Origin of the sequence: Siminovitchia fordii DSM 16014 = CIP 108821 (genome assembly GCF_000374565.1) — a bacterium.
GTDB lineage: Bacteria > Bacillota > Bacilli > Bacillales > Bacillaceae_C > Siminovitchia > Siminovitchia fordii.
Genome location: NZ_KB894685.1, coordinates 410,221 through 467,891, shown reverse-complemented (window position 1 = coordinate 467,891; position 57,671 = coordinate 410,221). Strand labels below are relative to the sequence as shown.

The window sequence follows — 57,671 nt, the reverse complement described above, 5'->3', positions numbered from 1 at the left end:
AGACCATGTTGTTCACCCTGAAAGGGATATGGGCAGGCGGATTGCACATTATATTGTTTCGACAAATGTCCTTGATTATCTTGAACTCTCGGAGGAGTACAGTATCGTCGAGGTGATGGTTAATGATATCTTAGCTGGGTATACGCTTGTGGAGTTGGATATTCGGGCAAAATACGGTTTGAATATTGTAGCTATTAAAAGGGGAAAGGAAATTATCGTCTCACCACTGGCCAATGATCCGCTTCAGTTGAACGATATTCTAATCATTATCGGGGCTGATACAGATATCAACCGGTTTGAGAAGAAGGTCTTGGTTGAGTAAGAAAAGCGAAAGTGGAATAGCGATATACAGGTCGATTTTTAGTTCCGGAAAGGCTAATGATTGTGAGAGCAACTACGATGGTGACTTAGAAGTTTTTTCCGACGAGAGAATGGATTTACCCTCGAGGATTTTGGTATAACCACAATGCAAAAGTGAAGGTTAGGAATGACGCCAAGCCAAAGTCCCCGTGTCTTTCGCGGCAAATTGATTTATCACGATCGCAGAGCTAGCAACTGACAAGCAAATTCAAATATAAAAAGTGCCGCCCGCAATTTGCAGGCAGCACTTTATTTGGTTTTGTTTATACTTCCATGATGATTGGTAAAATCATCGGGCGTCTTTTTGTTCTTTCATATAAGAATGGTAATAATGTGTCCGTTATTTCATTCTTAATTTCTGACCATTGGGTTGTTTTGCGGTCCATCACTTTGTTTAAATGTTTGGTGAGCATTCGTTGGGCTTCATTGATCAAATCTCCGGATTCCCTCATGTAGACAAATCCACGGGAAATGATATCCGGCCCTGCAGCAATTTTATACTGATCCATGTCAATGGACACAACAACGATGACAAGGCCTTCTTCTGATAAAATCCGGCGGTCGCGAAGGACGATATTACCGATATCCCCGATTCCGCTTCCATCAATATATACAGATCCGGACGGTATTTTACCCGCAACATCTGCCTGATCAGAACTGAGTGCGAGGATATCTCCATTATCCATGATAAAGCAATTCTCTTCAGGAATCCCACAGTCGACGGCCAATTGTGCATGCATCTTCTGCATTCTGAATTCTCCGTGGATTGGAAGGAAAAATTTTGGCTTCATGAGACGAAGCATCAATTTCTGTTCTTCCTGGCCACCGTGACCTGAAGTATGGATATTGCTTAACGATCCTGAAATGACGTCAGCTCCAGCACGGTATAAAAGGTTGATTGTCCTGTTGACGCTGTTTTTATTTCCTGGAATAGGCGAGGATGAAAATACGACAGTATCCCCAGGCTGAATCTGTATTTGGCGATGCGTTCCATTGGCGATGCGTGACAATGCAGCCATTGGTTCGCCTTGGCTTCCGGTACAAAGGATCGTCACCTTATTTGCAGGCAGCCTATTAAGCTGCTGAGTATTAATGAATGTATCCTTTGGAGCGCGGATGTATCCCAGTTCTTGGCCGATCTCGATTGCTGCTTCCATGCTTCTCCCGAAGACAGCAATTTTTCTATCATTGGCTACAGCCGCATCCGCGACTTGCTGTAATCTGTGAATATTTGATGCAAAAGTAGCAAAGATGATTCTACCGTCAACCTTGCGGAAAATATCTTGAATGCTTGCCCCGACCTTGCGCTCTGACATTGTAAAATGAGGAACTTCCGCATTCGTACTGTCGGACATCAGACAAAGAACGCCTTCCTTTCCGATTTCCGCCATCTTAGTCAAATTTGCCGGTTCTCCTACAGGGGTAAAATCAAATTTGAAATCCCCTGTATGAACAATATTACCAGGAGGAGTTTTTACCACAATTCCATACGAATCAGGGATACTATGGGTTGTCCTGAAGAAAGAGACAGATGTCTTTCTGAATTTGATGACATCATCTTCTTTGATTTCACAAAGCTTGGTTTTTCTTAGGAGGCCATGCTCCTCAAGTTTGTTTTTAATCAGGCCCATGGCAAGCTTTCCTGCATAGATAGGAATGTTGACTTCTCTCAAAAGGTAAGGGATACCCCCAATATGGTCCTCGTGGCCGTGCGTGATAAAAAGCCCCTTCACTTTATCTTCATTTTTGACTATATAAGTGTAATCGGGGATGACATAATCTATTCCAAGAAGCTCGTCTTCTGGGAATTTTATTCCCGCATCGATCAAAATAATTTCATCCTGGAATTGTACTCCATATGTGTTTTTGCCGATTTCACCCAAACCGCCCAGGGCGAAAACTGCCGTCTGATCATTTTTAACAAACTTCATATCCTATGCGTTCTCCAATTTGAAGGCAGGACTATTCTTTTCATATTCAAGATAAGGCCCTTCCAACATTTGAATAAATTCGATATTGATTTGGCGGTCTTTCAGATATCGACGTACTGCGAGGTCACTTTCTGCTTCAACAAACAATACTTTCGTATTTTCCCGGACAGGCATTTCCGTCAAGCTGTCCTGATAGTACACTTTATAAATCATCACTTTCTCTCCTTAGCTCCGTGTTCAAATTCCAATATTCTCTATTATATTAAAAAGCTGCAATTAATGCATGTTTTTACATGTTTGGTTTTAAATAAAAGAATAACATATAATAAAAGAATAAGCCCTCTGTATTAAAAGAGGGTTTGTTAACGGCGATATTTGAATCATCAGGCAATTGTCTTTTTCTTGAGCAAATCTTTCCATTGTTTCAAAAGCTTCCTTCTTAGCTTCTTAAACATGGTGAATCACTCCTTACATCCATTTTAACCGATTTTTGTCCAAAGTAAAAGCTTCTTGGAACACTGAATTCTCTTTTGTGCAAGTTTGTTTGTTTTATTATATGCTGAAAAAAAGGATTACTATCATGGATATGAATGGAAAAAATATTAATTGGATGTGGTTGGATATGAAAAAAATCGTTTTTTTCGACATTGATGGTACGTTATTGGACGAGGATAAAAACCTTCCTCCATCGGCAAAGGAAGCAGTCCACACTTTGCAAGAAAACGGCATTTATACAGCCATTGCAACAGGAAGAGCTCCTTTTATGATTACATCATTGCTTAAGGAGCTCAATATCAACTCCTACGTCTGCTTTAATGGCCAGTATGTAGTATTTGAGAACGAAGTGATTGCTGCAAACCCCATAAACAGTGAGGTATTGAAAGATGTTGAAAAAGTAGCCAACTGTCATGAGCATGCACTTGTTTACATGAATGAGGCTACCTTAAAAACAAACACCAAAAACAGTGAGCGTGTCAGAAAGAGCCTGAGCACACTGAAATTAGCTTATCCCGATTACGATCCGGATTTTTATACAAAGAAAGATATTTACCAGGCTCTCCTATTTACTAAAGAGAATGAGGCAGGATACTTGTCCTCCATTCAAGAAGTATCGTTTATAAGGTGGCATGAACTTTCCCTCGACATTGTTCCGAAAGGTGGATCAAAAGCGAGAGGTATCCAACAATTGATTGGCAGGCTTGGGTTCAAAATGGAAGATGTGTATGCATTCGGGGATGGCATGAATGATATAGAAATGCTGCGGGAAGTGGGAACCGGAATCGCTATGGGCAATGCACACGATGCAGTAAAAGAACATGCCGATTTTGTTACAACAGATGTGGAATATGATGGAATTGTCAATGGGTTGAAAGAAGTTGGCCTTCTGGCTGACTCTTTTGAAACGCTGAAAGACCAAAACGCTCAAGCGTCTCTCCGTCAGAGCCGATGTTGACTTATCGTAAGAAGAGGCGCAATGCAACCTGAACAGGTTCTGGAGTCAGAAGTAGTTTCATGTGATGAATAAGTTATTTATCGTCTGGGCGTTACATCAGTTTTTAGACGATAAAAAAATCCGGAAGGCCCGGATTAATTTTCGATAGGAGTTGCATCTTCTTTCAGTTGGAATGGGTTTTTTGGGTCGATGTGGTCGTAAAACATAACGCCGTTCAAGTGATCCAGTTCGTGCTGGAAGACGATGGCCGGGAGGCCCCGCAAACGAAGTTTTATTTCCTCGCCTTTCGCGTTATAGCCTTTTACAGTAACTCTTGCATGCCGAACTACATATCCAGGTATATTTCGATCAACTGAAAGGCATCCTTCGCCTGATGACAAATAAGATTTTTCAACTGAATGGCTGACAATTTTCGGATTAATGAACGAATAATTGTATTCCTTTCCTTTATCATCAGTTACACGCATCGAAAACATTCTCTTGGAAACATTAATTTGGGGGGCGGCAAGCCCGACTCCGCCGCGCAGGCCGTATTTTTCACTGATAACCGGATCTTGGCTGTTTTTTAGGAATTCCTCCATTTTCTTTAATGTTTCTATGTCAGCGGGAGCGGGCGGAAGCGGTACTTCTTTTGCAACTTCTCTTAAAGTGGGATGCCCATCCCGAATAATATCTTTCATAAGCAGCATCGTATTTCCTCCTGAAATGTATCTTGTAAAAATCAGTTTACCAAAAATGTTAAAAGAAAGAAATGCGTAAGCGCCTTAGAAATAACTGATTCCCTGTGACGGTACAATGGCTGTCATGTAGATCTTCCGTTTATCAATTTTTGATGGTTGCTTGTTTTTGGGGCGATGGTTCCAAAATATAGCTTATGACTTAGAGACAAAGGAACACGCAATGTATTTAATATTGCTTTGAAGCTTTCGGTCTCGGACCCTCTGTCCGTTAAAATGAAATGGCATTATACCTACTTTAAATAAGGACTTAATAAACATTCATTCCTCTCAGTTAAATATCGCCGGTTGTAAATTCCTTTTTCTCCCTTTATAGTAGAAACTATGGTATTGATGGGAGGAATATCGGTGAAGAAACGTCATTTAGCTGCAATATTGCTTGCATCCGCAACTCTCCTTTCAGCATGCGGAAGTCCGGAAGAGCAAATACATAAGAGCCTTGAAGAGACAGTCGTATTGGAAAAAGACTTTGAAAAGCAGCAAAAGCCTTTGATGAAACTGGAAGAAGAAGAAAAGAAGCTGTTTGATGACATCATGCAATTGGGTATGAAAAAGTTCGATGAGATCACTTCACTATCCGATAAGGCGCTTGCCAATTTAGATAAACGTGAGGAACTTTTAGCCAAAGAGGAAAAAGCGATGTCAGCCTCCAAAAAAGAATTCGACAAAATCGATAATTTAATCGATAAACTGAAGGACGATCAGTTAAGGGGAAAAGCGAAAGAACTGCAAAAGTTAATGATTCAGCGTTACGAAAGCCACGAGCTGCTTGTCGAAGCTTATAAGAAAGTAATCAAAGAAGACCGTAAGATTTATGAATTGATGAAAGACAAAGAATTGAAGCTGGAAAACTTGGAAGCTCAGATAGAGGCTGCCAACAAAGTACAGGAAGAGGTTCTGGCGGCTAGTGAAGAGTTCAACAAATTTACAGAAGAATTTAATGAAGAGAAAGAAAAACTTTATAAAGAGGCAGGCATCATCAATGATTAGCGCTGCACGACTTTAGGGGACGAATGGATCGTCCTTTTTTTGCTGTATAAGCAGACTGGACGGTGTATTCAATCAGATTATGTTGTATAACACCTCTGAATTTTTTTGTTTGTATATAGTACAGTGGTGTGATTTTTTATAATACAGGTAAGGTTTGGATTGGAAAAAGTTTAAAAGTAACATGCTTTTTAATATTATATTCGTTGACTTAAGGGGCGTTGTCATGTAATCTAAAAAACGAGATATATAGAAAATTGTATTACAAAACGGCAAAAATCAATTAATACAGTTTGGATACGAAAAGAATGGCTGGTTTTTAGCATAGCAATTGTGGAAAACATATAGGAATGGACCTTTTCATTAGTTGAACGTGCCGTTTAGGGTATTCTAAAGATAAAGCCAAAATCAGAAAAAGTTAAGGAAGGAATGGTGGTTTTGATGGCTTCAAAGGCGAAGGCAGCTCAAATTGATGCGGTTAAAACGCTGGAAAGCATTCAAGAGAAGTTTGAAGTGGTACAAGTTTTAAATGAGAAGGGTGAGGTGGTCAATGAGAAAATGATGCCTGCCCTTTCCGATGACCAGCTGGTGGAGCTTATGAGCAGGATGGTCTACACACGAATCTTGGATCAACGCTCCATTTCCTTGAACCGTCAGGGACGCCTCGGGTTCTACGCTCCGACTGCAGGACAGGAAGCATCTGCTATTGCTTCTCATTTTGCACTTGAAAAAGAGGACTTTATACTGCCAGGATACAGAGATGTACCGCAAATTATATGGCAAGGGCTTCCTTTATATAAAGCATTTTTGTTTTCAAGAGGCCATTTTGTCGGAAACCAGATCCCCGAGGATGTGAATGTAATTCCGCCTCAAATCATTATTGGTGCTCAATATGTACAGGCAGCAGGTGTAGCTCTCGGATTGAAGAAGCGAGGGAAGAAAGCTGTGGCTGCTACATACACGGGTGATGGTGGTTCATCACAGGGAGATTTCTATGAAGGTATTAACTTTGCCGGTGCATTTGGTGCCCCTGCAATTTTTATCGTCCAGAATAACCAGTTTGCTATCTCCACTCCGCGTGAAAAGCAAACAGCTGCTGCAACAATTGCCCAAAAGGCTGTCGCTGCCGGTATTCCTGGGGTTATTGTCGACGGAATGGATCCTCTTGCGGTATATGCTGTCGTTCGTGAAGCGAGGGACCGCGCCATTAACGGAGGAGGGCCGACACTAATTGAAACTCTCTGCTACAGATACGGACCTCATACGATGGCTGGGGATGATCCAACACGCTACCGTACTTCTGATACAGACAATGAATGGGAGAAAAAAGATCCTATTGTCCGTTTTAGGAAATATTTAGAGGGCAAAGGCCTTTGGAATGAAGAGAAAGAAAACGAAGTGATAGAGAAGGCGAAAGAAGAAATCAAACAGGCGATTAAGAAAGCTGATGATACGCCGAAGCAGAAAGTAACAGACTTGATTTCCAACATGTTTGAAGAACTTCCATATAATCTGCAAGAGCAGTATGAAATATATAAAGTGAAGGAGTCGAAGTAAGCCATGGCGCAAATGACTATGATTCAAGCTATAACTGACGCGCTTCGCACCGAGCTGCGCAATGATGAAAACGTCCTTGTGTTTGGGGAAGACGTAGGGGTGAACGGCGGCGTTTTCCGCGCGACTGAAGGGTTGCAAAAAGAATTTGGAGAAGAGCGTGTATTTGACACTCCTTTAGCCGAATCCGGTATTGGTGGTCTTGCAATCGGTCTTGCGACTCAGGGGTTCCGCCCGGTTCCGGAAATCCAGTTTTTCGGGTTTGTCTATGAAGTGATGGACTCCATCAGCGGACAAATGGCACGCTGGCGTTATCGGACAGGGGGCTCTTATCATGCGCCGATTACGATCCGTTCGCCTTTTGGAGGCGGCGTTCATACCCCTGAACTGCATGCAGACAGCTTAGAGGGTTTAATGGCTCAGCAGCCGGGGTTGAAAGTGGTTATACCCTCAACACCGTATGATGCGAAGGGCTTGCTGATCTCTGCCATCCGTGACAATGATCCGGTCATTTTCCTGGAACACATGAAACTTTACCGCTCTTTCAGGCAGGAGGTTCCTGAAGAGGAATACACACTTCCGCTTGGAAAGGCAGAGGTGAAACGTGAAGGGAAAGACCTGTCGATCATCACATACGGTGCCATGGTACATGACTCCATAAAAGCGGCTGAGGCACTAGAAAAAGAAGGTCACTCTGTTGAGGTAATCGATCTTCGCACAATCAGTCCGCTTGATATAGAAACGATCATCAAATCAGTAGAAAAAACAAATCGGGCAATTGTTGTCCAGGAAGCTCAGAAACAAGCGGGAATTGCAGCGAATGTTGTGGCGGAAATCAATGATCGTGCCATTTTGAGTCTTGACGCCCCGGTTCTCAGGGTAACAGCTCCGGATACAGTATATCCTTTCTCACAGGCGGAACCGGTTTGGCTTCCGAACCACAAGGATATAATGGAAACTGCAAAAAAAGTGCTTGAATTTTAAAAACAAAAGCGCGAGCGCCTGTTCATCGACGTACAGACTGAAGTGTCTCCGGAGAGATAAAGGTTGACTTATCGTAGGAGGAGGCGCGAAGTCTGCTAGTCGATAGGCGCTGGACGAAATAACGTTTAACAGGAGGGTGAAATACATTGTCATTTCAATTTAGGCTGCCTGACATCGGTGAAGGAATTCACGAAGGCGAGATTGTGAAATGGTTCGTTGAACCAGGCAAAAAAGTAGAAGAAGATGATGTTTTATGTGAAGTTCAAAATGATAAGGCAGTGGTTGAAATACCTTCTCCAGTTGCCGGAACAGTCGAAGAGATTCTAGTTCAAGAAGGTGAGACGGCTGTCGTCGGTGACGTGCTTATCAAGTTTGATGCACCTGGATATGAAGACCTTCAATTTAAAGGAAGCCATGGTGAAGATGAAACAGAGGCAGATGTTCAATCAGCAGCTGAATCAGGTCAAGATATCGATAAAGAGGAAGTAAAGGTAGAGGCTGAGCAGGAGAAAAAGACGACCGGAGCCGGAGATCAGCCTGAAGTGAAAGAGGAAGAAGCTTCAGACAAAAGAGTTATTGCCATGCCTTCAGTCAGAAAATATGCACGTGAGAAAAATGTGAACATCCAAGGAGTCAACGGTTCTGGAAAAAATGGACGGATTTTAAAGTCTGACATCGATGAATACTTAAAAGCTCCAGCTAAAAAAGAAGTCTCAGCCGAAGCGCAGGAAACACCGAAACAAGAGGAGAAACAGCAGAAGAAAGCTCCTGTTGTTCCAGAAGGCGACTATCCAGAAACAAGAGAGAAAATGAATGGCATCAGAAAGGCGATCGCAAAGGCGATGGTCAACTCTAAACATACCGCACCACATGTTACTCTCATGGATGAAGTCGATGTAACAGAACTCGTTGCACACCGTAAGAAGTTCAAAGGGATTGCGGCAGAAAAGGATATCAAGCTTACTTATCTTCCATACGTGGTAAAAGCATTGGTAAGTGCACTACGTGAATATCCTGCATTGAACACATCTGTGGATGATGAAAAAGAGGAAATCATTCAAAAGCATTACTACAATATTGGAATTGCTGCTGATACGGAAAGAGGTTTGCTTGTTCCGGTTGTCAAGCGCGCGGACTCCAAATCAGTTTTTACAATTTCAAAAGAAATCAATGAATTGGCAGATAAAGCTAGAACAGGAAAATTAAGCCCGAATGAAATGAGTGGCGGTTCCTGCACAATCACGAATATCGGTTCCGCCGGCGGCCAGTGGTTCACACCGGTCATCAATCACCCGGAAACTGCCATTCTTGGAATCGGACGAATCGCGGAAAAACCGGTAGTGAAAAATGGTGAAATTGTTGCCGCACCTGTGTTAGCATTATCATTGAGCTTTGATCATCGGATTATTGACGGCGCTACTGCACAACAGGCATTAAATCACATCAAGAGGCTGTTAAGTGATCCCGAACTTTTACTAATGGAGGCGTAAAGTATGGTAGTAGGAGATTTTCCAATTGAGACAGACACGATTGTAATTGGTGCCGGACCTGGCGGTTATGTGGCTGCAATTCGGGCAGCACAGCTTGGTCAAAAAGTGACGATTGTTGAGAAGGGGGAATTGGGAGGAGTTTGCCTGAATGTAGGATGTATTCCTTCAAAGGCTCTAATTTCAGCTTCCCACCGTTTCCACGAAGCCCAGAACTCTGAAGACATCGGAATCAAAGCGGAAAATGTTACCCTTGACTTTGGTAAAGTCCAAGAATGGAAATCCGGAGTAGTAAATAAACTTACCGGCGGTGTCGAAGGGCTATTAAAAGGAAATAAGGTCGACATTGTAAAAGGCGAAGCCTATTTCGTCGATGAAAACAGCATTCGTGTGATGGATGAAAACTCCGCACAAACATACACATTCAAGCATGCCATTATCGCAACCGGATCCCGTCCTGTTGAGATTCCAGGCTTTAAATATTCAAAACGCATCCTCGATTCAACAGGGGCGCTCAACCTTGACGAGCTTCCAAAACGCCTGGTAGTAATCGGTGGAGGTTATGTCGGTGTCGAACTAGGGTCTACTTATGCGAATTTCGGTACTGAAGTGACGATCATTGAGGGAACAAAAGATATTCTTGGCGGATTCGAGAAGCAAATGACTGCTCTTGTCAAACGCAACTTGAAAAAGAAAAATGTTAATGTTGTTACCAATGCAGAGGCAAAAGGCGTCGAAGAGACGGAACAAGGAGTAAAAGTAACGTATTCTGCCAAAGGTGAAGAGCAAACCATAGAAGCGGATTATGTTTTGGTGACAGTAGGAAGAAAGCCTAATACAGACGAGCTCGGCCTTGAACAAGTCGGGGTTAAAATAGATGATAAAGGGCTTATCGAAGTCGACAAACAGCTCAGATCAAATGTTCCAAGCATCTTTGCGATCGGTGATATTGTCGATGGACCTAAACTTGCACACAAAGCTTCTTATGAAGGTAAAATTGCTGCAGAAGTCATTGCGGGACAATCCTCTGAAGTCGATTATATAGGCATACCGGCAGTCGTCTTTTCAGAGCCTGAATTAGCATCTGTCGGATATTCCGAACAACAAGCAAAAGAAGAAGGCATTGAAATTGAAGCAGCCAGATTTCCGTTTGCTGCAAACGGCCGTGCATTGGCGCTCAATGAAACAGATGGATTTGTCAAGTTGATTACACGCAAAGAGGACGGTTTAATCATTGGTGGACAGATTGCAGGAGCCAATGCTTCCGATATGATTGCTGAAATCGGGCTTGCCATCGAGGCAGGCATGACAGCGGAAGATGTGGCAATGACCATCCATGCACATCCGACATTGGGAGAAATGACGATGGAAGCAGCAGAAGTTGCTTTAGGAACGCCGATTCATATCATCAAATAATGATTTTTTATAACAACCCATGGAACTTCACGTTGAAGTTTCATGGGTTTTTCATATGAAAGGTTTAAATTTTTCTTGGAAGTGCATATTATTATTATAGGAGCATTTTATATCCGCAAAGTTGGTGACATGTCCATGAAAAAATATGTGGCACTCATATTGCAGTTGATGGTCTGGAGCGGCTTTACACTCGTTGAATGGCTGTCGGGGCGTGACCATATTCTTGCTAAGGTCATTTTGTTTTCGGTGTTTTTTTATCTTGCCTTTTTGCTTGCAAGAATGATAGTCAAATCCAATAAGACTACTATTTTCATTACTATGGTAAGTTTGGGTGCTTATGCCGGGATTCATCTGTTCTTGAATACCTTATACAGATCGGCTTTTTTTTAAATGGCGATGATTAAATATCTATTAAAGTGAAAAAAGTTATAATAGAGTAAGTTCATATTTTTATTGATTTGAGAGGAGAACATGATTAATGAGGAAGTTATTCACCATGACAGCGGCAATCCTACTTCTGGCTGCTTGCAGTGCGGAGAAATCGGCTCTTGAGGACAAGCAGTCTGGGGCTGAGCCAGTCAAGAAGGAAGCCAGGAATCACAACCAGGAGGCAGAGAAGAAGGAAGAGGAACAGGAAAAAGTGGAAAGTGCAAAGCAGGAGGAGGAAATCTCCGTTTCTCCGGAATATAAATTGAATCAAAACACATTTGCTTTGGAGCCGATTGGGGAGGCGAACCCTAAAGTCGCACTATTAACCATTGATGATGCTCCTGATGAACATGCCTTGGAAATGGCCAAAACCTTGAAAAAGCTCAATGCGCCTGCTATTTTTTTCGTCAATGGACATTTGATCAATTCTCCTGAAAAAGAAAAAGTCATCAAAGAGATACATGAACTCGGATTTATGATCGGAAACCATACATATTCGCATAGCGATTTGACTACCCTTTCAGAAGCAAAACAAAAGGAAGAGATACTGTCTGTAAATGAAGCAGTTGAAAAAATCATAGGAGAAAAGCCGAAGTTTTTCCGTGCTCCTTTTGGCAAGAACACAGAATACAGCAGCCAGATTGCTACAGATGAGAACATGCTGCTGATGAATTGGACATATGGCTATGATTGGGAGAAAGAGTATATGACAGGAGACGCCATAGCGGACATTATGGTTAATGCACCACAGCTTCAGGACGGTGCCAATTTGCTTATGCATGACCGTGAATGGACGAATGACGGCTTGGAAAGAATTGTTATTGGCTTGCGTGATAAGGGATATGAACTTCTTGACCCGGCTTTAATTGATTCTGAATCGGAATAGACTCTGCTACTTTGATTGTGACATACAAAATGGGCTTGATAAATGATATGTGTTATATTATTATGACTTTAATGAATACATTTTCAAGTCTGTTCGCAGGGAAGGGATGGAGATTATGGGGATCATCATCTGCCAGGAATGCAATTCTACTATCGATTACTTTGAGGATGAAAAAGTGACAAAGTTGTATTCCTGCTGCTGTGAATGTAATGAAAAGACAGATGAAAACTGATGGTAAAGAAGGAGAATCCCGGATGGGGCGCTCCTTTTATTTTTTATCAACCAGAGTTGCGGCTCTAATCAATTTGACAAAGGAGAGTTATAAGAAATGGCAAATTGGAAAACGCGAGTAACAGATTTACTCAATATCAAGTATCCGATTATTCAGGGTGGATTGGCCTACCTGGCCTATTCCGAGTTGGCATCAGCGGTATCAAATGCCGGAGGACTCGGCCAAATAACAGCCATGTCCCTTTCAAATCCAGAAGAGTTGAAAGAAGAAATAAGGAAAACAAAAGCCATGACCGATAATCCCTTTGGCGTCAATTTTGCCATTGGCCAGCACGGACGTCCTTTTGAACATATGTTGGAAGCCGCACTTGAAGAGGGGGTACAGGTAGTATCAGTTACTGGGGGAAACCCAACGGGATTTTTTAAAGAACTTGAAAGTGTAGATGTAAAGAAACTTGTTCTTGTTGCAGCAAAGCGCCAGGCAATAAAGGCAGAAGAACTGGGGGCAGATGCTGTCATGGTGGTTGGCCAGGAAGGTGGAGGACATATTGGCAGGGAAGATACCGGTACTTTTGTCCTTATCCCGTCCGTTGTCGACGCTGTTAAAATCCCAGTAATAGCTTCCGGCGGGATAGCCGACGGCAGGGGACTTATGGCAGCTATCAGTCTTGGGGCAGAAGGGATAGAAATGGGAACGAGGTTCATTGCCACCAAGGAATGTATTCATGCCTCAAGCCAGTATAAGCAGGCCATTATTGACGGATCCGAAACAGATACAGAAATCATCAAAAGAACACTTAAAGCACCTGGGCGCGTAATTTCGACTCCTCTGTCAAAAAAGATTATCGAACTCGAAGAAGCGGGTGCCGGTTACGATGAATTGAAGAGGTATATCAGCGGGGAAGCAAACAAAAAATATATTTATGAAGGTAAGCCGGAGCAAGGATTCGGGTGGGCAGGTCAGGCGGTAGGTCTGATAAACAAGTTATTGAGTGTAGACGAGCTTATCAAAATGATGATAAAGGAAGCTGAAGAAATTCGAGTGAAATGGAGGGATAATTAATGGACTATCAATATCCGATTTCCCATCATTGGTCTACTGAAGAAATTGTGGACGTCATCCACTTTTTTCAATCAATAGAAAAAGCATATGAGAAAGGCATTGAAAGAAGTGTGCTAATTGAGGCGTATCGACGTTTTAAAGAGATTGTACCGGGAAAAGCAGATGAAAAAAATATTTGCAATGAATTTGAAGAGGTAAGCGGCTATTCAGCATATAATGTTGTTCAAAAAATGAAACAGGCCGCTCCGGAAGAAAAAATTCGGATATAGGCAAAATGGAGTCATCAGACATGGACCAACATGAGTTTATATGTATCGACAAGCGGGTACTTAATGACTAAAGCAGAACTCATTCGTAACCATCTTAGGTATGTGCACAATTTTGTTACCGGCAATCAGTCGGCAACATACGATAAAGTAAGCGAATGATAAGGTAAGCACTTGCACACTAATCTCGGAAGGAGTGTTTGTAATGAAGCAAGTCGTCAACGCTTATCGAAAGAAGTCAGTGGATAAACAGAAGCTTGCTGTCCTTCACCTCGAATTAAACTATGAACTCGCTGTCCTGTTTGATGCGATGCAAGAAAATAACGAAGAAATGAAGACAAAAGCAAAACGAAAATTGGAAAGAATCCGTGCTGAATTGATAAAAATGGAAGCCTTGTAAATGGATGCAGATGAACAGAATAACAGATTCTAATGACGAACTCTTTTCAGGTTTATTGATATGAAAGAGTTCGTCTTTTGGTGCCGGATTCCAAAATATTATAGTCCGCTCTCCTTATACACTTGAAAAGATAATGGATATTCAATAAGCTGAGTAATGAAGAAGGAAAGACTGATCGGAGGATGACAATGGCAAATTGGACATTGATAGATAAACATGCCAAAGCATGGCTACAGGAGGCTGGCAAAAGGATTATCTCATCTTTTGCAACCGCACCTGAAGTTATGACAAAATCGAACCCGGATGACCTAGTAACGAATATCGATCAAGAAACGGAACAGTTTTTTACAAAAAAAATCAGGGAAACATTTTCAGATCACCATATTTTAGGTGAAGAAGGTTTTGGAGATGACCTGGCAGGGTTATCGGGGATCATTTGGATTATAGATCCAATCGACGGCACCACCAATTTTGTTCACCAGCAGAGAAATTTCATGATCTCCATCGGTATTTATGAAAATGGAAGCCCTATGTTGGGATATGTATATGATGTTGTGTATCAGGAGTTGTACCATGCTAAAGCAGGTGAAGGCGCCTATTGGAATGAAAAGAAGCTGCCGCCGTTAGATGAGGTGCCTGTTGAAAAAGCGTTGATAGGGATCAATTCAACGTGGCTAATTTCCAACAGGTTGATTGATCCGAAAACATCACTTATTCCACTTGTGAACGATGCAAGAGGAACCCGATCCTATGGTTCGGCAGCACTTGAGTTTGTATTTGTTGCTACTGGAAGGCTCGATGCCTACATAACAATGCGGCTTTCGCCGTGGGACTTTGCCGGGGGAAAAATTATTGTTGAGGAAGTTGGCGGGAAAGTGACAAATTTGAAAGGGGAACCGCTAAATATTTTGGGGAAAAATCCGATTGTTGTGGCAAAACCCGGACTCCATGAAATAATCATTCAAAAATATTTGTCTAAAGGCATCTAAATTAAGAAACGGTCCAGTCATGACAACTGGACCGTTTCTGTATGATTCTTATAAGATGTGCAATCATATGACCATGGAGTGTTTATAATTTGCCGGATTCCCTATACTTTTTCTTTGTTGCGAAGCCATAGCCCATAACAGAAATCAAAATGATGAAACAGACAATCATCCCTATCAGGCTTCTTACACCGAGGGAAAAACCCATCCCTACGATGGAAAAGGCCGCTAATATGGCTAAAAAAAGAAAGTTCCACTTAATGCCATTCACGCTGCTCGCCCTCCTTATCCATTAACTAATTGTACAAAAAAAATATCGGCTTGGCTACTAATGTGGTATAATTGTTAAGTTATATGCCAGCATTCGCTGATAGACAGGCAGGAGGAACTACTTTGAATACAAGAAACGATATAAGGAATATTGCGATCATCGCTCACGTTGACCATGGCAAGACGACTTTGGTCGACCAGCTTCTAAGACAATCCGGTACATTCCGGACAAACGAGCATGTCGAAGATCGGGTAATGGACTCAAATGATTTGGAACGTGAACGCGGTATTACGATTTTGGCCAAAAACACCGCCATTCAATATAAAGATACAAGGATCAATATCATGGACACACCGGGACATGCCGATTTCGGGGGAGAAGTAGAACGGATTTTAAAAATGGTTGACGGTGTACTTCTGGTAGTGGATGCATATGAAGGATGTATGCCCCAAACTCGCTTTGTATTAAAAAAAGCGTTGGAACAGAACTTGACACCAATTGTTGTGGTCAACAAGATTGACCGTGATTTCGCCCGTCCTGAAGAAGTCGTGGATGAGGTTCTGGAACTGTTCATAGAGCTTGACGCCAATGATGATCAATTGGAGTTCCCGGTCATTTATGCTTCAGGGATTAATGGAACGGCAAGTAAAGTGCCGGATCATCAAGAAGACAATATGGAAGTATTATATGAGACGATTTTGACACACATCCCGGCACCGGTGGAAAATAGGGAAGAACCTCTTCAACTGCAAGTATCCCTTTTAGATTATGATAAATACGTCGGCCGGGTTGGAATTGGCCGCATTTTCCGAGGAACTATCAAAGTGGGCCAGCAGGTCGCCCTTATGAAGCAGGATGGGAGTGTGAAACAGTTTCGGGTAACCAAGCTGTTCGGTTTCTTTGGCCTAAAAAGAATGGAAATAGAAGAGGCTTTTACAGGGGACATTGTCGCAGTTTCCGGAATGGAGGATATAAATGTTGGTGAAACACTGTGTCCAGTCGATCATCAGGAACCCCTGCCACTGCTTAAGATTGATGAACCTACCCTTCAAATGACATTTTTGGTCAACAACAGCCCCTTTGCCGGCAGAGAGGGTAAATTTGTAACAGCAAGAAAAATTGAGGAAAGGCTTAAAACACAGCTAGAAACGGATGTAAGTCTCCGCGTTGAAGACACTGATTCACCGGATGCGTGGATTGTTTCGGGAAGAGGCGAACTCCACCTGTCCATTTTAATCGAGAATATGCGTCGTGAGGGTTTTGAACTTCAAGTGTCAAAGCCGCAAGTCATCGTCAAAGAGATTGATGGTGTACTATGTGAGCCTATTGAACATGTTCAAATTGACACTCCGGAAGAATACACTGGAAGCATCATAGAATCCCTTGGTTCCCGCAAAGGGACGATGCTCGACATGATCAATAACGGAAAGGGTCAGGTTCGTTTGATTTTCCATGTTCCTGCAAGAGGATTGATCGGATATACAACAGAGTTCATGTCCCTGACAAGGGGCTATGGTATTTTGAACCACACTTTTGACAGCTACCAGCCAATGGCTTCCGGTCAGATCGGAGGAAGGCATCAAGGAGTACTTGTTTCGATGGAAAGCGGAAAGACTACGACCTACGGCATCATGCATGTGGAAGACCGTGGAACGATATTTGTTGAACCCGGTACGGAAATTTATGAAGGGATGATTGTCGGCGAGCATTCGCGCGATAATGATTTGGCTGTTAATATTACGAAAACGAAGCATGCAACGAATGTCAGGTCGGCTACAAAAGACCAGACGTCTGTTATCAAGAGGCCGAGGATTATGTCTTTGGAAGAATCCCTTGAATATTTGAATGATGATGAACTATGCGAAGTGACTCCTGAGTCCATTCGCTTACGTAAGACAATTTTGAACAAAAATGAACGAGAAAAAGCGGCCAAAAAGAAAAAATTTGCCTAATTTTTTTCTAGCACTCCCTTAAATATGGTATGCTTATGGGGGATTCCTTTGATCAAAGGAATCCCTTTCTAAGACATGGGAGGTAGCCTGAATGAACTTTATCTTTAGTCTGATCTTCGTCTTGGGCATGACGAAAGCGGACCAAGCTGCAATCGATAGATTTTCTCCATTTTTTAAGTTTTATTATCTGCAGACACAAAATGCTAAAACAGCAAATTGGATTTTATTTTTGACAATATTAGCACTATGCATCCTCGTTTATAAACTTGGATTTGCGAAAAAGCTGCCATTGTTAAAATCGGCTATTATTTATATCTTTCTGTTTATCGGCTGTACGTTACTCACATTTCTTGGTATTTTTCTTCCGATTGCAGAAGGGCTTGTTGTGGCAGCGCTCATATTGATTATTTATAAGATCAGGTTGAACAGGGAGAAAAAATCAGGGACATTCAATAATTAAAAGACCTAAAGCCAAATGGCTTTAGGTTTTTTTGTTGAGAAAACATTAGATTGTGATTAACATTTCTGCCACATTTAGATTTGACAAGTTCCACTGACAGGACGTTTTGAGTGCAGGCGAAGCGGGAGTAAGTTGCAGCTGGCTTAAACCAGCAGTCGAACAGGGCGTGTAAGTTCGAGGAGGCCGGTGCCTAACGAAGTGAGTCCAGCCTTTGATATAAATCAACATCGGCTCTATCGATGCCGTTTTTGCTTCATTTTTGTTAAGGCCATTTCTGGCTTCTTGAGAACGAAACAAACCCCAGTAAATTTCTGCTCTGTCTGTACGTCGATAAACCCTCCTGTTACTCTTCTTTGCAATGTCGCAAAGCGCTTGTGCTGCTCATATTAAAAATCTTTTTCTTTCCCTTTAAAACTGTATAGCTGAAACTGCCCGCTTGCAAGACGTGCTTTTGTTTTCTCTTCAATCCTTTTATGGCACTCATCGCACATATAAGTATGAATCGGCCTGTTCCTTAATTTTTTTGCAAGGGGTGTGTCATTTTCTAATTCGTGCTGTGTATCGCAAATGACGCATTGCACTTTCATTCCGACCACCTCTGGATAATGTTCTGTTTACAAACCATTATACCATGTTATGGTCTATTTCTTACATGATTAATTCACTAATAATAATCAGGTGTCTCACGGTCTGTTATCATTCCGTGGATTGCTTATTCTGTTCCTTTTTGATTTGACGGGAGTCCTGCTTGTCCATTTCCTCATCCTGCTTTTGAGGGACTTCCTGAGGGTTTTTGTCATTTTCCCGAGGAGGCAGTTCAGGAACCAGCCTTCCTGTGATATCAGCCAATTCATTTATGATCCCTTGAATCGGTCTGCCTTCTGACATATCGTCTTTTATTTCCTTGAGCCTGGCATTTATATCAGGATCGGCGACCACGACAGCTCCGGCCCCTGCAGGATCATGTTTGATGCTTTCAGAAACTGAATATTTGATCGAACCCACTTTGGAACGGTCCAAGTCTTTATCTACATCTATGCCGATAATTGCGTATTCGCCGGCTACTACTGCCGTTGCATTTTTCACATGGGGGATGTTGGAAGCAAGCTCGGCCAAGTAATCAGCCCGTTCTTCATCGCTGTTTCCTGTGTTATCCTGACGGCTAATTTCGGATTTTGTATTTTGCAGTGAAGGATTACCTCCATCACTTTTATCGTTTTGTTGTTCATCGATCTGTCCGCAGGCTCCGAGCATGAGAATGACAAAAACGAATGCTGCTTTTTTCAATATGGTTTCCTCCTGTTTATTGCCATTTATCATTATTTTTATATTGTGCAATAAAGCTTCTAAGTTTATGCACAAGTACATATATTTCAGACAAAGAGCTGTCCCTCTACGACATTTTTCTAATGGAACCGGCCGATCTACAGCATCATATGATATTAAAAAGGAGCAGGAGGCATCAATTTGACGAAAATTTACGTTTTAGATACGAATGTCTTGTTGCAAGATCCGAATGCCGTTTTTTCGTTCCAGGACAATGAGATTGTAATTCCGGCGGTTGTGCTGGAAGAACTGGACTCAAAGAAGAGGTATGTGAACGAGATCGGCAGGAATGCAAGGCATGTTTCCAAATTGATAGACGGCTTCAGGCAGACCGGAAAACTTCACGAAAGGATAGCCTTGGATAATGGAGGGACCCTAAGAATCGAACTTAACCACAGATCATTTCACCAGCTTCAGGAGATTTTCTTAGAGAAGACAAATGACAACCGGATTCTGGCGGTGGCAAAAAACATCGCCCAGGAGGAAGAAAAGAAAAAGAATGGAAAGCCGGTCATTATCGTCAGCAAAGATGCTCTGTTGCGAGTAAAGGCGGATGCCCTTGGACTTCAGGCAGAAGACTTTTTAAATGATCGTGTAGTTGAAGTAGACCATTTATATACCGGGGCCCAAGAAGTTTTTGTGAATATCGACTTATTAAGGATTTTTTATGAAACAGGAGAAATTTCAAGCTTGGATATTGTGAACGGCAAACCGCTTTATCCAAATCAATTTATCATCATGAAAGATGAGCTTGGAAGTTCATCGTCAGGGCTTGGTATTGTTGATGAAACAGGAACCATGATCAAAAAATTGATAACCCATTTTGACTCCATATGGGGAATCAAGCCGAGAAATGTCCAGCAGACGATGGCAGCGGAGCTGCTTTTTCGCCAGGATATTCAACTAGTCACGATGATTGGAAAAGCCGGTACTGGGAAGACTCTATTGACTCTGGCAGCCGGATTAATGCAGACTGAAGATATGAAAAAATATAAAAAACTGCTTGTGGCACGGCCGATCGTCCCGGTCGGAAAGGACATCGGCTACCTGCCGGGTGAGAAGCAGGAGAAGTTAAGGCCGTGGATGCAGCCGATATATGATAACCTTGAATATTTATTCAACACGAAAAAACCAGGTGAACTGGATTCAATCCTGGCAGGGATGGGTTCCATTGAAGTCGAAGCGCTGACATATATAAGGGGACGGAGCATCCCGGAGCAATTCATTATCATAGATGAAGCCCAGAATCTTACAAAGCACGAAGTGAAAACTATCTTAACAAGGGTGGGGGAAGGAAGTAAAATTGTGTTGATGGGAGATCCGCAACAAATTGATCATCCTTATCTGGATGAATATAATAACGGATTGACGTATGTTTTGGAAAAATTCAAAGAGCAGAGTGCAGCCGGTCATATTAAGCTTGTCAAAGGGGAGAGATCTGATCTGGCACAGCTCGCAGCAGATATTTTATAGAAACATGCAGTTTTTGCATTACATCATAAAAAAACAGGCGTCCATAACGCCTGCTTTAACTCTATTGCACTCGGAACCCCTTTACATTCTTTATGGGGTTTTCTTTATTGGAGCCATCAGGGTATAAGATATGGACAGGCCCATCTTCTCGGAGAGGTTTGCCATTTTTTGAAAAAGCAAGAATCAAATCTTTGCCTTCTTCCAGCGGTACAGAAAATTCGCCGGATGATGTTTCAATGACAAGCTCGGATGTCCCTGGTTCCGGTTCGGCATTTTCCAAGAACGGTTTTAACGCTATTCCGAATGAACCGGTCAATACCTTTACTTTTTCAAATTGACGCTCCGACTTAAGCGTTGGCGGCGACACAGCCCCTTCTTTGATGACCCTGTCCCAATGCTTTGAAGCGACTGTAAATTCTATTTCATCAGGATCTTTATCTTTTTTTTCTTCTGTGAAATATGTATTCAAATCAATCCGCCGATCATCAAAGATCCATACTCCGGCGTCTAATGTGATTGGAAACTTTACTTTCCCCTTAATGGGCATGATTGTATTCATGCAATAACCTCCTTATCCACTCCAGTTAGTATAACTCTAAAAAAATGAAATTAAAAGTTTGAAGGAAAATGATGCAACACTCTTAACTTTGTAGGGATACTCTTCAGATTTTAGAAATACTCTTAACTTTTGTCAGGAAACTCTTTGGAATTAGGAAATACTCTTACCTTTTCCGGGAAACTCTTCGGAATTAGGAAATACTCTTAACTTTGCCGGGAAACTCTTCGGAATTAGGAAATACTCTTAACTTTGCCGGGAAACTCTTCGGAATTAGGAAATACTCTTACCTTTGCCGGGAAACTCTTCAGATTTTAGAAATACTCTTAACTTTGCCGGGAAACTCTTCAGATTTTAGAAATACTCTTAACTTCGATATTATAAAGACAAAATTAATGGGCAATCCCTTGCAATTTCATAGTAATAGGGTTAAAATTTACAGATAGTATTGTCTATTTGTCCGGAGATAGGGGGATTAAATGTGGTGTCTGATATAAAGCTGAATCATCGGGAAAAAGCCTATGCTCTTTTGAAGGCAGACGCAGAGAAAATATTGCGTTTGATTCAGGTGCAAATGGACAACTTAACAATGCCTCAATGTCCTTTATACGAGGAAGTTCTTGATACACAAATGTTTGGCTTTTCTCGTGAGATAGATTTTGCCGTCCGTCTCGGTCTGGTCGACGAAAAGGACGGGAAAGAGTTGATTTTTTCATTGGAAAGGAAACTGTCTGCGCTTCACGAAGCATTTACTCAAAGTGAAAAATGAAAAAGTGCAAGTTGCATACGTCTCGCTGACAGTTAAGCTCAAACAGTTCGTTTGTAATTGTTTGAGTTTTTTCGTCTAATTGAATGGCCCAATCCAACTCTAAAGACAGGAAGTTTTATAGTTTACAGATAGATAGTAAACTGTTATCCATGCTCCCTGCGAAATCTGAATGATAGATTGGATGAATAATATGTTTAAAAAAATCTTGAAATCATATGATTACTCAATCATCACAGTTTATTTGCTTCTTTGCCTCTTTGGATTGATTATGATTTACAGTGCAAGTATGGTGATGGCCGTTCAATATTATGGGTATCCAGCGGATTTCTTTTACCAAAAGCAAAAAATCAATTTGGCAATAGGGTTTCTGTTTTTTTTATTTTTTGCCCTATTTCCATATAAAGCATTTAAAAGTAAAAAATTTCTAGTTTTTATTACTATAGCTGCAATTTTCGGGTTGCTCGCTGTGGATATATTTGGACATGCAACAAATAATGCCCAAAGCTGGATTCAGCTTGGTACCAGGAAAATCCAGCCTTCAGAATTTGCCAAGCTGAGCGTAATCGTTTATTTATCTGCTGTATACTCCAAGAAACAGGCATACATAAATCAACTTGATAAAGGCGTACTGCCTCCATTGATATTCCTTATTTTTGTTTGTTTTCTAATCGCCATGGAACCAGATAATGGGACAGCGTTCATCACCTTTCTCATCGGTATGATGATCATCATGTGCTCAGGCATGCGACTGAAGACTATATTTAAACTGAGCTTGCTGGGCTTGCTTTTGGCAGCCGTTCTTGCTCCGATTGTCATATTAAAGTCCGATAAGATCTTCACTGACAATCGGCTTGGTCGAATCTATGGGTTTTTGGACCCGTTTGGAACAGGACAAAACGAAGGCTTTCAATTGGTAAACTCTTTTTTGGCCATCGGGTCAGGAGGATTGAAAGGCCTGGGGTTGGGACAGAGTGTCCAAAAGCTGGGATATTTGCCCGAAGCCCATACTGACTTTATCATGGCAATTATTGCTGAAGAGCTGGGGGTTTTTGGGGTCGTATTTGTTCTGACGAGCATAAGTTTCATCGTTTTGCGAGGAATTTATATCAGTACAAGAAGCCGTGATCCATTTGGCAGCATGCTTGCCATCGGGATATCAGGGATGATTGGAATACAATCGTTTATCAATCTGGGTGGCATGTCGGGACTTATCCCGATTACTGGAGTGCCATTGCCGTTTATCAGCTATGGGGGATCTTCCATCCTTGTTCTTTCTATAGCGATGGGAATCCTTGCCAACGTTTCGATGTTCAATCAATATGAGGAAAAGTTCAAAACTAAAAATACTGTTCCAGTTCCCCGGACTGACAGATTACATGAAGGCAGCCAAGATAAGCGTCCATGGGTGAACCTTAAATAGACAGATAAATGTTTATGAAGGGGAGAGAGCTTACATGACAAAGATTAACAAAGTATTAGTTGCCAATCGCGGGGAAATTGCGATCCGTGTGTTCCGAGCCTGCACAGAACTCGGAATCCGTACAGTCGCAATCTACTCCCGTGAAGACTCAGGGTCCTATCACCGTTATAAGGCGGATGAGGCCTATCTGGTAGGAGAAGGGAAAAAGCCGATCGATGCATATCTCGACATCGAAGGCATCATCGAAATCGCCAAACGGTCTGAGGCTGATGCCATCCATCCGGGCTACGGATTCCTCTCGGAAAATATTGAGCTGGCAAAACGGTGCGCCGAAGAGGGGATCACCTTCATCGGCCCCGAAATCCAGCATTTGGATATGTTCGGTGATAAGGTCAAAGCCAAAGAGCAGGCGGTGCTGGCAGGCATACCGGCTGTTCCGGGCAGTGATGGCCCGGTTGCTAGTCTGGAAGAAGCAGCTGCCTTCGGAAATGAATACGGTTACCCAATTATGGTCAAGGCGTCCCTCGGGGGAGGCGGTCGCGGCATGCGCATCGTCAGAAGCAAGGGGGAGTTAAAGGAGGCGTATGAACGGGCAAAGTCTGAAGCGAAGGCAGCCTTTGGTGATGATGAAGTCTATGTGGAGAAGTTCATTGAAAACCCGAAGCACATTGAGGTGCAAATCCTTGGAGACACTCACGGGAACATCGTTCACTTGTTTGAACGCGACTGTTCTGTCCAGAGGCGACACCAGAAAGTGGTAGAGACTGCCCCGTGTGTATCACTCAATGAGGAGATGAGGGAGAGGATCTGCGGAGCTGCTGTCCAGCTTATGAAAAATGTGGACTACCTCAATGCGGGAACGGTCGAATTCCTCGTCGAAGGAAACCGGTTCTACTTTATTGAAGTGAACCCGAGAATCCAGGTGGAACATACCATTACGGAAATGATTACGGGAATCGATATTGTCCAGTCGCAGATTTTGATTGCCGAGGGGCATTCACTCCATGGGGAAAATGTCCAAATTCCGAAACAAGAAGACATCAAGATGAATGGATATGCTATCCAGGCGAGAGTAACGACAGAGGATCCGCTGAATAATTTTATGCCTGATACCGGAAAAATCATGGCTTTCCGGACAGGTGGAGGATTTGGCGTCCGTATGGATGCAGGAAATGGGTTTCAGGGAGCTGTCATTACTCCTTATTACGATTCCCTCCTAGTGAAGCTGTCAACACAGGCAATGACATTTGAACAGGCTGCAGCAAAAATGGTCAGAAACTTGAAGGAATTCAGGATTCGCGGAATTAAAACAAATATCCCATTTTTAATAAACGTCATGCAGCACGAACGGTTTATAACAGGTGAGTATGATACTTCTTTTCTTGACAGTGCCCCTGAACTGTTCTCTTTTCCTGAGAGCAAGGACCGAGGTACCAAAATGCTAACTTATATAGGAACGGTTACAGTCAACGGATTTCCTGGCATAGAAAAGACGAAAAAACCTGTCGAACCCGATCCGAGGATTCCCGCCGTGCCAGTGGACGAAACAGTCCCGTTAGGCACTAAACAGATCCTCGATGAACAGGGACCCGATGGACTGGCAGAATGGGTCAGGAATCAGGAAAAGGTCCTGATCACAGATACTACCTTCCGTGATGCGCATCAATCTCTGTTGGCCACCCGTATCCGAAGCCGCGATCTCGTCCAGGCTGCTGAACCCACAGCTCACCTTCTATCCGAACTCTTTTCTGTAGAAATGTGGGGAGGGGCCACATTTGATGTTGCCTACCGGTTCTTGAAGGAGGATCCGTGGGACAGACTGGCAAAGATGAGGGAAAAGATGCCAAACATCTTGTTCCAAATGCTGTTCAGGGGGTCGAATGCGGTCGGTTACAAAAATTATCCGGATAATGTCATCAAGGCTTTTATTCAGGAATCAGCAGATGCAGGGATTGATGTCTTCCGGATCTTTGATAGTTTGAACTGGGTAAAAGGAATGGAGGTGGCGATTGATTCGGTCCGCCAGTCGGGTAAGATCGCCGAAGCAGCCATCTGCTATACGGGAGATATCAACGATTCCGAAAGGCCGAAATACCATATCGACTATTATAAAGACATGGCCAGGGAGCTGCAGGCGCTGGGAGCGCATATGCTGGCGATCAAGGACATGGCTGGTCTCTTAAAGCCGGCAGCGGCCTACCGCCTGATTTCCGAACTGAAAGAGACGGTTGATTTGCCGATCCACCTTCATATGCACGATACTAGTGGAAATGGTATCCTTACTTACACGAAAGCGATTGAGGCGGGAGTGGATATCATCGATACGGCACTCGGTTCGATGGCCGGATTGACCTCTCAGCCTAGCTTGAATACGCTGTATTATGCATTGGAAGGGACGGACGATGCGCTTGATCTAGATATTGATTCCCTGGAGAAACTCTCATACTACTGGGAGGATATCCGCAAGTATTACCGGGACTTTGAAAGCGGAATGCTCGCTCCTCATACCGAGGTGTACAAACATGAGATGCCAGGCGGGCAGTACAGCAATCTGCAGCAGCAGGCGAAAGCTGTTGGACTGGGCGGCCGCTGGGATGAGGTCAAGGACATGTACAGCCGGGTTAACCGTATGTTTGGAGACATCGTCAAAGTGACCCCCTCTTCTAAAGTCGTTGGAGACATGGCGTTATTCATGGTTCAAAATGACCTGGATGAAAAATCGGTGCTGGAAAGGGGACAGTCAATTGATTTTCCTGATTCAGTGGTCGAGCTATTCGAAGGATATCTTGGACAGCCGCACGGAGGATTTCCTGCAGAACTGCAGCGAGTAATCTTGAAAAACCGTGAACCGATTACAGCCCGTCCGGGTGAGCTGCTCGAAGATGTGGATTTCGACCAACTCAAAGAAGAACTGTCAGATGAGATGGGGCCGGACATATCCAATAAAGATCTGATCGCCTACGCTCTTTATCCGAAGGTGTTCCTGGAGTATATTGCCACGCTGAACCAATTCGGGGACATTTCGGTACTCGACACCCCTACTTTTGTACACGGTATGAGACTAGGTGAAGAAATCGAAGTAGAGATCGAAACAGGGAAGACGCTGATCGTAAAGCTCGTCTCCATTGGCCAGCCGCAGCCGGACGGTACACGGGTCGTCTACTTTGAACTGAATGGTCAGCCAAGGGAAGTCGTTATTAAGGATGAGAATATTAAATCGACCGTGGAGCTCAAAAAAAAGGCAGACCCGAAGAACCAGGCCCATATTGGTGCCACGATGCCAGGCACCGTATTGAAAGTCCTCGTCGAAAAAGGGGAAAAGGTCCAAAAAGGGGATCACCTTGTGCTCACAGAAGCGATGAAAATGGAAACGACAGTCCAAGCGCCGTTTTCCGGGATAGTCAAAGACATCTTTGTACATGCAGGAGATGCTATCCAACCCGGGGATTTATTGATCGAGGTAGAGAAATAGCATAAGAGTTCCGCAAATAAAAAACTTGCACAGCTTTCGGCTGTGCAAGTTTTTATAATTAAGATAGTCATTTGCATTTCTTATTGAGGAATGATATTTGGCGATTTGATTTCAGCCTTTGCCTCTGCACTATCTTCCGTATTTGAAGCTGGGGAGTACTCCATGCCGCCTCTTGTGATCAGCATGATAAAGTAGCTCAGTAGCCCAAAGAGGCAAGTAATGAAAAGTGCATGCGCCAAAGCAACAAAAATATTCAAGCTTGTAAATACTACTGCAGCTCCGGCTGCAACTTGCATTGCAACAAGGATGAAAGCAATAATCCAGCCATTGACAACAACTTTCTGGTCTTTATACCTCTTGATCGCCATCCAAGTAATATAGCCAATCCATAAAAATATGAGGCCCGCCATAAAACGATGTCCCATCTGGATCCACTCATACAAATTGGTTGGAAGGGAGAAAGGTGAGCTATTTAAACAGAAAGGCCAATCTTTGCAGACAAGACTTGCTTCTGTATGCCGGACAAGAGCACCTGTGTATACAACTATATAAGAATAAACTGTAACTCCAATTGTATGATACTTCATTTTTTTATCCAACCTGATTTTCGTTGTGTCCAGTTTCTTATCAACCTCAAAAATCAGAAGGGTCAATAAAAATACAGAAGCAAAAGAAATCAGCGAGATTCCGAAGTGAAGCGCCAATACAAAGCTAGACTGTCCCCAGACAACAGCGGCTGCCCCTATCAGTGCCTGCAAAATCAGAAAGAAAACTGAAAGGATGGCAAGAGCTTTTGTCTCCCTTTTGTGTCCAATCGTTTTCCATGCCCAAATGGAAAGTATCAGAACGAGCAGGGCGGCACTTCCGGAAACGATCCGGTGGGCCAGCTCAATGATAAGTTCAGCAGTGATTTCGGTAGGTATCAGTTGGCCGTTGCATAGTGGCCATGACCTTCCACAACCCATACCAGAATCGGTCTTTGTAACCAAAGCACCACCCAGCAGGACAAAAACCATCACCACCGTTGTAAGTATAGCGAACCATTTTAATTTCCGGTGCAAAGTTTCACCCACTTATCTTTATTAATTTTTATTGGAATAATTGAATTTTGAATTCAACTTCGATACTACATAAACGGGCTCAAAAATACAACCGACAAATTTGTTAACACCGTCGAAAAAAGTATAAACTTGAAAAAAACAACTATTTTTGATAGTAATGGTATAAGAGACTGCTGAATTATGTCATAAAATTATTTTTGGGTGACACATTTTGGACAAAATAATGGCTTAATGCAATGGAAAAATCGTTGAATTATATGATTAAATATATTGTTGAAGGCCTTCGTTCATAATCCCGGTCAACCGCTCTCGGCTTTTCTGCAGCTGTATGCTACAATATGGTGTGCAGACGTCTAGCCATGCTCTCAGGAAAAAGTTGAAAAAACAGGGAAATAAGTGAACAAATACTGAAACATCATACATAATGCAGGAAAACTGTCTCAAGATGGCCTATAGTAAGAATTATATGTAAATTAAGTTTTGGGAAAGGAGACGAGTGGGAAAAGATATGGATAACAGTCGCCTCATATCTGAAGTGGAAGCCCCTCCTTCGACGGCTTGGTCGGATTTTATGGCATTGATCAAAATTGGCATTGTCAACTCTAATCTGATACCGGTTTTTGCGGGGCTATGGCTTGCACTCATATATAATGGACAGCATTTCCTCCAATCCTTGGAAACGGTCATTTTTACGCTGCTCGGGTCTGCCTTTATTATGGCTGGATCATGTGCTTTCAATAATTATATTGACCGAGATATTGATCCTATTATGGAAAGGACAAAATCAAGACCGACAGTTACCGGACGGATTAGCGGCGCAAAAGTCCTAACAGTAGGATTCACATTCGTAATATTGGGTTTAATTCTCATTTTTCTCACCAATGCAACAGCCGGTTTTATCGGTGTCATTGGAGTATTAAGTTATGTGGTCCTTTACAGTATGTGGGCTAAGCGTAAGCTTGTCAGCAACACTGTCATTGGAAGCTTGTCGGGAGCTGCTCCTCCGTTGATCGGATGGGCGGCAATCGATCCGAGTCTGCCGATGATGGCATGGATGCTGTTCCTTCTCATGTTCATTTGGCAGCCGCCTCACTTTTACGCGCTGGCCATGAGGAGAACTGAGGAATACAGAGCAGCCGGCATTCCTATGCTTCCTGTCGTGAAAGGTTTTGCTGCCACGAAACGCAGCATGGTCATGTGGGTGTCTTTATTGTTGCCAATCCCTTTTTTCATGACGGCATTAGGAATACCATTTGTAGTTTTAGCCACGATATTAAATGTTGGGTGGCTTTTGTTGGGAATTGCTGGATATAAAATGAAAAATGATATAAAATGGGCAACACTCATGTTTGTTTATTCATTGAATTATTTGACCATCATTTTTACAGCAATGGTCATTTTCGCAGTAATTTAGTTTGGGAATTCTTTCTTTTTAAAAGAAATCCATATAGAAAGACCCGGTCCTTGCAACCACTAAGATATTTTACGAAAGAGGGGTTTGATTGAATTATGAAACTATGGCTGCAAAAGTGGCGTCTATTATCAGTTTTAGCGATATTGGCGCTAGTGCTTTCAGGCTGCGGCGAGCCTTATCTATCCGGGCTGGTTCCCGCAGGAGAAGTTGGGAAACAGCAGTATGATCTCATTCTTCTCAGTTTAGGGATCATGACATTGGTAATCATTGTTGTAGTAATTATCTTTACTTTTGCCATTATTAAATTCCGACGTAAAGATGATAGAATTCCAAAACAGGTCGAAGGCAGCCACACGTTGGAAATTGTATGGACTGTTATTCCGATCATTTTACTTCTAATCCTTGCAGTACCGACAGTTGCTGTTACTTTCAGCCAAGGTGATGTTTCTGCAATTGATAAAAAAGACGCCGATGGAAAACGGGAAGCTCTCGTTGTTAACGTCAATGCACACTTATATTGGTGGGAATTCGAGTATCCGGATCTTGGCATTGTAACGAGCCAGGACCTTGTCATTCCAACGGATGAAAAAGTCTACTTCCAGGTAGTAAGTAAAGATGTAAAACACTCCTTCTGGATTCCTCCACTGGGTGGGAAATTAGACACTAACCCGGAAAACGTCAATAAATTTTGGTTGATTGCCGATAGTGATAAAGCTGAGGAAGCAGGAAATTTATTCTATGGAAAGTGTGCAGAGCTATGCGGTCCTTCTCATGCATTAATGGACTTCAAAGTAAAAGCATTGCCACAGAAGGATTTTGAAAACTGGGTTGCTGACATGCAAAATGCAAAAGAGCCTGTTGAACCAACTACTGATCTAGCCAAACAAGGCGAGGAAATTTTCAACCAGAGCTGTATTACATGTCACGCAGTGACACCAGAGGCAAAACCTAGTGGAGAACTTGCTCCAAACCTTGCTGGGTTTGCTGATCGTGAAAGAGTTGCAGGGATTCTCGATCACAATGAGGAAGAATTGAAAAAATGGATTAAAGATCCTGAGAAAATTAAACCGGGCAACAAAATGACAGGTACGTATCCGGAAATGTCCGATCAGGAATTGGATGCCTTGGCTGCGTATTTGATGGAATTAAAGGTACAAAAATAATGAATGTATAACAAAGGGAGGTTTAATTGTGAGTACTATTGCTCAAAAAAGAAGTTTCGGAGCCGCTGTATGGGACTACTTAACAACTGTGGACCATAAAAAAGTTGGTATCCTATACTTCGCCGCAGGGTTCTTCTTCTTTCTCCTAGGCGGTCTCGAAGCGATGATTATCCGTATCCAGCTCGCAGTGCCAAACAATGACTTTGTGAGTGCCGGTACGTTTAATGAAATGATGACGATGCATGGGACTACAATGATTTTCTTTGCAGCCATGCCGATCTTAATAGGTTTTATGAATGCGATTATGCCTCTCCAAATCGGAGCGCGGGACGTTGCTTTCCCATTTTTGAACGCTCTTGGCCTATGGCTTTTCGTATTCGGAGGATTGCTGGTGAACGTATCCTGGTTCCTGGGAGGAGCGCCTGATGCGGGTTGGACTTCCTATGCATCACTTGCGATGAATTCAACCAGCCATGGTGTTGACTTCTATGTCACCGGAATTCAAATTTCCGGGTTCGGTACGCTCATGGGAGGAATCAACTTCCTCGTTACAATCATTAACATGCGTGCACCGGGAATGACATACATGAGAATGCCAATGTTCACTTGGACAACATTCATCACATCAGCACTTATCTTGTTTGCATTCCCTCCTCTTACAGTTGCGTTGTTCCTTTTGACATTTGACAGAATGTTTGGGGCGAACTTCTTCAACGTGGCTGCTGGAGGAAACACAATCATCTGGGAACACTTCTTCTGGATTTTTGGACATCCGGAAGTATATATTTTGATCTTACCAGCATTTGGTATTTTCTCTGAAATTATCTCGACTTTTTCAAGAAAGAGACTGTTCGGATATTCATCAATGGTTTTTGCTACTGTATTGATTGGATTCCTTGGTTTCATGGTGTGGGCTCACCACATGTTTACAGTAGGACTGGGTAACATTGCCAATGCGATTTTTGCTGTTGCAACAATGGCTATTGCCGTACCTACAGGTATTAAGATCTTTAACTGGCTCTTAACGATGTGGGGAGGAAGTATTAAGTTTACTACTCCAATGCTTTGGGCTGCCGCTTTTATCCCTTCATTCGTTATGGGTGGTGTAACTGGTATCATGCAGGCTGCTGCTCCTGCCGACTATCAGTATCATGACACATACTTTATTGTCGCTCACTTCCACTATGTAATCGTAGGTGGGGTAGTGTTTGGTATCTTTGCAGCAGTTCATTACTACTGGCCAAAAATCTTTGGAAGAATGTTGAATGAGACATTAGGTAAAATCACATGGGCATTGTTCGTAATTGGATTCCATTTAACTTTCTTTATTCAGCATTTCCTTGGATTGATGGGTATGCCACGAAGAGTTTTTACTTACCTTGACGGACAGGGATTGACTACAGGAAACCTGATCAGTTCTATCGGTGCTTTGACAATGGCTGTTGCAGTAATTGTATTGCTCATTAACATCGTAGTGTCTGCTAAAGGAAAAGCAGTTGCAAACGACCCTTGGGGAGATGGCCGTTCAATCGAATGGGCAATTCCTTCACCTCCGCCATTCTACAACTTCAAGCAACTTCCACTTGTTCGTGGACTTGATGCTTTCTGGTTGGAAAAAATGGAAGGAAGGACTGAAATGACACCGGCAGAGCCTATTGGTGAAATTCACATGCCAAATGGTTCCTTCATTCCTTTCATGATCTCATTCGGTTTCTTTGTTGCATCTTTCGGAGCTATCTATCACCAAGAGCATTCATGGGGAATACCAGTATTGATTATCGGTTTGGTCATTGCATTTGGTTCTATGCTTGTACGCTCCTTGAAAGACGACCACGGCTATCATATACCTAAATCAGAATTGATGGATGATAGTGAGAAAGGAGTTAAGGCATAATGGCAGTTGAACAGCAATTTACTCCAGAAACATGGCCGGAGACGCCAGAGAGAGCCACGCTGGAAGGAAAAAATAAATTCTTGGGTCTTTGGTTTTTCCTTGGAGGCGAAACTGTTCTCTTCGCCTCTTTCTTTGCAACTTATCTGGCACTTAAGGATAAAGTTCCAAATAGTGACAGCCTTACTTCAACAGATGTTTTTGGTCTGCCGCTAGCATTTGCCATGACGATGCTTTTATTGACAAGCTCAGTCACAAGTGTGTATGCGATATACCATTTGAGGAACTTTAATTATAAAAAGATGCAATTGTGGTTTATCATTACACTTTTGCTTGGTTTGGGATTCTTTGTCCTTGAAGTTTATGAGTTTCATCACTATACGACAGAATTAGGATTCGGCTTTAAAAGCAGTGCCTTTAGTTCCGCTTTCTATACACTTGTAGGATTCCATGGAGGCCACGTAATATTTGGTCTCGGGTGGATCACGGCATTGCTTGTACGCAACGCAAAACGAGGACTAAGTCTTTATAATGCGCCTAAGTTCTATTTGGCAAGTATCTATTGGCACTTTATCGACGTAGTCTGGGTATTTATCTTCACTGTCGTTTACTTAATGGGAATGGTGGGATAACGTATGGAAGATCAATACTTAAATTCTGGAAATCCACGTGTTGATTATGAATACCGTCGCAGAAGAAACAAAGAGCACATGCGTCATCAAGTAATCTCATTTGCCATCTCCATCTTTTTGACTTTGGTGGCATTTGGCGCAGTGGCAGCTGGATTTGATAAATGGTTCGTCATTCCATTTATTCTTTTGCTCGCATTGGTTCAAGTAATTTTCCAATTATATTACTTCATGCATATGAGCGAAAAGGGCCATGAAGCGGTTCAGCTGTTTATATACGGAGGAGTCATTATCGGTTTCGTAACCATTTTGGGCTTCTTGACCATCGTTTGGTGGTAATATTTTTAAGCCAGTCGACATGTCGACTGGCTTTTTCATGTGTTCCTGAATGCAAGATCATGTGATTGCCATCTTAACTACGGACTATGGTGCCGGAATTCTGTTCCTGCACCATAGCTTATGTGAATAGTCACGTTCATTTCATTGAAGAATTCCACACTGTGTTAAAAGTCTCTTTCTTTCGCCGTCCTTATCTAGTCAGGAGCCTGCCAGTTTATGAAGCGGTATACGAGCATTTCCGCGTTTCTATCAATGTTCATCAACTTGTCATCCTGAATCGTTGAAGTACGGAAATCTCCTAAGTATAATGGTATGTAGAAGAAATTGTAAACCGTAAAAGAGGTGAAGGCGGATGCCTTTAAGTATATTTGGTTTTCGTGCACTTTGGAGTCCTTATTTCATGGTCTTCATTTTAATTTTACTCGCTGGTTACTTTTATTTGACAGTCAAGAAACGCCATCAATTCAAAGACAGCGAACCTTTGAAAGTAAGCCAGGCCGTTTTATTTTTAATCAGCATGCTTCTGCTTTATGTCATTAAAGGCTCACCTGTTGACCTTATGGCGCATATTATGTTCACTTTTCATATGGTTCAAATGGCCTTCCTTTATTTGGTGATACCACCACTGCTCATTTCGGGTGTCCCAAATTGGGTATGGAAACATGTCATTGAAAAGCCTTTTTTCAACGGAATATTTCGCTTCTTCACTAAGCCTTTGATTGCCCTTGTCATGTTTAATGGCTTGTTCTCCATCTACCATATCCCGATGGTGATGGACTTTGTCAAATTGAACATATTCCTGCACGCGTTCTATACTGTGGTACTGTTTATCTTTGCCATTTTTCTTTGGTGGCCCCTTGTCAACAAACTACCAGGACAATACCAGTTGCATGGTTTGAAGAAAGTCGGTTATATTCTTGGTGACGGAGTGCTACTTACTCCGGCATGCGGACTGATCATTTTTGCTCCTGAAGCAATGTACGCAACATACACTGATGGAGAAATGTGGATGAAGGCTATGGAACTTTGTGTTCCTGGTGCGACACTTGCTGGTTTAAGTATTAGCGGACCAGAACTATTTACGAATATGCCTGCAAGGGAAGACCAACAGCTTGGCGGAGTTTTGATGAAAATTATACAGGAGATTGTGCTTGCTACCATTTTGGCAAAAGTATTTTTCGAGTGGTATAGAAAAGAGGCGGCTGATGTGGATCCCATTGATGAGAGCCTTGTTCATCGAGATCCTCATCCCACGGATTAAAAGGGGGAGGCAACCCCTTTATTTTAATAGTGCCATTGGCTAATATTTCAAGTAGAATTTCTCAGTTTACTGAGAAAACCCCTATTCACTATTCGACTTGCTTGCGCCTAAGGTTGTGCTCTTTGCGTAATTATTAAATAATGAAAATATATTAGACAAGGAAGGAAATTGAAGTAGATGTCTGTTCCATTCTTACCTACTATAAGTACTGCATGTATTGTGATCAGCGCTGTTCTGGTGGGCATCGGTTGGGGAAAAATACGGAAAGGCCAGATTGAGAACCATAAGAAAACAATGATGGCCGCAGCTGTTTTTGCTTTAATATTTTTTATTATCTATTCAAGCAGGACAGTTTTCATAGGAAACACATCCTTTGGAGGCCCGGATAACTTAAAGGTTTTTTACACTATTTTTTTATTTTTCCATATTACGTTGGCAACCGTTGGTGCTGTTCTCGGAATTATTTCATTATGGTCAGGATTAAAAAATCGATTGAATATCCATAGAAAACTAGGGCCAGTTACAAGTATTATTTGGTTGGGTACAGGAATTACGGGTGTTTTGGTATATCTATTCCTTTATGTATTTTATGAAGGAGGAGAAACAACTTCGTTGATTAAGGCAATTTTGGGCGGTTAAAAAGCATGCATGGCAGCGTATGCCATGCATGCTTTTTATATTTTAAAGTTTAATCTAATGATCCCGGCTTCTTTTGCTGTCTTAAATACTATAAGAATTAGCGGACCTATGATGATTCCGAGAATACCCAGTAATTTCAGGCCCAAATACATGGCAATTAATGTAGCAAGCGGTGAAAGGCCCATATGAGTCCCCATGAGTTTCGGTTCTACAGTTCGCCGAATCACCAGCAGGACAATTGCCAATATCGCCAGTTTCGTTCCCAAAACCAGATTGCCCGACAGCAGGTGATACAGGGCCCAGGGACCGAGCACTATGATTGAGCCGATAATAGGAATAAGATCAATCACCCATATGACAAGGGACATGATGAAGGCGATTTTAGGCGATATTATTAACAAGCCGATAAGGCAAACCACAAATATGATTAAGCTAACAAGGAACTGTGCCTTGAAAAAACCAACTACGACATGTGATATCCGGCCTGTCATAAATTTGACCTTTCTGGATGACTCTTCGGTTAAGTGCCTGTATATACCTTTTTGAATTTTCGGCAGATCAAGCATAAAAAGAAATAAGGCTATTAAATATACAAGGAAGCTCACAAGGAAATTCGGTATATAAGAAAGTGCAGCACTGATGTTCTCAATATTTAAATTTTGGCGGATACTGATGATCATGGTATTTAAAAAACCGTTCACTTCCTCAGTAATTGAATGAACTACCTCTTCTGGAAGACTTTGAGCAGTATTCTTGAAATTTTCCTCATAATTGCTCCATATTTCAGAAACATTATTCACATATTGAGGAAAATCCTCCACCAATTTAACCGCTTGCCCAACCACCTTTGTAGTTATAAAGAAGATGCAGGCTCCCAAGATGATTGTAAAAATTGTAAAAACGATCATAACCAAAAAGTGTCTTTTTAAGGAAACCTTTGATTGAAGAAGCTTAACAATCGGATCCAGAATTAAAGCGGTGATCAATGCAGCAATCAAAGGGACGGATACGGGCATAATGAAATATAGAGCCAAGGCAATAAGAACAATGGCTATACCGATTATTACATGTTTTCTTTTTATTCCAAACAAATCGTTTCTCCTTTACAAAGGGTCTATACTTTATTATAGAACAGACACTGATTTTTTTGCATGATTAAAAAAGAACACGGTCAATTTCCGTGTTCATGCCGATCGTTTATTCAGAAAATACCTCAACGTCTTTTTTAACAGCTTCCAAAATTTGGTTGCACTGCTTTACAAGGGAAGCCGGAAAAACTTCATCTTCTCCATATTCCACACCGTGTGGATAATAATGCTTGCCAAGCAACGGCGTCATTAATTGAATCAAAGCTTTACCGCTTCCTACATCTCCTTCTATGGCATAACCAGGAATACGCAAGTAATATGTACCTTCTTGAATTACGAATTTATGGTCATATGTCACTCTTTCATAGTCCCATTGACCTGCACGCACCATGCGGTTTTTGCTCATTACTTCGTCAAGCCGGTTTAAGTCGATCTTAAACGATTGTAATCCGATGTTTTCAAACTTCATATCTACATTCCCTCCTAAAAAATTCAGGCCGCTATCATTACCCCATATTTTATAATAGTCGAAAAATCCCCTTCTTGCAACGAAATCAAATATTAATTGCCTTGGGACTACAGGTTCTTTTTTCAGGTATATTTTTGTCAATTATGGTGACTATAGGAAAAGTATGAAATCAAATATTAAAGGAGGAATTGGATATGACTCATATAAGTGATATTATGACCAAGGACGTCGAAACTTGTTCACTGGGAGATACAATTTATGAAGTGGCTATGAGGATGAAAGAACTGGACGTTGGTGTCATACCGATTGTTGAAAATAAAAAACTGATGGGAATCATCACGGACCGAGATATAGTCTTACGCTGCATTGCTGATAGACAACCCCCTTCATCCAAAGTGGAGGATATCATGAGTGAAAACCTGTTTACTGTTTCTCCTGATACGACTACACAAGAAGCTGCACGATTAATGGCAAAAGAGCAGATTCGCCGCTTACCGGTTGTAGAAAACGGCGAATTGGTCGGCATCGTGGCACTTGGAGATTTGGCAGTAAGGGATATAACCGATAATCAAGCCAAACAGGCACTGTCCGAAATCTCGGAAGATGATGGTGAACAGGCCGTTCATTGAGGTCTAATCAAAAAACCCTGTAAAATCAGGGTTTTTTCTTTTTGGCTATATGTTCATACGGCAGGAAATGGTATAATTTAACCTAAATAACGAGAGCCATAGAGAGAAGGGGTAAAACTGCGTAACTTATTCCGAATCATGATTTTCACGGCAGCATTGCTTGTAATAAGCTTTTATATATATTCCCCTGAAGAAACGGGCCCCATAAAAGATGATACTTATTCACTTCCTCCAAAGCATGACAATAAAGAGGCGATTCCTCATATCACTATGACTGATTCAGACAAGCAGCCTGCCGAAGGATTAGGTTCCCTGATAGGGAGGCCGGAGACTGATTTGATTAAAGGTTTCGGGGAGCCCGACCGGAAGGATCCTTCCGCCTATGGGTATGAATGGTGGGTCTACAATGATGAACTTGAATCATATATGCAGGCAGGTATCCAGGACGGCAAGGTTGTTACCATATATGCAGTTGGCAACGAGTTGAACATTGCCCCGTTTAAAATAAATCAATCTATTGAGAATATCTACCGCTCAACTGTACTCGAGACCGAGCTTGTAGTGAATACAAAAGAAGGAAATTACAGATTTGAATTGTCGGAAGAGGATTTAAATATCAGGCCGCTCATACAACTTGGAGACATTTTTGCCCAGCTTTCCATTGATAAGTTCACCGGTTCATTGTTCAGTGTCCGATTCTTGGATCAAAAGACACTTATCAGCCAGCGGCCGTATGAGTTAATTTACAGCGGTGATCTGATCGGTCCGGAAGAACCGGCTGAAGAAGACTGGGAAGCCATTGAACGGGGAAGTGAACAGCAGATCTTTGATCTGACGAACAATTTCAGGATGCGGTTCGATCTCCCAGCACTACAATGGGATGAAGAAATTGCCGACGTGGCATATGGCCATAGTAAGGATATGAATGAAAACGACTATTTTGCGCATGAATCGCCGATCTTTGGAGACTTGTCAAAAAGGTTGAAGAAAGGAAAGGTACCTTTCCAAACAGCCGGAGAAAATATTGCGGCCGAATATATTGATGGGCCTGCTGCTGTTGAGGGGTGGCTAAACTCAGAAAACCATCGCAAAGCACTTTTAGATGATTATACTTTGCTAGGCGTTGGAGTTTATAAGAAAAAATATACACAGAATTTTGTCAAGCCGTCCGAAATGTGAAGCGGTTCCTGTTTTCCATGAACAATCATCCATCATTATCATAATATAAATGGAGGATAAATTGAGGTGATTGAGCGATGGCCGGGAAAAAGCTTCATCCATCGGTAGAAAAATTCAAATCATTTATTAAAGAGCATCCCAACCTCATAAAATTGGTAAGGAATGACGAATACACCTGGCAGGAACTATATGAGGATTGGTATTTGCTCGGTGAAGACGATCCAAAATGGACCCAATACAAACAGGGGAGCAACACCACAGCTGGTCACCAAAAAGACGACGATAAAAAGTGGGTTCAGCATTTGACCGGATTGTTAAAAAAAATGGATGCCAATCAAATGCAGCACCACATCAATAATTTGAGCCAGGCCATAGGAGCGATCCAAGGAGTCCTGACCCAATTCCAAGGGAACAGCCAAGAAAATAATCCATCGCAAAATGAAGCCCCGAGAAATCCATTTTCATTCCGGAAAGATTAAGGAAGAGGAGCGAAAGAATGAGGGCGGATGTAATGCAATATATATATGCCAATAATGAATTGAAGCGTTTTATCCGGGAACAGCCGCGATGGTACCGGACACTTTCCCGCAAACCTGAGCTATTGGAACAGTTCGAAATTGCCTCCAGCCATTATTTTGAAAAAACGATTCCTCATCGAGTCGAGAAGTTTTCAAGAGGCGTCCAAATGGCTTCAATGATGATGGGTATGCTGCAGGCTATGAAGTCGTAAGAACACATAAAAATTTTATGTGTTCTTATTTTTTGGGGTTATAGCGACCGGCGAATGAAAACGTTGCTCTACTTCTTTCAAAAAAGCTTGTCTACATGGATGAAGAATTCTTCGGCTCTTTCGTTACTTTATTTGATGGTGAAAAGCATACCCCGACTTCAAGGTTATAAGTCACTTTTCTTATAATGGCTGAAGCTCTTTTTCTCGGACATCTTATTTCTATACGGATATTTCTGCATTTTAGTTCAATTTGATAAAACATTAATCTGGAGCTTGTTTTTCTGATGCATGAACCTCATCCTTTGGGGAGAAAACTAAAGGAGAAGAGGTGATGATGTTGAGAAAGTTAATGATATATATATTGGTGGTTCTTATTTTTGCCGGATGTAAACAAAAATTGCCGGATCCTGAAGCCGATAAAGCAAAAGCGTTGGAAACAAATGTTGTGAGCAGCAAGGAAATGACTATACGTCACAGTTTACAGGGCAATTCATTATTTATTGAATGCTTCATTCCGGGCATTTCTTTTTCCGATGCCAAACCTGGGGGCCAATCAGGCAAAGCCCTTTTATATATGGATGGGCAATTATACAATGAATATGAAACGGCCGCTTTCGTTGTCAAGGATATTCCAAGTGGATTCCATACATTTAAAATTGAAATAGTTGGTAAGGACAATAGGTCTCTAGGCATCAGCAAAAAGTTTACGGCAACAGTCGGTTGACGGTATCGCCACTCAGCTTGAAACATGGTAAAATAAATGGTGGAGGTGAGCACTTTGCTTGCTACACTTGAAAGAATTGAAATTATCGAAAACGCCGAAACTCTTGGCGAAATTATTCATCAAACAGATATTGCTGAGCGGTATCGGTTTTACTATCATAAATTACAGGAAGACGCCAGTACAAGAAAGAAAATTGCAGCTTTTGTCAAAATGAAAGAGCTATACGAAGATGTCCAAAGGTTTGGGCGCTACCATCCCGAATATAAAGAGATCATGAGAAAGACAAGGGAGCTCAAACGGGAGATGGACCTGGACGAAAATGTTGCCAATTTCCGCAAGGCAGAGAATGATCTTCAATCATTGCTGGATCAAATAAGTGTGATTATCGGCCATGCTGTTTCTGCAAATATTAAAGTGGATACTGGTAATCCGTTTTTTGATAAGGGTTCATCATGCTCGGGAGGTTGCGGAACCGGGGCCGGTTGCGGATGCTCTGCATGACCAGAAAGCGATAAAAAGGGGAACAAATATGTTTGCAAAAAGACAGGGATTAATCATATGGCTGTATAATTTAAAAAATACAAAAATGCTAAGGCGATTTGGAAATGTACATTTTGTTTCCAAACGGATGAAATATGCCGTTATCTATTGCAATCAAAGCGAACTGGAGGATTTATCGGAAAAATTGGAATCACTCCCGTTCGTAAAGAGAGTGGAGCCATCCTATAAGCCTTTTCTTAAGACTGAATTCGAAAATGCGAAGCCTGATAAAGCCAAGGAATACGATTATAGGTTAGGTCTTTAAGAGCAGGCGGCCCGTAATAGGGCCTTTTTTTATGGAAAGGTAACGGAAGTATAAGTTTAGCGATGTTTTTCTATTAGAAAAATATGTTATTTGTTTAGCTCCAAGCGCTATCGGCGTAAGACTCAGGTCAAATTACCGTAGGGAACTGCCTACTCTCAATAGCGCCTGCTTGTCGCGATAGTGCTTGTCTTAAAACGGGGGGAATCGCTTGTTGACTAAAAGGGTGATCCGCTTTTCATTGTTTCTTGCGGCAGTTGTTGGGGGAATATTGATTATTCAATGGAAAGGATATAGCTCTTCAAAAGATGCAGCATTATTGAATATTGACCAGACGCTTTCTCTTCACCATACACATGATGAATTTGTCGTTAAACAAGTCATTGATAATCTTCCGGAGGGAAAGTATAATGTCAGATTTCCTGCAAAGGCGAAGGATATTGATTGTCAATCAGGTGAGGAAAAAACTTGTAAGTGGGTGAATGAAAGAAACAGCAAAATAAAAATTAACGAAGAGCCTTTGACCTTTACATATAAGCTGAAAGCACCGAAAAAGGTTTCCGGCTTTTTGCTGGAAGATTGGGGTGTCCGAATTGAAGAAGTACCAAGTATGACAACCCGAATTCAATTGACAGAACAAAATTGGCGTAATGGCAGCTGGGCAGCCGGAGCGGAATTGGCAGGAAAGGAGAAAATGGAGGCCATCGATTATTATGTGTTTGAATCGCTTGGAACTCCACCACCACTATATTGGCAGGAAAAAGCTCTTGTTCCAACGGAAATAAACCAGCATCTCACCTTTTATTCAGGAAGGAAGCCTGCGTTAAATACCTCCATTTTAAAAAAGATTGTTCCTGAGGAAAAATTGTTCGTGATCATGTCAAGCCATGCAAAAACAATGAAGGAAACAGAAAATCTTATAATCATACCGGAAAATATAACTGAGGAAAAGCTTGCAAGGCTGTTGCTTAAAAGAAAGCTCTCCCTCAAAGGCGAGAATGAGTGGCTACCAGATTTGATAGCCTCCGCAATGAGTAATACGCCCGCGCAAAACAGTAAGGTGGAAAAAATGCGGCAAACCTTGTTCTCGGTATTGACTGAAGACCAAATGGAACGCTGGACTAGTAGTGTTCTTTCTGCCGGACCTGAAACGATCTCAAGTGAAATGCTGGATGAGCTGTTGGAAGAAACGGCAGGGATTAGAACTGATTTTTTTCAAAGCAACGCTAATATGAGTATAGCTTTTCAACCGTTCTACTTTTTGGATAAACGGGAAGTATACTTAGAAGGACATAAAGCCGATGATATTAAAGTATTGTTTCAAAATGACCGGACATTTATCTCATTCATTCCGTTAGTGAAAAAACTTGGTTTTCGTGTACAGGGTACATCTAATTCAGAAGAGATGATCATTGAAAAGGCCGGGGACAAATTCCATTTTATTTATTCTCAGAAGTTGTTTGCCAAAAACGGGCAGCAGTTTGGTTTTCAGAAGAACCCTTTTTTCATTGACCGAAAAGACGTGTATCTGGACACTGCTGCACTCGCGGAATTATTTGGCTTGGAAGTGAAGGAAAACAGCCATGAAATAAAGATCCAATAAAAAACCCTGCAGAAAAACTGCAGGGTCCTTCTATTTTCCGCATAAACGGATAGAAGGCAAAGGGAGAGGAGAAACCGGAGGAAGAACTTATGGGGAAGCGTAAGTCTTCTCCGCGGTTGGCAACAACATCTGCTGCGATGTTGTTATTCATATTATCACCTGAAAAAGAACTTTTATACATAGGACATGCAATAGATCACGCAACCCTAAATCGTATTTTTAAATTTCCTATGACTCAGTCACATGATACGCCAAAACCAATATCCGCAATATTCATGTATCTATACCGTCAATAAAACTTGATGGTGATATTTTACAAACCAGATATATGATACTGAAAGAATTGCACATGATCCCTGTAATCCCATCTCAAATGTAAGGACCAAATCCCAGAAATATGAGTGTTTATATAAGTATTGCTTCTCATTACAGATGTAACAAATGTCGGTTAAATGAGATGGCAAATGACATCCTTTGACGAAGGTCGATTCATCTCATCATTGAAATCGATAGTGTTCTTAGATGAATCATAATCTATAGATTGTAAAATACTTTTGTGTTAGTATATAAAACGACAAGACAGGATCGAATGGTGACGTATATGAGGATAATATCAGGAAGTTGCAAGGGAAGAAGGTTAAAGTCGGTTCCAGGCAAATCAACAAGGCCAACAACCGATAAAATGAAAGAAACGATTTTTAATTGGATTGGTCCCTATTTTTCAGGGGGCTCTTGTCTCGATTTATACGCCGGGAGCGGAGGCGTCGGTTTGGAGGCCCTAAGCAGGGGCATGGATTTTGTCATTTTTGTAGACAATAATAAACAGGCCATCCACACAGTCAAGACGAATGTTTCTATGTGTGGCTTGGAAGAAAAATGTGAAATTTACAATAATGATTCAGACCGTGCATTAAAGGCCATAGTCAAAAGAAAATTGCAATTTGATCTGATTTTCTTAGATCCTCCGTATAAAAGACAGAAGCTCAAGTCTCTGCTTGAGATGATAGAAAAGAACTCCTTGGTGAAAGAGTCAGGCTGCATTATATGCGAGCATGATCCGGAAGTAATGCTTCCGGGAGCTATTGGTGAATTGGAGCGAATTAAAAGTATCAGCTATGGAATGAGCAGCCTAAGTATGTATATTCATGAGAAAAAAGAGGGGGAGCAAAATGACGAGCATCGCGGTATGCCCGGGCAGCTTTGATCCGGTGACAAACGGACATCTCGACATTATACGGCGTGGGGCAAAGGTTTTTGATGAAGTCTACGTCGTCGTTTTAAGCAATTCGTCCAAGAAGCCGTTATTTTCCACTGATGAAAGAACGGAATTGATCCGGAAAGTGACAAAAGACATAAAAAATGTCAAAGTGGATTCCTTTAACGGCCTTCTTGTCGACTATGCTAAAAGCATCCATGCTAATGCAATCATAAGAGGGCTGAGAGCGGTCTCGGATTTCGAGTATGAGATGCAGATCACTTCGATGAACAGGGTCCTGAATGAAAATATTGAAACGTTTTTCATAATGACCAATAACCAGTACTCATTTTTGAGTTCGAGCATTGTAAAAGAAGTCGCAAAATACAATGCAGACATATCAGAGCTTGTTCCTTGGGAAGTGGAAAAAGCGTTGAAAGAAAAATTCAATCATCATAATTAATTTAATTTTTTGACTCCATCGTCTGTACATAAACTGCAATGCAAATCATTAACATAAGAATGGTAAACAGAGGTCCAAAAAGTTTCAGCCATTGAAGCATGTTTTCCCACCAAATGTCATGCTTCTGTAAAAATGCTGGAACAGACATGGACTGGCCGCTCAAAAACTTTTGTTCGAATGGTTTCCAGAATAGGTAAGTAATGAGACCCGACAAAAATCCATGAAGGATACGGGCGATAAAGAAAGGGCGAAAGCGGATATCTGTCTGGGCAAGTATGCTTGCAACTTGGGCCTGAACACTAAAACCACTAAATCCGAGAATAAAGCTTGCCATTATGGCCTGCTGCATCAGGGTTGCATCGTGAACCTGGCTCGTCATCTGGCTTCCGAGAGTGATTTCAAAAATACCAGCAATAGAAGGAATACTTAAAGAAGCAGGCATCTGGAAAATGACCAATGTGCTTTCTACCAATTTGCCAAGAAATGCTGTAATATGCATATGGAACAAGAGCTTGTTAACAACCGAAAACAAAATGATGAAACCACCGATCATGAGCAATGTGTGGATGGATGAAATGACAGCATCCCCCACCAGTTTTCCGATCGGTTTTTTATTTTTCAATCTTGTTTGATGCAAGGCTGACAATGCTTCGGTTAAAAGAGGCCGTTTATAAGTCTTCTTTTCTTTTTTGGACCGCCCTTCTTGTCCGAAATGCCTCATAATTATGCCTACAGAAAAATTACCAATGTAATGCGCCAAAGCCAATAGAAATCCCAATTGGGGATTATGAAAAAAGCCCACTGACACAGCACCGAAAATAAAAAGAGGACTCGAGCAATTTGTAAAGGATACGAGCCTTTCGGCTTCATCGCGCGTCAAATGTCCCTCCTGGCGTAGTCGTGCAGTTATTTTTGCACCTGCGGGAAAACCGGAGGCCATTCCCATTGCCCAGGCAAAACCCCCAACTCCCGGAACCCTAAAAAGCGGTCTCATTAACGGTTCCAGCAGTACTCCCATGAATTTGACAACCCCAAATCCTATTAGCAATTCAGAAAGTACAAAAAAAGGGAAAAGGGATGGAAAGACAATCTCCCACCACATGTTGAGACCGCGGACGGATGCTTCAAAAGATTTTTCCGGAAGAAGGACCATGGAAGCGGCCATTAATGTGACCATTGCGGCAAGGAAAATGGTTTTTATTTTTGAAAAGTTCAAGTTCAGACCTCCTTGTCCAAGGGACCCTACATAACCAATATACTCATAGCCCATTCTTTTAGACCATAAAATGGGGCAAGGGGGCGGTGAATGTGAAAAGACCGAAAATCGGCCTTGCACTCGGATCCGGGGGAGCAAGGGGCTTTGCTCATTTAGGAGTACTGAAAACCCTTAAGGAGCATTCCATCCCTGTAGATATGATTGCAGGCAGCAGCATGGGGGCGCTTATAGGATGCTTTTATGCGTTCGGGCATGATATCGGGCAGTTAATTAAATTATCTAAAGCATTTAAACGACAATATTATATAGATTTTACAGTTCCCAAAATGGGATTTATTGCGGGCAATAGAGTAAAGAACTTAATCCGCCTGTTTATGCAGGGGAAGAAGCTTGAGGATTTGGATATCCCAGTCGCCGTTATTGCGACGGATTTGCAGACCGGTGAAAAGGTTGTATTTAAAACAGGGCCGATCCCAGAGGTCGTAAGAGCAAGCATTTCCATCCCTGGAGTATTTGTACCGGAAAAAGTGAATGGAAAGTTGATGGTCGATGGCGGGGTAGCGGACCGGGTACCGGTATCGACTGTAAAAGAAATGGGGGCAAATATTGTCATTGGTGTAGATGTTTCAAGAGTGAATCGCCGGGCGGAGATTCTTACAGTTTATGATGTCATCATGCAAAGCATAGATATTTTGCAAATGGAGATTACTGCTGCAAGAGAAGTGGAGTCAGACATCATGATTCTTCCTCCTGTAGAGCATGTGAGTGCAAAAGCATTTAAAAATATCGAAGAGATCATCAAAATAGGAGAAGAAGCCACCTTGTTGAAGTTACCCATGATCCAGGCGGTAATCAAAAAGTGGCAAAATGAAAATCCCTGATTAATCGGCCATAATGGGTGGCTGGGCGTATTCCAAAGATAGAAGACTACTTCTTTCGGGTTCTTTCAATATTTGTGAATATACAAGAGCCGCCTTCCGATCAAGAGCAAGCATGTCCTTAGGGAAAGAGGAAACCGTGGAGATTAGAGGCAAAGGCAAATCTTTTTTCACCTTATTTAAGTATGCCCTTCCTTTAGCGGACATTCCAAGCAGGCGTATATATCTTGGTGTTTCTCCAGCGGCCTTTATATCGGTCCTTGAGGTATTTGTCAAAGCATGTACACATATTCTTTGCAGTCTGGTCCATGTATAGCGCTTGGTTTTGACTTTTTCCATGAAGGTTTGGAAGCTTTCGGCAGACCTTGCGGCTTTTTGAAGGCGGTATGGAAGCCCTTCTTCAATATCATACATTTGATTCAGGTCCTCTTCATCCATAGTAAGAAGCCGATACTGCAAGTATGGCCAAAAGTCTTCCCAATCATGGAATTGTCCGAAAGTTTGATAATAAGTATCCATTTCAGTATATGTACAATCAGGAACGTAGGACTGTATTCGGTGCAAACTTCCCTCCTCTTTTATCAATTTCCGGATAGAGGTTGCGCTTGCAATACGGTCATCATGAATTGTTTGATCATCATGTTCCGCCGTATTGCGCTTTACAGTGAAAAACTGCATACGTGAGTTTATTTTTTCGGCAGCCGCTACGTAATGATATCCCAAAATATTATTAGGTCTTGATAAGTCAACAGAATCCTTATTTTTACGAAGTTCCGAATAAGCAAGGGCAAGAGCCTTCGGATAACTAACCCCCTCTTTTATATATAATCTTATTTTTTGGTTATAAGTCTTTTCCTGTTCCTTGAGGAGTTCTACCGTATGTAAAAAAGGCTGGATGCTTCCTGACTCGCTTCCAAAGCAGATGGAGCTGCATTTTAATGCATCAAGCAAATAAACAGATCCTAAAGCGAAAATTTCTGCCTTTTGAACAGCAAACGAATAGGGAATTTCGACTATGATGTCGGCTCCCGCACTCAACGCCATCTTTGCTCTTGTCCATTTGGAAACGATGGCAGGTTCTCCCCTTTGCAAAAAATTGCCGCTCATTGCCACTATGGCAACTTCGCTTTTTGATACTTTTTTTGATTCGGTCAAATGATAAAAATGCCCATTATGAAATGGATTGTATTCAGCTATGATCCCCACACTTTTCATTCAATCGTCTCCTCGCCTGAATTTCTTCTAGTTTAATAATACTTGATAAATATAAATTTTAAAATATAAGAGGAGAAGCCAAGCTCCTCCTATATGATTATTCGCTTTCTTTATGATCATAATATCCATGTCCATAACCGTGGTAACCATGATGGTATCCATATCCCGGATAACCGTCGTAACCCGGATCGCCTCCATAGTAGGGAACCTGCCTCTCTTCCTTTTTCATTATCATTTCACCTCTAATAAAAATCATTTCCAAATAGTCTATGTTTACTTCCAAAAGGTTGTACAAGCTCCTGACTACATGTAATATATACTTTAAATTGTAAGGTTTGTGTCCAATTGCCCCGAATCGGGCAGAGTAAATGATGAGCTTAAAATTCAGCATGTGTAAAGAAGATTTTATTGACAAACAATACGAGCAAAGCTATAATTACTTTTGTTGCCTAGAGGTGATAATAATGAAATGGACCGTTGCCGAATTACATAAGTATCAGTACGAGGCAATGACATTCGACAAGACGATTAATCTTGCCGAAGAACTGAAAAAAGCGGATCCGGAGATCAGAAAGGTTTCACCTATCCGCGTTAAGGGAAGAGCGGATGTCGATTCCCATAAGGTGGCTTTCCATCTTCATATTACCGGGACTTTTACTCTGCCGTGTTCCAGAACATTAGCAGATGTTGAATACCCATTTGATATTCATTCTATTGAAACCTTTTTATTAAAGCCGCTTGATTATGAGGTGGATGAGAATGAAGAGATTCATCGGATAGTAGGCGGAGTCGTTGACTTGGGGCCTATCGTCTATGAACTGGTGCTTCTTGAAATTCCGATTCAAGTTTTTTCACCTGAGGCGGAGAAAGATTCTTCTTTGCCATCTGGACGAGATTGGGAAGTAATGACAGAAGACCAGCTGTATGAGGCGAGAGAGCGTGAAAAGAAAAAAGTTGACCCGCGTCTTGCCGATCTGGCAAAATTGTTTCCAACAGACGAAGATGAAAAACAAAGATAAGATTAAACTACTTTAAGGAGGTGGGAAGAATGGCAGTACCAAAAAGAAGAACGTCCAAGACGGCTAAAAGACAACGTCGTACTCACTTCAAACTGCATGTGCCTGGGATGGTAGAGTGCCCTAATTGCGGTGAAATGAAACTTGCCCATCGTGTTTGCAAAGAGTGCGGAACATATAAAGGAAAATCAGTTGTAAATGACTAATTCAAAAGCGGAAGCGCCGATTTATCGGCATACAGACTATACCGACTGCGACGATAAGTAGGAATCATGGCTTAAGCCGATGATGACTAAACGCAAGGGATTGATGTCTGTTATCGTTGGGCGCTGAAGGCTGAATGATAACGAAATAATTGAATCGTATTTTTCAAACAGCTGTAAGAAACGTGAAGAGTTTAGACCCTTCACGTTTTTTTTGTTTTCTAAAGCTTTCTATGGTATGAATGGGATGACACCACATAAAACAGGGGGATAAAGGTGAAAGGATATTCTTCTACAAAATATAAAAATGGTTTGCTTCTTTGGAAAATCGACCGACCAGAAAAATGGAATGCAATCAATTTTGAGGTGATGGACGGGCTGGAGCTGATGCTCGATGAGGCGGAAAGAGATCCTTCTATTAAGGCAGTGGCCATTACAGGGGAGGGGGAGCGTTCTTTTTGTTCTGGGGGAGATGTAGCGGAATTCCATCATTTAAAAACAGAAGAACAGGCATATTCCATGCTGTCCAGAATGGGCAGCTTGCTGTATCGTCTTGCAGTCTTACCAAAACCGACTGTTGCCGTATTAAACGGAGTGGCTTTGGGAGGAGGTTGCGAATTGGCTGCTGCCTGTGATATGAGAATAGCCAAGGCTGGCACGAATGCCGGTTTCATTCAGGGCAGTCTCGCTATTACTACAGGATGGGGAGGGGCGAGCCTCCTTTTTGAAAGGATGAACCCATCACTTGCATTACAAATTTTGACAGAAGCGCAGTTGCTTTCTGTACAGGAACTATCAGCGTACGGTTTCATAAACCAGATATATGATGGGGACACACTTCATGCAGTAAAAAAATTCACGGAACAAATACTTTCAAGAGAAGCAGATGTATTGAAATCGTATAAAGCGGCACTGATTGAAAAAATTCATAAAGGAAGTTTAAAGGAACGGATGGCCCAAGAAATTAGGCGGTGTGCGCTACTTTGGTCAAAGGAAGAGCATCACAGGGCTGTAACGCGTTTTCTAAAAAGATAAATATCATTTGCTCGTTAGTCTATCTTTTCTATTACATGCATATGTATATTTTAAAAAAGTCAGGAGTGATTTGATTGGCAACTGGAAGACAGGATGCATGGACTGCAGAGGAAGATAGATTACTTGCAGATTTGGTCCTCTCCCATATAAGGGAAGGAAGTACTCAACTGAAGGCATTCAAAGAAGCAGGGTCAAAATTGGCCAGGACAGCGGCTGCCTGCGGATTCCGATGGAATTCCTATGTACGGAAGGCATATCAAAATGAAATTATGCTTGCAAAAAAAGAGAGGAAACAAGTGCAACGAAATAGCCCGTCACCGAATGAAAAAAATGAAAGCGCGGCCAGTAGGGAACTGGAGGATACACATTTATCCATACAGGATGTTATCAGCTATTTAAATGGACTGCAGGAAGATCAGGAAGCGAACATTCAATCTTACAGTGCTTTGAAAGAGGAAAATCGGATATTGAGACAGAAAATTGAGGAATTTAATGTGGAAATAGAAGAGATGCAAAAAGAATATGGGAATCTGAAAGCGGAGTACTCTACATTGTTGACAATCTTGGATAAAGCCAGGAAACTGGCGGCAAAGGAAGAGGGATATGAGGTCACAGGAAAGGCGGAGGGGGTCTGAACTGTAGGCTACTCACAACGTCCTTCCGCTGATTTTTCTCCGCAAAAACAGGTGTAAAAAAACCGGGCCGATAAAATATCGGCCCGGTGCCTGTCAATATGCCGGCGGCTCTGGTTCGGGCGGAGCCTTTCGGGCAAATGCCATTATACCAGCTATCAAATAAAGAAGTGCCGGAATAAATCCGAATCCGATAGAAATAATACCTGTCAATAAAGCTCCTATGATGAACATCCATCCGGCCAATTTCGGTTTTTTATTTCCTTTGATACTAATGACTCCAATTAAACCTAAAACGATTCCAATAATGGATGCGATTACTACAGCCCAGCCATAGCTTGCTAAAGCTTCCATCACCATATTGAGATCCCCGGGATTGCTTTCCCAATTCGGATCTTCGGCTGCAATTCCCTCGTCTAATACTGATTTAACTTCATCAGATTGGTTGGCCCATATGAACATTATGCCGACCAACGACATCAGTGCGCTTGATATGATTCCAATGATTCCAAGCACAAGTTCCCCTGTACGTTTCAAGTAAAAACCTCCCATAGCTGTATAAGTATATTATATATACGAGTCAGGAACATACTTGGTTTCAATTATTCTTTATTTTTTTGCTCAGTTACCCCTTCAGGATACCAGACAAGCGGGTTTTCCCCCAGATCCCTGTCTACATCGTATTTGACGTTTTGAAACCCCATTTTTTCAAAAAATGGCCGTGAGTTTAATCGCGGGTTTGTTTTAATAGGCATATGATAGCTTTTTGCATAATTGACAAGTTTTTCTCCATATCCTTTACCTTGGAAGTCCGGGAGAACCTCCAGTTTCCATAGTTCAAGGTAATCTTGTGGCGGATCAAAATATTTGTCAAACTTAGCTTCTCTTTTGTACAGGCTCATGCGTGCTGCAAGATTATCCCCGAAATAGATACCGTAAAACGGAGAATCCAAATCATCCTCAACAATGTTCTCCTGCAAATCCTCCAGCATGGAGAGTTCCTGGGCACCATATTCTTTAAATTTTTTAAACTCTTCCAACGTTTTGTAGTTGATTCTTAGCTTCTTTACTTCCTCAGGCATGCTGTCATCCCCTTGTTCTATGTATTTTACATTTAAATTATTTAATTAAATCTAATTATATAACAAAGCCTGAAAAATTTCAGATATAATGGAAAAGAGGAAGCGGTTACAACGCAAATATTATGTACGAGTGCTGACCGTGTCTTTCACTTTTTTTAACTAAGGTTCTGAAAATATGAGGAGACGGAGGAATGGAGATGAAAGAAATTCAGGCGACCATGGCAGGCACAGTTTGGAAAGTTGAAGTTGGTGCCGGAGAAGAAGTATCCCCAGGCCAGACAGTATTGATCTTGGAATCAATGAAGATGGAAATTCCAATTGAAAGTCCGGAAGCCGGTAAAATAATAAAAGTGAACGTCTCTTCCGGGGACTTTGTTAATGAAGGGGATATTCTTTTTATTATGGAATAATTGAAATCAAGGAGAGATTCTCACATGGCTGAAAAGACAGACAGAGATATTTTGCTTGAGAGAAAGAATGTGGTTCTGGCAGGAGGCAGTCAAAAATACCATGAAAAGTTAAAGCGGCAAAATAAAATGTTTGTAAGAGATCGGCTGTCAATCTTATTTGATGAGGGACGATATCAAGAAGACGGAATGTTTGCCAATTACCAAGCCGGGGATTTGCCTGCCGATGGGGTGGTCACTGCAATCGGAACAGTGAACGGACAAACAGTCTGTGTGATTGCGAATGATTCAACAGTCAAGGCGGGGTCGTGGGGAGCCAAGACAGTTGAAAAAATAATCAGGATGCAGGAAACTGCAGAAAAGTTAAAAGTCCCTTTGTTTTACTTGGTTGATTCTGCTGGAGCCAGAATAACAGATCAGCTGGAAATGTTTCCAAATCGGAGAGGTGCCGGAAGAATTTTTCACAACCAGGTAAAATTGTCAGGCATGATTCCCCAGGTTTGCATTCTTTTTGGCCCTTCTGCTGCAGGAGGTGCATACATCCCGGCGTTTTGTGATATTGTGATTATGGTAGATAAGAATGCATCCATGTACTTGGGATCTCCAAGAATGGCTGAAAAGGTCATTGGTGAAAAAGTAACCTTGGAGGAAATGGGCGGTGCGAGAATGCACTGCTCTGTAAGTGGCTGTGGTGACATTTTGGCGCAAACGGAAGAAGAAGCCATAGCAGCGGCCCAGAGGTATTTAACTTATTTTCCGGCAAATTTTACAGAAAAGCCGGATGAGCATGAAAGCAAAGCCCCGAAACAGGGAAGGCGACTTGAAGAAATTATCCCTAAAAACCAAAATGCGCCTTTTGACATGTATGAGGCAGTGGAGGCAATCATTGATGAAAACAGCTTCTTTGAAATAAAAAAACTGTTTGCTTCCGAACTTATTACTGGTTTTGCAAGAATAGGCGGAAAAACGGTAGGTATTATTGCGAACCAGCCCAAAGTGAAAGGCGGTGTCCTTTTTGTAGATTCGGCCGATAAAGGAGCTAAATTTATCCAACTCTGTGATGCTTACCATATTCCATTGCTATTCTTGGCTGATGTACCTGGTTTCATGATCGGAACAAAGGTTGAAAGAGCAGGAATAATCAGGCATGGGGCAAAATTTATTGCGTCAATGAGCTCCGCTACCGTTCCGAAAATATCCGTCATTGTACGAAAAGCATACGGAGCAGGGCTTTACGCCATGGCGGGCCCCGCTTTTGAGCCTGATGTATGTATTGCCTTGCCAACGGCACAAATTGCGGTTATGGGACCGGAAGCTGCGGTGAACGCAGTATATTCCAATAAAATTGAGGCTATTGAAGACCCTGAAGAACGCCGGAAGTTCGTACATGAAAAACAGGATGAGTATAAGGAACATATCGATATATATAGGCTTGCATCGGAACTGATCGTGGATGAAATAACCGAGCCGGCGGATTTGCGGAAGACGCTGATTGATCGATTTCATTTATATGAGACAAAAGATGTGGTATTCAGTACTCGGAAGCACCCTGTCTATCCGGTTTGAATAAAAAGTTCCTCTTTTATCAGGAAGAGGAACTTTTTATTCGAAAAGGAATAGGCTGGTGAACGTACATTTGCTAAAATAATAATAAGTGAGTTTAATTTGGTAATTGGGTGATATGATGCGAGTAGGTATAATCGGTGGAGGCTCCATTGGCTTGTTATTCGGTGCGTATTTGGGACAAAACCACGCGGTGACCATTTTTACAAGGCGGCACGAACAGGCCCAAAAAATCAATGAATTAGGAATCAGCCTTTTTATTAAGGAGGCGGAAGAAAAAGTAATTGCAGCAGATGCCAGGTTCGGAGATAGTGGAATTACAGATCAGGACATCCTGATCATCGCTGTAAAACAATATGATTTACCACAATTAATATCTTTACTGAGGTCTGTTCCAACGGCAATCCCATTATGTTTCATTCAAAACGGAATGGGACATCTGGAGTTATTAAATACTCTGCCTCAAGAGACAATTCTAGTCTCTACTGTCGAACACGGTGCCAAGCGATTGGATGACCGCACTGTCTCTCATAATGGAGTCGGACAGATGAATCTTTCTGTATATAAAGGGAATTATGACATGGAAGAAAGATTTCCGAAAAGTTATGATCCCAGATTTCCAATTTGCTTCCATGAGGAATATCGGACCATAATGACCAAGAAACTGATGGCAAACGCATTGATCAATCCGCTGACTGTTATTTTTCAGGTGAAGAACGGACGTCTTGTGGATAATCCATATTATTATGAGTTATTAAAATTAATGTTTGAAGAAATCTATTCGATTTTCCCATTGGGTGATAAAGAAGTATTATTTAACAGCATTATTGGTATATGTAAAAATACGAAACAAAACACCTCATCCATGTTAAAAGATATCCAGGAAGGCAGAAAAACTGAAATTGACGCTATATTGGGATACATTCTTAGAGTTGCGGAAAGAAAAGGGGCTAAGGTTAAGGCGATTCAGATGGCTTATGTCATGGTCAAAGGAATCGAGCAGGAGAGGAGATGAGCAATCTAAGGTGGGTACTCTTTTATCATCAGCAGCAGCTTCATTCATCACGCTGCCGCTCCTTTTTTATGTATTAATATTTACTGTTGTTAAACAATTAACAAGGAATCACCGAAAAGCGCTTAATGCCGCTATTTATTCGACTACATTTGTGCTGATTGTCTCGGTGCATTTTATGATTATCACCATATGGGAAAGCTCCTATCTGTTTATCATCATATTATTCATGCTTGTCACAGCCGTGTTCTTCACTTTCTTGCATTGGAAAACAAGAGAAGAAATTATTTATCGGAAAGTGTTCGCAGGTTACCTGCGGCTTAACTTCCTAATGTTCTCGGTCTTTTACATCGGACTTCTATTATTTGGTATCATAACGAGAGCGAAAAACTTGATTTTCAGTGTATAGCATGGCTCCTTAAGCAGGAAAATGTCATTTCTTTATATAGTTTGCTATACTTCTTTGTGATTGAAACAGTTGGAGAAAGGAAGTACATAGATGGAATTGGAAAATGCTGCCGTATTGGCAACAAATCGCTTTGCTTCGCTATACATTGAAGATATGGAATCTGTAAAGGATTTCTTTCAATATAATATAAAAGAAGAAACAGTTTTCCGGCAGCGATATGATGATTTGATGAAACGGGATTTTAACCGGGAAGGAATGGCCGAATGCATCAATCATTATATGAATAAGTTTCCAACTTCTGCCGCCGTTAAGCGTTCACTTGAGAGTTTCCGTGACAGCCGGTCGGTTGCCGTGATTGGTGGACAGCAGGCCGGATTACTGACAGGACCTTTATATACAATACATAAAATCATTTCAATAATAAAATTGGCTGAGCAGCAAGAAAAGGCATTGGGCCAGCCTGTCGTTCCGATATTTTGGGTTGCTGGTGAGGACCATGATCATTTGGAGATCAATCATATATTTGCTCCGCAAAAAGAGAATTTTAAAAAGAAGAACTATAATGAAACCTTTACTGGAAAAATGATGGCTTCCCATATCGAGTTCGATAAAAATAAAATGCATACATGGATCCGGCAAGTCTTTTCATATTTTGGAGATCGTGCCCATACGAAAGAAATGCTTGCTGTCGTTGATGAAGCAATTACACAAACAAGGACATTCACCGAATTTTTTTCATATTTGGTCATGTATTTCTTTAAAGATTATGGCTTGCTTCTCATCGATTCCGCCGATCCAAAGCTTCGACAGCTCGAAAAGCCTTTTTTCTCCCGCTTGATTCATAATAGGCAAGTGATCACTGATTCCGTACTTAATCAGCAGGAAAAAAAACAGGGCATGGGTTTTTCAAAAGCAATTGAAATTGACGGCTATGCAGCAAACCTATTTTATTATCATGAAAATGAACGGGAGCTGCTTGAGTTTGATCCGACAGAAAATATATTTGTCAGCAAAACAAACGAACTGCGTTTTACTGAAGAGGAGCTCATGGAATTACTTGAATCGAACCCTGAGCGATTCAGTAATAATGTAGTCACGCGCCCGCTTATGCAGGAGTGGCTGTTTCCTACACTGGCATTTATTGCGGGACCTGGAGAAATCGCATACTGGGGAGAACTTCTTCCGGCATTTCAGAAAATGGGGAGTCAGGTGCCTCCTATTGTACCAAGACTGAATATTACTCTACTTGATAAGACGGCGGACAGAGATTTGGATGAATTGAATTTGTCAATCGAAGCTGTATTGAACAGGGGGACAGCGGAAGAAAAAGAACGTTTTTTGGCCTCTATTAAGGATGAAGGATTTGAGTCGTTGATTATGGAGACAAAAAACGAGATAGACAACCGCTACAAGGAAATCATTGCAAAAGTTAGGGAAATTGACCAAGGGCACGTTCATTTGGCGGAATCCAACTTGGCAGTGCAGATAAGACAACTTGAATTTTTGCAAAGAAAAGTGGAAGACAGTATTGCAAGGAAACATGGTTCCACGTTGGAAAAATATCATCGTGTTGAGCAAATACTCAAGCCTGACGGCCAGCCCCAGGAAAGAATATGGAACATCTTTTATTATTTGAATGAGTACGGAATGAATTTTATCGATGAATTGTTGAACTTGCCGTATGAATTTGACGGCCGACATCAAATTATAAGGATATAAAACCGCTTCTTCTGAACTGCAGCCCAATTTTTAAACATTATCTAATAATGATATGCTCCCCGATAAGTAGACAGATGAAAAAATAAAATCTGTTTGCCTACTGGGGAGATTTTTTATGAGAAGATATAGCTTTTCAAAAGAATAAAAATGGATTTTATACTTTTATAACAATAGCCACTTTACTCTTAATGAGCTGGCAGAATTATATAGAGTTGATAATCGAACGATCAAGGATTGGCAATGTAAAGTTCCTTACCAACAGGTATATCAATGGATCAAAAAATATGAAGAGAATAGTGAGCCCGGCTTACAGTATCATCGTGGCTATACAAAACACCAGAAGAAGAGTTATGCGCTGAAGTCAAACTACGTTTAGAAACGATTACGTGCAGTAAATCTGATTTTAAAAAGTTAGAGGAAATCAATAGGTGGCGTTAAGTAAGATCCATATTCAAAGTCCCTATATTGACATTCAAGAATCACCAATATTGGAAGTTGAAAATGAAAGCATTTAAGAGGTAGTAGACTCTGTTGATGAAAAAGGTATAAGTTTACTGGAAAAGTCATTAATTAGCAGAAAGTTTGATATTGCAAATTATCTGCAGGACACTGATGCAAAGGTTAATGTTGTCTCCAATGATGGCTTTAATGAGTTGCATTTCTTAGCAGCAAAAATTAATTTTGCAGGTCAAGTGGATGTGGCTGATAGATTGTTTGAAAAGGGTTGATTTAAATTTAAAAGATAAGAAATTCTCCAACTCAGCAATCTTTACTCTATGTCTAGAAGTATTAAAAAAGCGCACGGAAGAAGGAGATGAATTCATTGTTAGATGTTTGAAGAAACAACCGAATGTTCATGATAGAAACAAATCAGGCTATTCACTAAAAGCAATTGATAGATGAACGTGGAACAGTCGAAACGAAGAAAGTTCTGGAGATGATCAGTCGAGAAAGTAGTGGATTAGATGGCAGTGTAGTCTATAATCATTGAGTTTTATATAAATGCTCTTACTTTAAAAGGATACTCTTAAGATTTCCGAAATACTCTTCACCTTCGAAGGATACTCTTGAGATTTCCGAAATACTCTTCACTTTTCAGGGATACTCTTGAGATTTTCCGAAATACTCTTCACTTT

General features: G+C 41.7%; 62 protein-coding genes (1 of these 62 running past the window's edge). 47 read left to right on the top strand and 15 right to left on the bottom strand.

Going from position 1 to position 57,671, the window contains the following annotated elements; genetic code table 11:
• On the top strand, positions 1-322 hold the 3' portion of the coding sequence (locus tag C509_RS0102350) for a potassium channel family protein (RefSeq protein WP_033369606.1). Its footprint begins 347 nt before the window's first position; only the last 322 of its 669 coding nucleotides appear in the window; its start codon lies off the left edge, out of view; it ends in the stop codon at positions 320-322.
• A 301-nt stretch (positions 323-623) separates the two neighbouring features.
• On the opposite strand, the gene rnjA is transcribed toward C509_RS0102350, so the two are convergent.
• Both rnjA and C509_RS0102340 read right to left on the bottom strand, forming a co-directional pair.
• Entirely contained in the window at positions 624-2,291 is a 1,668-nt protein-coding gene (gene rnjA / locus C509_RS0102345; RefSeq protein WP_018705296.1) for a ribonuclease J1, read from the bottom strand.
• A gap of 3 nt (positions 2,292-2,294) precedes the next feature.
• Positions 2,295-2,504, bottom strand: a complete 210-nt coding sequence (locus tag C509_RS0102340) for a DNA-dependent RNA polymerase subunit epsilon (protein WP_018705295.1) — start codon at positions 2,502-2,504, stop codon at positions 2,295-2,297.
• A 409-nt stretch (positions 2,505-2,913) separates the two neighbouring features.
• Here C509_RS0102340 and C509_RS23220 point away from each other — a divergent pair, with 409 nt between their 5' ends.
• Positions 2,914-3,744 carry a Cof-type HAD-IIB family hydrolase gene (locus C509_RS23220; protein WP_083934522.1) on the top strand — a complete coding sequence of 277 codons (831 nt, stop codon included), beginning with the start codon at positions 2,914-2,916 and terminating at the stop codon, positions 3,742-3,744.
• Positions 3,745-3,878: 134 nt separating this feature from the next.
• Here C509_RS23220 and def read toward each other — a convergent pair whose 3' ends face one another.
• The gene (gene def / locus C509_RS0102330; protein ID WP_018705293.1) at positions 3,879-4,433 is read right to left on the bottom strand and encodes a peptide deformylase; all 555 of its coding nucleotides are present in this window, start codon (positions 4,431-4,433) and stop codon (positions 3,879-3,881) included.
• Between the two features lie 396 nt (positions 4,434-4,829).
• Here def and C509_RS0102325 point away from each other — a divergent pair, with 396 nt between their 5' ends.
• The 12 genes from C509_RS0102325 (at position 4,830) to C509_RS0102275 (ending at position 15,173) form a co-directional block, all read left to right on the top strand.
• Positions 4,830-5,471 carry a YkyA family protein gene (locus C509_RS0102325; RefSeq protein ID WP_018705292.1) on the top strand — a complete coding sequence of 214 codons (642 nt, stop codon included), beginning with the start codon at positions 4,830-4,832 and terminating at the stop codon, positions 5,469-5,471.
• Positions 5,472-5,909: 438 nt separating this feature from the next.
• Positions 5,910-7,025 carry a pyruvate dehydrogenase (acetyl-transferring) E1 component subunit alpha gene (pdhA, locus tag C509_RS0102320; protein WP_026319639.1) on the top strand — a complete coding sequence of 372 codons (1,116 nt, stop codon included), beginning with the start codon at positions 5,910-5,912 and terminating at the stop codon, positions 7,023-7,025.
• A gap of 3 nt (positions 7,026-7,028) precedes the next feature.
• Positions 7,029-8,006 (top strand): alpha-ketoacid dehydrogenase subunit beta, encoded by a 978-nt coding sequence (locus tag C509_RS0102315; RefSeq protein WP_018705290.1) that lies wholly within the window; start codon positions 7,029-7,031, stop codon positions 8,004-8,006.
• Between the two features lie 146 nt (positions 8,007-8,152).
• Positions 8,153-9,496, top strand: a complete 1,344-nt coding sequence (locus C509_RS0102310; protein WP_018705289.1) for a dihydrolipoamide acetyltransferase family protein — start codon at positions 8,153-8,155, stop codon at positions 9,494-9,496.
• A 3-nt stretch (positions 9,497-9,499) separates the two neighbouring features.
• Positions 9,500-10,909: a dihydrolipoyl dehydrogenase gene (lpdA, locus tag C509_RS0102305; protein WP_018705288.1), complete on the top strand. Its 1,410-nt coding sequence runs from the start codon at positions 9,500-9,502 to the stop codon at positions 10,907-10,909.
• A 135-nt stretch (positions 10,910-11,044) separates the two neighbouring features.
• Positions 11,045-11,299 (top strand): hypothetical protein, encoded by a 255-nt coding sequence (locus tag C509_RS0102300; RefSeq protein WP_026319638.1) that lies wholly within the window; start codon positions 11,045-11,047, stop codon positions 11,297-11,299.
• Between the two features lie 88 nt (positions 11,300-11,387).
• Positions 11,388-12,224, top strand: coding sequence for a polysaccharide deacetylase family protein (locus C509_RS0102295; RefSeq protein ID WP_018705286.1), 837 nt, complete (start codon positions 11,388-11,390; stop codon positions 12,222-12,224).
• A 106-nt stretch (positions 12,225-12,330) separates the two neighbouring features.
• Complete coding sequence (locus C509_RS25310; RefSeq protein ID WP_373315218.1) at positions 12,331-12,456, top strand: GapA-binding peptide SR1P; 126 nt, start codon at positions 12,331-12,333, stop codon at positions 12,454-12,456.
• Positions 12,457-12,552: 96 nt separating this feature from the next.
• A complete protein-coding gene (locus C509_RS0102290) occupies positions 12,553-13,518 on the top strand; it encodes an NAD(P)H-dependent flavin oxidoreductase (RefSeq protein ID WP_018705285.1) in 966 nt (321 codons plus the stop codon).
• Complete coding sequence (locus C509_RS0102285) at positions 13,518-13,787, top strand: UPF0223 family protein (RefSeq protein ID WP_018705284.1); 270 nt, start codon at positions 13,518-13,520, stop codon at positions 13,785-13,787. Before C509_RS0102290 ends, C509_RS0102285 begins: the two co-directional genes overlap by 1 nt.
• Positions 13,788-13,989: 202 nt before the next feature.
• Positions 13,990-14,184, top strand: a complete 195-nt coding sequence (locus C509_RS0102280; RefSeq protein WP_018705283.1) for a hypothetical protein — start codon at positions 13,990-13,992, stop codon at positions 14,182-14,184.
• Between the two features lie 188 nt (positions 14,185-14,372).
• On the top strand, positions 14,373-15,173 hold the full coding sequence (locus C509_RS0102275) for an inositol monophosphatase family protein (RefSeq protein ID WP_018705282.1): 801 nt from the start codon (positions 14,373-14,375) through the stop codon (positions 15,171-15,173).
• Between the two features lie 82 nt (positions 15,174-15,255).
• On the opposite strand, the gene C509_RS0102270 is transcribed toward C509_RS0102275, so the two are convergent.
• On the bottom strand, positions 15,256-15,441 hold the full coding sequence (locus tag C509_RS0102270) for a YlaF family protein (protein WP_018705281.1): 186 nt from the start codon (positions 15,439-15,441) through the stop codon (positions 15,256-15,258).
• 83 nt (positions 15,442-15,524) lie between these two features.
• On the opposite strand from C509_RS0102270, the gene typA reads away from it, so the two are divergent.
• Complete coding sequence (typA, locus tag C509_RS0102265; protein WP_051088660.1) at positions 15,525-17,393, top strand: translational GTPase TypA; 1,869 nt, start codon at positions 15,525-15,527, stop codon at positions 17,391-17,393.
• Between the two features lie 91 nt (positions 17,394-17,484).
• Positions 17,485-17,853 carry a YlaH-like family protein gene (locus C509_RS0102260; RefSeq protein WP_018705279.1) on the top strand — a complete coding sequence of 123 codons (369 nt, stop codon included), beginning with the start codon at positions 17,485-17,487 and terminating at the stop codon, positions 17,851-17,853.
• A 386-nt stretch (positions 17,854-18,239) separates the two neighbouring features.
• Here the strand turns inward: C509_RS0102260 and C509_RS0102255 are convergent, their stop codons facing one another.
• The gene (locus C509_RS0102255; RefSeq protein ID WP_018705278.1) at positions 18,240-18,440 is read right to left on the bottom strand and encodes a YlaI family protein; all 201 of its coding nucleotides are present in this window, start codon (positions 18,438-18,440) and stop codon (positions 18,240-18,242) included.
• 109 nt (positions 18,441-18,549) lie between these two features.
• A complete protein-coding gene (locus C509_RS0102250) occupies positions 18,550-19,140 on the bottom strand; it encodes a YhcN/YlaJ family sporulation lipoprotein (RefSeq protein WP_018705277.1) in 591 nt (196 codons plus the stop codon).
• A 180-nt stretch (positions 19,141-19,320) separates the two neighbouring features.
• Here C509_RS0102250 and C509_RS0102245 point away from each other — a divergent pair, with 180 nt between their 5' ends.
• Entirely contained in the window at positions 19,321-20,652 is a 1,332-nt protein-coding gene (locus tag C509_RS0102245; RefSeq protein ID WP_018705276.1) for a PhoH family protein, read from the top strand.
• A 61-nt stretch (positions 20,653-20,713) separates the two neighbouring features.
• Here C509_RS0102245 and C509_RS0102240 read toward each other — a convergent pair whose 3' ends face one another.
• A complete protein-coding gene (locus C509_RS0102240) occupies positions 20,714-21,211 on the bottom strand; it encodes a molybdopterin-binding protein (protein ID WP_018705275.1) in 498 nt (165 codons plus the stop codon).
• Between the two features lie 478 nt (positions 21,212-21,689).
• Between C509_RS0102240 and C509_RS0102235 the strand changes: the two genes are divergently transcribed.
• From C509_RS0102235 to pyc, 3 genes are all read left to right on the top strand, one after another.
• A complete protein-coding gene (locus C509_RS0102235) occupies positions 21,690-21,977 on the top strand; it encodes an Fpa/YlaN family protein (protein WP_018705274.1) in 288 nt (95 codons plus the stop codon).
• A 190-nt stretch (positions 21,978-22,167) separates the two neighbouring features.
• A complete protein-coding gene (locus tag C509_RS0102230) occupies positions 22,168-23,397 on the top strand; it encodes an FtsW/RodA/SpoVE family cell cycle protein (RefSeq protein ID WP_018705273.1) in 1,230 nt (409 codons plus the stop codon).
• 34 nt (positions 23,398-23,431) lie between these two features.
• On the top strand, positions 23,432-26,869 hold the full coding sequence (gene pyc / locus C509_RS0102225; RefSeq protein ID WP_018705272.1) for a pyruvate carboxylase: 3,438 nt from the start codon (positions 23,432-23,434) through the stop codon (positions 26,867-26,869).
• An 80-nt stretch (positions 26,870-26,949) separates the two neighbouring features.
• Here the strand turns inward: pyc and C509_RS0102220 are convergent, their stop codons facing one another.
• Positions 26,950-27,930: a COX15/CtaA family protein gene (locus C509_RS0102220; RefSeq protein WP_018705271.1), complete on the bottom strand. Its 981-nt coding sequence runs from the start codon at positions 27,928-27,930 to the stop codon at positions 26,950-26,952.
• A 508-nt stretch (positions 27,931-28,438) separates the two neighbouring features.
• On the opposite strand from C509_RS0102220, the gene cyoE reads away from it, so the two are divergent.
• From cyoE to C509_RS0102185, 7 genes are all read left to right on the top strand, one after another.
• On the top strand, positions 28,439-29,344 hold the full coding sequence (cyoE, locus tag C509_RS0102215; RefSeq protein ID WP_026319635.1) for a heme o synthase: 906 nt from the start codon (positions 28,439-28,441) through the stop codon (positions 29,342-29,344).
• A 95-nt stretch (positions 29,345-29,439) separates the two neighbouring features.
• A complete protein-coding gene (gene coxB / locus C509_RS0102210; RefSeq protein WP_018705269.1) occupies positions 29,440-30,507 on the top strand; it encodes a cytochrome c oxidase subunit II in 1,068 nt (355 codons plus the stop codon).
• A gap of 28 nt (positions 30,508-30,535) precedes the next feature.
• Positions 30,536-32,401: a cytochrome c oxidase subunit I gene (gene ctaD, locus C509_RS0102205; RefSeq protein ID WP_018705268.1), complete on the top strand. Its 1,866-nt coding sequence runs from the start codon at positions 30,536-30,538 to the stop codon at positions 32,399-32,401.
• Positions 32,401-33,030 carry a cytochrome c oxidase subunit 3 gene (locus tag C509_RS0102200; RefSeq protein WP_018705267.1) on the top strand — a complete coding sequence of 210 codons (630 nt, stop codon included), beginning with the start codon at positions 32,401-32,403 and terminating at the stop codon, positions 33,028-33,030. The genes ctaD and C509_RS0102200 overlap by 1 nt, the downstream gene beginning before the upstream one ends.
• A gap of 3 nt (positions 33,031-33,033) precedes the next feature.
• Positions 33,034-33,366, top strand: coding sequence for a cytochrome c oxidase subunit IVB (gene ctaF / locus C509_RS0102195; RefSeq protein ID WP_018705266.1), 333 nt, complete (start codon positions 33,034-33,036; stop codon positions 33,364-33,366).
• Positions 33,367-33,718: 352 nt separating this feature from the next.
• Positions 33,719-34,627 carry a cytochrome c oxidase assembly factor CtaG gene (ctaG, locus tag C509_RS0102190; RefSeq protein ID WP_018705265.1) on the top strand — a complete coding sequence of 303 codons (909 nt, stop codon included), beginning with the start codon at positions 33,719-33,721 and terminating at the stop codon, positions 34,625-34,627.
• A 177-nt stretch (positions 34,628-34,804) separates the two neighbouring features.
• A complete protein-coding gene (locus C509_RS0102185; RefSeq protein ID WP_018705264.1) occupies positions 34,805-35,266 on the top strand; it encodes a DUF420 domain-containing protein in 462 nt (153 codons plus the stop codon).
• Positions 35,267-35,301: 35 nt separating this feature from the next.
• Here the strand turns inward: C509_RS0102185 and ytvI are convergent, their stop codons facing one another.
• Positions 35,302-36,357 carry a sporulation integral membrane protein YtvI gene (gene ytvI / locus C509_RS0102180; protein ID WP_018705263.1) on the bottom strand — a complete coding sequence of 352 codons (1,056 nt, stop codon included), beginning with the start codon at positions 36,355-36,357 and terminating at the stop codon, positions 35,302-35,304.
• 106 nt (positions 36,358-36,463) lie between these two features.
• Positions 36,464-36,823, bottom strand: a complete 360-nt coding sequence (locus C509_RS0102175) for a YugN family protein (RefSeq protein ID WP_018705262.1) — start codon at positions 36,821-36,823, stop codon at positions 36,464-36,466.
• 194 nt (positions 36,824-37,017) lie between these two features.
• Between C509_RS0102175 and C509_RS0102170 the strand changes: the two genes are divergently transcribed.
• From C509_RS0102170 to coaD, 10 genes are all read left to right on the top strand, one after another.
• Entirely contained in the window at positions 37,018-37,452 is a 435-nt protein-coding gene (locus C509_RS0102170; protein ID WP_018705261.1) for a CBS domain-containing protein, read from the top strand.
• 138 nt (positions 37,453-37,590) lie between these two features.
• Positions 37,591-38,631 carry a CAP domain-containing protein gene (locus C509_RS0102165; protein ID WP_018705260.1) on the top strand — a complete coding sequence of 347 codons (1,041 nt, stop codon included), beginning with the start codon at positions 37,591-37,593 and terminating at the stop codon, positions 38,629-38,631.
• Between the two features lie 77 nt (positions 38,632-38,708).
• Positions 38,709-39,110 (top strand): YlbD family protein, encoded by a 402-nt coding sequence (ylbD, locus tag C509_RS0102160; RefSeq protein WP_018705259.1) that lies wholly within the window; start codon positions 38,709-38,711, stop codon positions 39,108-39,110.
• A 17-nt stretch (positions 39,111-39,127) separates the two neighbouring features.
• Positions 39,128-39,361 (top strand): YlbE-like family protein, encoded by a 234-nt coding sequence (locus C509_RS0102155; RefSeq protein ID WP_018705258.1) that lies wholly within the window; start codon positions 39,128-39,130, stop codon positions 39,359-39,361.
• Positions 39,362-39,692: 331 nt separating this feature from the next.
• Positions 39,693-40,085: a hypothetical protein gene (locus tag C509_RS0102150; RefSeq protein WP_018705257.1), complete on the top strand. Its 393-nt coding sequence runs from the start codon at positions 39,693-39,695 to the stop codon at positions 40,083-40,085.
• A gap of 54 nt (positions 40,086-40,139) precedes the next feature.
• Entirely contained in the window at positions 40,140-40,586 is a 447-nt protein-coding gene (locus C509_RS0102145) for a YlbF/YmcA family competence regulator (RefSeq protein ID WP_018705256.1), read from the top strand.
• Positions 40,587-40,614: 28 nt separating this feature from the next.
• The gene (locus tag C509_RS0102140; RefSeq protein WP_018705255.1) at positions 40,615-40,890 is read left to right on the top strand and encodes a YlbG family protein; all 276 of its coding nucleotides are present in this window, start codon (positions 40,615-40,617) and stop codon (positions 40,888-40,890) included.
• 211 nt (positions 40,891-41,101) lie between these two features.
• A complete protein-coding gene (locus C509_RS0102135; RefSeq protein WP_154654308.1) occupies positions 41,102-42,490 on the top strand; it encodes a stalk domain-containing protein in 1,389 nt (462 codons plus the stop codon).
• 589 nt (positions 42,491-43,079) lie between these two features.
• Positions 43,080-43,694 (top strand): 16S rRNA (guanine(966)-N(2))-methyltransferase RsmD, encoded by a 615-nt coding sequence (gene rsmD, locus C509_RS0102125; protein ID WP_373315217.1) that lies wholly within the window; start codon positions 43,080-43,082, stop codon positions 43,692-43,694.
• Complete coding sequence (gene coaD, locus C509_RS0102120; protein ID WP_018705251.1) at positions 43,660-44,148, top strand: pantetheine-phosphate adenylyltransferase; 489 nt, start codon at positions 43,660-43,662, stop codon at positions 44,146-44,148. The genes rsmD and coaD overlap by 35 nt, the downstream gene beginning before the upstream one ends.
• Before the next feature lies 1 nt (position 44,149).
• On the opposite strand, the gene ylbJ is transcribed toward coaD, so the two are convergent.
• Positions 44,150-45,364: a sporulation integral membrane protein YlbJ gene (gene ylbJ, locus C509_RS0102115; RefSeq protein WP_018705250.1), complete on the bottom strand. Its 1,215-nt coding sequence runs from the start codon at positions 45,362-45,364 to the stop codon at positions 44,150-44,152.
• Positions 45,365-45,456: 92 nt separating this feature from the next.
• Here ylbJ and C509_RS0102110 point away from each other — a divergent pair, with 92 nt between their 5' ends.
• Positions 45,457-46,245 carry a patatin-like phospholipase family protein gene (locus tag C509_RS0102110; RefSeq protein ID WP_018705249.1) on the top strand — a complete coding sequence of 263 codons (789 nt, stop codon included), beginning with the start codon at positions 45,457-45,459 and terminating at the stop codon, positions 46,243-46,245.
• Here C509_RS0102110 and C509_RS0102105 read toward each other — a convergent pair whose 3' ends face one another.
• Positions 46,246-47,457 carry a nucleotidyltransferase gene (locus tag C509_RS0102105; protein WP_018705248.1) on the bottom strand — a complete coding sequence of 404 codons (1,212 nt, stop codon included), beginning with the start codon at positions 47,455-47,457 and terminating at the stop codon, positions 46,246-46,248.
• Between the two features lie 97 nt (positions 47,458-47,554).
• Entirely contained in the window at positions 47,555-47,740 is a 186-nt protein-coding gene (locus C509_RS26335) for a hypothetical protein (RefSeq protein WP_169509168.1), read from the bottom strand.
• 181 nt (positions 47,741-47,921) lie between these two features.
• Here C509_RS26335 and C509_RS0102095 point away from each other — a divergent pair, with 181 nt between their 5' ends.
• From C509_RS0102095 to C509_RS0102080, 4 genes are all read left to right on the top strand, one after another.
• The gene (locus tag C509_RS0102095) at positions 47,922-48,476 is read left to right on the top strand and encodes a YceD family protein (RefSeq protein WP_018705246.1); all 555 of its coding nucleotides are present in this window, start codon (positions 47,922-47,924) and stop codon (positions 48,474-48,476) included.
• 29 nt (positions 48,477-48,505) lie between these two features.
• Entirely contained in the window at positions 48,506-48,679 is a 174-nt protein-coding gene (rpmF, locus tag C509_RS0102090; RefSeq protein ID WP_018705245.1) for a 50S ribosomal protein L32, read from the top strand.
• A 273-nt stretch (positions 48,680-48,952) separates the two neighbouring features.
• Positions 48,953-49,711, top strand: a complete 759-nt coding sequence (locus tag C509_RS0102085; protein WP_018705244.1) for an enoyl-CoA hydratase/isomerase family protein — start codon at positions 48,953-48,955, stop codon at positions 49,709-49,711.
• Between the two features lie 74 nt (positions 49,712-49,785).
• Entirely contained in the window at positions 49,786-50,346 is a 561-nt protein-coding gene (locus C509_RS0102080; protein WP_018705243.1) for an RsfA family transcriptional regulator, read from the top strand.
• 93 nt (positions 50,347-50,439) lie between these two features.
• Here the strand turns inward: C509_RS0102080 and C509_RS0102075 are convergent, their stop codons facing one another.
• A complete protein-coding gene (locus C509_RS0102075) occupies positions 50,440-50,880 on the bottom strand; it encodes a DUF4064 domain-containing protein (RefSeq protein WP_018705242.1) in 441 nt (146 codons plus the stop codon).
• Between the two features lie 65 nt (positions 50,881-50,945).
• Complete coding sequence (locus C509_RS0102070) at positions 50,946-51,425, bottom strand: N-acetyltransferase (protein ID WP_018705241.1); 480 nt, start codon at positions 51,423-51,425, stop codon at positions 50,946-50,948.
• Positions 51,426-51,622: 197 nt separating this feature from the next.
• Here C509_RS0102070 and C509_RS0102065 point away from each other — a divergent pair, with 197 nt between their 5' ends.
• The 5 genes from C509_RS0102065 to bshC all read left to right on the top strand — a co-directional run bounded on the left by C509_RS0102065 (position 51,623) and on the right by bshC (position 56,535).
• The gene (locus tag C509_RS0102065) at positions 51,623-51,835 is read left to right on the top strand and encodes an acetyl-CoA carboxylase biotin carboxyl carrier protein subunit (protein WP_026319633.1); all 213 of its coding nucleotides are present in this window, start codon (positions 51,623-51,625) and stop codon (positions 51,833-51,835) included.
• A gap of 24 nt (positions 51,836-51,859) precedes the next feature.
• Positions 51,860-53,398, top strand: coding sequence for an acyl-CoA carboxylase subunit beta (locus C509_RS0102060; protein WP_018705239.1), 1,539 nt, complete (start codon positions 51,860-51,862; stop codon positions 53,396-53,398).
• 118 nt (positions 53,399-53,516) lie between these two features.
• The gene (locus C509_RS0102055; RefSeq protein WP_026319632.1) at positions 53,517-54,410 is read left to right on the top strand and encodes a 2-dehydropantoate 2-reductase; all 894 of its coding nucleotides are present in this window, start codon (positions 53,517-53,519) and stop codon (positions 54,408-54,410) included.
• Complete coding sequence (locus C509_RS0102050) at positions 54,373-54,816, top strand: DUF3397 domain-containing protein (protein WP_245542410.1); 444 nt, start codon at positions 54,373-54,375, stop codon at positions 54,814-54,816. Before C509_RS0102055 ends, C509_RS0102050 begins: the two co-directional genes overlap by 38 nt.
• Before the next feature lie 90 nt (positions 54,817-54,906).
• Positions 54,907-56,535 (top strand): bacillithiol biosynthesis cysteine-adding enzyme BshC, encoded by a 1,629-nt coding sequence (bshC, locus tag C509_RS0102045; RefSeq protein WP_018705236.1) that lies wholly within the window; start codon positions 54,907-54,909, stop codon positions 56,533-56,535.
• Positions 56,536-57,671 lie beyond the last annotated feature (1,136 nt).

Coding starts and splice junctions, on each gene's coding strand:
- rnjA (WP_018705296.1), bottom strand. CDS start 2,291: ATGAAGTTTGTTAAAAATGATCAGACGGCAGTTTTCGCCCTGGGCGGT.
- C509_RS0102340 (WP_018705295.1), bottom strand. CDS start 2,504: ATGATTTATAAAGTGTACTATCAGGACAGCTTGACGGAAATGCCTGTC.
- C509_RS23220 (WP_083934522.1), top strand. CDS start 2,914: ATGAAAAAAATCGTTTTTTTCGACATTGATGGTACGTTATTGGACGAG.
- def (WP_018705293.1), bottom strand. CDS start 4,433: ATGCTGCTTATGAAAGATATTATTCGGGATGGGCATCCCACTTTAAGA.
- pdhA (WP_026319639.1), top strand. CDS start 5,910: ATGGCTTCAAAGGCGAAGGCAGCTCAAATTGATGCGGTTAAAACGCTG.
- C509_RS0102315 (WP_018705290.1), top strand. CDS start 7,029: ATGGCGCAAATGACTATGATTCAAGCTATAACTGACGCGCTTCGCACC.
- lpdA (WP_018705288.1), top strand. CDS start 9,500: ATGGTAGTAGGAGATTTTCCAATTGAGACAGACACGATTGTAATTGGT.
- C509_RS0102300 (WP_026319638.1), top strand. CDS start 11,045: ATGAAAAAATATGTGGCACTCATATTGCAGTTGATGGTCTGGAGCGGC.
- C509_RS0102295 (WP_018705286.1), top strand. CDS start 11,388: ATGAGGAAGTTATTCACCATGACAGCGGCAATCCTACTTCTGGCTGCT.
- C509_RS25310 (WP_373315218.1), top strand. CDS start 12,331: ATGGAGATTATGGGGATCATCATCTGCCAGGAATGCAATTCTACTATC.
- C509_RS0102290 (WP_018705285.1), top strand. CDS start 12,553: ATGGCAAATTGGAAAACGCGAGTAACAGATTTACTCAATATCAAGTAT.
- C509_RS0102285 (WP_018705284.1), top strand. CDS start 13,518: ATGGACTATCAATATCCGATTTCCCATCATTGGTCTACTGAAGAAATT.
- C509_RS0102280 (WP_018705283.1), top strand. CDS start 13,990: ATGAAGCAAGTCGTCAACGCTTATCGAAAGAAGTCAGTGGATAAACAG.
- C509_RS0102275 (WP_018705282.1), top strand. CDS start 14,373: ATGGCAAATTGGACATTGATAGATAAACATGCCAAAGCATGGCTACAG.
- typA (WP_051088660.1), top strand. CDS start 15,525: ATGCCAGCATTCGCTGATAGACAGGCAGGAGGAACTACTTTGAATACA.
- C509_RS0102260 (WP_018705279.1), top strand. CDS start 17,485: ATGAACTTTATCTTTAGTCTGATCTTCGTCTTGGGCATGACGAAAGCG.
- C509_RS0102255 (WP_018705278.1), bottom strand. CDS start 18,440: ATGAAAGTGCAATGCGTCATTTGCGATACACAGCACGAATTAGAAAAT.
- C509_RS0102240 (WP_018705275.1), bottom strand. CDS start 21,211: ATGAATACAATCATGCCCATTAAGGGGAAAGTAAAGTTTCCAATCACA.
- C509_RS0102230 (WP_018705273.1), top strand. CDS start 22,168: ATGTTTAAAAAAATCTTGAAATCATATGATTACTCAATCATCACAGTT.
- pyc (WP_018705272.1), top strand. CDS start 23,432: ATGACAAAGATTAACAAAGTATTAGTTGCCAATCGCGGGGAAATTGCG.
- cyoE (WP_026319635.1), top strand. CDS start 28,439: ATGGATAACAGTCGCCTCATATCTGAAGTGGAAGCCCCTCCTTCGACG.
- coxB (WP_018705269.1), top strand. CDS start 29,440: ATGAAACTATGGCTGCAAAAGTGGCGTCTATTATCAGTTTTAGCGATA.
- C509_RS0102200 (WP_018705267.1), top strand. CDS start 32,401: ATGGCAGTTGAACAGCAATTTACTCCAGAAACATGGCCGGAGACGCCA.
- ctaF (WP_018705266.1), top strand. CDS start 33,034: ATGGAAGATCAATACTTAAATTCTGGAAATCCACGTGTTGATTATGAA.
- ctaG (WP_018705265.1), top strand. CDS start 33,719: ATGCCTTTAAGTATATTTGGTTTTCGTGCACTTTGGAGTCCTTATTTC.
- C509_RS0102185 (WP_018705264.1), top strand. CDS start 34,805: ATGTCTGTTCCATTCTTACCTACTATAAGTACTGCATGTATTGTGATC.
- C509_RS0102175 (WP_018705262.1), bottom strand. CDS start 36,823: ATGAAGTTTGAAAACATCGGATTACAATCGTTTAAGATCGACTTAAAC.
- C509_RS0102170 (WP_018705261.1), top strand. CDS start 37,018: ATGACTCATATAAGTGATATTATGACCAAGGACGTCGAAACTTGTTCA.
- C509_RS0102165 (WP_018705260.1), top strand. CDS start 37,591: ATGATTTTCACGGCAGCATTGCTTGTAATAAGCTTTTATATATATTCC.
- ylbD (WP_018705259.1), top strand. CDS start 38,709: ATGGCCGGGAAAAAGCTTCATCCATCGGTAGAAAAATTCAAATCATTT.
- C509_RS0102155 (WP_018705258.1), top strand. CDS start 39,128: ATGAGGGCGGATGTAATGCAATATATATATGCCAATAATGAATTGAAG.
- C509_RS0102150 (WP_018705257.1), top strand. CDS start 39,693: ATGATGTTGAGAAAGTTAATGATATATATATTGGTGGTTCTTATTTTT.
- C509_RS0102140 (WP_018705255.1), top strand. CDS start 40,615: ATGTTTGCAAAAAGACAGGGATTAATCATATGGCTGTATAATTTAAAA.
- rsmD (WP_373315217.1), top strand. CDS start 43,080: ATGGTGACGTATATGAGGATAATATCAGGAAGTTGCAAGGGAAGAAGG.
- coaD (WP_018705251.1), top strand. CDS start 43,660: ATGACGAGCATCGCGGTATGCCCGGGCAGCTTTGATCCGGTGACAAAC.
- C509_RS0102105 (WP_018705248.1), bottom strand. CDS start 47,457: ATGAAAAGTGTGGGGATCATAGCTGAATACAATCCATTTCATAATGGG.
- C509_RS0102095 (WP_018705246.1), top strand. CDS start 47,922: ATGAAATGGACCGTTGCCGAATTACATAAGTATCAGTACGAGGCAATG.
- rpmF (WP_018705245.1), top strand. CDS start 48,506: ATGGCAGTACCAAAAAGAAGAACGTCCAAGACGGCTAAAAGACAACGT.
- C509_RS0102070 (WP_018705241.1), bottom strand. CDS start 51,425: ATGCCTGAGGAAGTAAAGAAGCTAAGAATCAACTACAAAACGTTGGAA.
- C509_RS0102065 (WP_026319633.1), top strand. CDS start 51,623: ATGAAAGAAATTCAGGCGACCATGGCAGGCACAGTTTGGAAAGTTGAA.
- C509_RS0102060 (WP_018705239.1), top strand. CDS start 51,860: ATGGCTGAAAAGACAGACAGAGATATTTTGCTTGAGAGAAAGAATGTG.
- C509_RS0102055 (WP_026319632.1), top strand. CDS start 53,517: ATGCGAGTAGGTATAATCGGTGGAGGCTCCATTGGCTTGTTATTCGGT.
- C509_RS0102050 (WP_245542410.1), top strand. CDS start 54,373: ATGTCATGGTCAAAGGAATCGAGCAGGAGAGGAGATGAGCAATCTAAG.
- bshC (WP_018705236.1), top strand. CDS start 54,907: ATGGAATTGGAAAATGCTGCCGTATTGGCAACAAATCGCTTTGCTTCG.